General features: G+C 49.8%; 76 protein-coding genes and 1 tRNA gene (1 of these 77 running past the window's edge). 9 read left to right on the top strand and 68 right to left on the bottom strand.

The features are described 5' to 3' along the window. From ilvB to HYT76_10045, 12 genes are all read right to left on the bottom strand, one after another. Positions 1-889, bottom strand: partial view of a biosynthetic-type acetolactate synthase large subunit gene (gene ilvB, locus HYT76_10100; GenBank protein MBI2083899.1) — the 5' portion only. The gene continues 821 nt to the left of window position 1, outside the view; 889 of the gene's 1710 nt are visible here — the first part of the coding sequence; its start codon is at positions 887-889; its stop codon lies beyond the left edge, outside the window. Then, entirely contained in the window at positions 882-1106 is a 225-nt protein-coding gene (locus HYT76_10095; protein MBI2083898.1) for a hypothetical protein, read from the bottom strand. Before HYT76_10095 ends, ilvB begins: the two co-directional genes overlap by 8 nt. Positions 1107-1153: 47 nt before the next feature. After that, entirely contained in the window at positions 1154-1888 is a 735-nt protein-coding gene (gene tsaB / locus HYT76_10090; GenBank protein MBI2083897.1) for a tRNA (adenosine(37)-N6)-threonylcarbamoyltransferase complex dimerization subunit type 1 TsaB, read from the bottom strand. Next, a complete protein-coding gene (gene rseP, locus HYT76_10085; protein MBI2083896.1) occupies positions 1889-3241 on the bottom strand; it encodes an RIP metalloprotease RseP in 1353 nt (450 codons plus the stop codon). It lies immediately after the preceding gene. Then, on the bottom strand, positions 3238-4377 hold the full coding sequence (locus tag HYT76_10080) for a 1-deoxy-D-xylulose-5-phosphate reductoisomerase (GenBank protein MBI2083895.1): 1140 nt from the start codon (positions 4375-4377) through the stop codon (positions 3238-3240). Before HYT76_10080 ends, rseP begins: the two co-directional genes overlap by 4 nt. Before the next feature lie 3 nt (positions 4378-4380). Next, positions 4381-5178 (bottom strand): phosphatidate cytidylyltransferase, encoded by a 798-nt coding sequence (locus HYT76_10075; protein ID MBI2083894.1) that lies wholly within the window; start codon positions 5176-5178, stop codon positions 4381-4383. Between the two features lie 3 nt (positions 5179-5181). Further along, on the bottom strand, positions 5182-5916 hold the full coding sequence (locus HYT76_10070) for an isoprenyl transferase (GenBank protein ID MBI2083893.1): 735 nt from the start codon (positions 5914-5916) through the stop codon (positions 5182-5184). Then, complete coding sequence (gene frr / locus HYT76_10065) at positions 5916-6473, bottom strand: ribosome recycling factor (protein MBI2083892.1); 558 nt, start codon at positions 6471-6473, stop codon at positions 5916-5918. The genes HYT76_10070 and frr overlap by 1 nt, the downstream gene beginning before the upstream one ends. 10 nt (positions 6474-6483) lie before the next feature. Continuing rightward, complete coding sequence (locus HYT76_10060) at positions 6484-7215, bottom strand: UMP kinase (GenBank protein MBI2083891.1); 732 nt, start codon at positions 7213-7215, stop codon at positions 6484-6486. Between the two features lie 12 nt (positions 7216-7227). Beyond that, positions 7228-8082: an elongation factor Ts gene (locus HYT76_10055; protein MBI2083890.1), complete on the bottom strand. Its 855-nt coding sequence runs from the start codon at positions 8080-8082 to the stop codon at positions 7228-7230. Between the two features lie 2 nt (positions 8083-8084). Beyond that, complete coding sequence (rpsB, locus tag HYT76_10050) at positions 8085-8945, bottom strand: 30S ribosomal protein S2 (GenBank protein ID MBI2083889.1); 861 nt, start codon at positions 8943-8945, stop codon at positions 8085-8087. A gap of 115 nt (positions 8946-9060) precedes the next feature. After that, positions 9061-10131 carry an EscU/YscU/HrcU family type III secretion system export apparatus switch protein gene (locus HYT76_10045; GenBank protein MBI2083888.1) on the bottom strand — a complete coding sequence of 357 codons (1071 nt, stop codon included), beginning with the start codon at positions 10129-10131 and terminating at the stop codon, positions 9061-9063. A 94-nt stretch (positions 10132-10225) separates the two neighbouring features. On the opposite strand from HYT76_10045, the gene HYT76_10040 reads away from it, so the two are divergent. Further along, positions 10226-12025 carry a serine/threonine protein kinase gene (locus HYT76_10040; protein MBI2083887.1) on the top strand — a complete coding sequence of 600 codons (1800 nt, stop codon included), beginning with the start codon at positions 10226-10228 and terminating at the stop codon, positions 12023-12025. A 30-nt stretch (positions 12026-12055) separates the two neighbouring features. Further along, complete coding sequence (locus HYT76_10035) at positions 12056-12946, top strand: GGDEF domain-containing protein (protein ID MBI2083886.1); 891 nt, start codon at positions 12056-12058, stop codon at positions 12944-12946. Here HYT76_10035 and HYT76_10030 read toward each other — a convergent pair. From HYT76_10030 to HYT76_10020, 3 genes are all read right to left on the bottom strand, one after another. Further along, on the bottom strand, positions 12943-13767 hold the full coding sequence (locus HYT76_10030; protein ID MBI2083885.1) for a hypothetical protein: 825 nt from the start codon (positions 13765-13767) through the stop codon (positions 12943-12945). The genes HYT76_10035 and HYT76_10030 overlap by 4 nt on opposite strands. Further along, a complete protein-coding gene (locus HYT76_10025) occupies positions 13764-14222 on the bottom strand; it encodes a hypothetical protein (protein ID MBI2083884.1) in 459 nt (152 codons plus the stop codon). The genes HYT76_10030 and HYT76_10025 overlap by 4 nt, the downstream gene beginning before the upstream one ends. Positions 14223-14300: 78 nt before the next feature. Beyond that, a complete protein-coding gene (locus HYT76_10020) occupies positions 14301-14819 on the bottom strand; it encodes an NUDIX hydrolase (GenBank protein MBI2083883.1) in 519 nt (172 codons plus the stop codon). A 136-nt stretch (positions 14820-14955) separates the two neighbouring features. Between HYT76_10020 and folD the strand changes: the two genes are divergently transcribed. The 6 genes from folD to gcvPB are packed head-to-tail and all read left to right on the top strand — an operon-like array spanning position 14956 to position 20919. Continuing rightward, on the top strand, positions 14956-15804 hold the full coding sequence (folD, locus tag HYT76_10015; protein MBI2083882.1) for a bifunctional methylenetetrahydrofolate dehydrogenase/methenyltetrahydrofolate cyclohydrolase FolD: 849 nt from the start codon (positions 14956-14958) through the stop codon (positions 15802-15804). Then, positions 15801-16658 carry a methylenetetrahydrofolate reductase [NAD(P)H] gene (metF, locus tag HYT76_10010; GenBank protein ID MBI2083881.1) on the top strand — a complete coding sequence of 286 codons (858 nt, stop codon included), beginning with the start codon at positions 15801-15803 and terminating at the stop codon, positions 16656-16658. The genes folD and metF overlap by 4 nt, the downstream gene beginning before the upstream one ends. Then, positions 16655-17713, top strand: coding sequence for a glycine cleavage system aminomethyltransferase GcvT (gcvT, locus tag HYT76_10005; protein ID MBI2083880.1), 1059 nt, complete (start codon positions 16655-16657; stop codon positions 17711-17713). Before metF ends, gcvT begins: the two co-directional genes overlap by 4 nt. 2 nt (positions 17714-17715) lie before the next feature. Next, a complete protein-coding gene (gcvH, locus tag HYT76_10000; GenBank protein ID MBI2083879.1) occupies positions 17716-18105 on the top strand; it encodes a glycine cleavage system protein GcvH in 390 nt (129 codons plus the stop codon). A gap of 1 nt (position 18106) precedes the next feature. Next, entirely contained in the window at positions 18107-19447 is a 1341-nt protein-coding gene (gcvPA, locus tag HYT76_09995; protein MBI2083878.1) for an aminomethyl-transferring glycine dehydrogenase subunit GcvPA, read from the top strand. Beyond that, the gene (gene gcvPB, locus HYT76_09990) at positions 19444-20919 is read left to right on the top strand and encodes an aminomethyl-transferring glycine dehydrogenase subunit GcvPB (GenBank protein MBI2083877.1); all 1476 of its coding nucleotides are present in this window, start codon (positions 19444-19446) and stop codon (positions 20917-20919) included. The genes gcvPA and gcvPB overlap by 4 nt, the downstream gene beginning before the upstream one ends. Before the next feature lie 5 nt (positions 20920-20924). On the opposite strand, the gene HYT76_09985 is transcribed toward gcvPB, so the two are convergent. The 10 genes from HYT76_09985 to HYT76_09940 all read right to left on the bottom strand — a co-directional run bounded on the left by HYT76_09985 (position 20925) and on the right by HYT76_09940 (position 29636). Beyond that, positions 20925-22220 (bottom strand): hypothetical protein, encoded by a 1296-nt coding sequence (locus tag HYT76_09985; GenBank protein ID MBI2083876.1) that lies wholly within the window; start codon positions 22218-22220, stop codon positions 20925-20927. A 46-nt stretch (positions 22221-22266) separates the two neighbouring features. After that, on the bottom strand, positions 22267-23064 hold the full coding sequence (locus tag HYT76_09980; protein MBI2083875.1) for a TonB C-terminal domain-containing protein: 798 nt from the start codon (positions 23062-23064) through the stop codon (positions 22267-22269). 6 nt (positions 23065-23070) lie between these two features. Next, the gene (locus HYT76_09975) at positions 23071-24705 is read right to left on the bottom strand and encodes an AarF/ABC1/UbiB kinase family protein (GenBank protein MBI2083874.1); all 1635 of its coding nucleotides are present in this window, start codon (positions 24703-24705) and stop codon (positions 23071-23073) included. Further along, positions 24684-25343, bottom strand: a complete 660-nt coding sequence (gene recO, locus HYT76_09970) for a DNA repair protein RecO (GenBank protein MBI2083873.1) — start codon at positions 25341-25343, stop codon at positions 24684-24686. Before recO ends, HYT76_09975 begins: the two co-directional genes overlap by 22 nt. Next, complete coding sequence (locus HYT76_09965) at positions 25343-25705, bottom strand: helix-turn-helix domain-containing protein (GenBank protein MBI2083872.1); 363 nt, start codon at positions 25703-25705, stop codon at positions 25343-25345. Before HYT76_09965 ends, recO begins: the two co-directional genes overlap by 1 nt. Positions 25706-25709: 4 nt before the next feature. Then, positions 25710-26627 carry a sugar kinase gene (locus HYT76_09960; protein MBI2083871.1) on the bottom strand — a complete coding sequence of 306 codons (918 nt, stop codon included), beginning with the start codon at positions 26625-26627 and terminating at the stop codon, positions 25710-25712. 2 nt (positions 26628-26629) lie between these two features. After that, positions 26630-27490 (bottom strand): S-methyl-5'-thioadenosine phosphorylase, encoded by an 861-nt coding sequence (gene mtnP / locus HYT76_09955; GenBank protein ID MBI2083870.1) that lies wholly within the window; start codon positions 27488-27490, stop codon positions 26630-26632. A gap of 34 nt (positions 27491-27524) precedes the next feature. Then, positions 27525-28565 (bottom strand): 23S rRNA (adenine(2503)-C(2))-methyltransferase RlmN, encoded by a 1041-nt coding sequence (gene rlmN / locus HYT76_09950; protein ID MBI2083869.1) that lies wholly within the window; start codon positions 28563-28565, stop codon positions 27525-27527. A 45-nt stretch (positions 28566-28610) separates the two neighbouring features. Then, positions 28611-28683 (bottom strand) — tRNA-Ala (locus tag HYT76_09945). 20 nt (positions 28684-28703) lie between these two features. Next, positions 28704-29636, bottom strand: a complete 933-nt coding sequence (locus HYT76_09940; protein MBI2083868.1) for a 2-dehydropantoate 2-reductase — start codon at positions 29634-29636, stop codon at positions 28704-28706. Positions 29637-29824: 188 nt separating this feature from the next. On the opposite strand from HYT76_09940, the gene HYT76_09935 reads away from it, so the two are divergent. Further along, positions 29825-30097: a hypothetical protein gene (locus HYT76_09935; protein ID MBI2083867.1), complete on the top strand. Its 273-nt coding sequence runs from the start codon at positions 29825-29827 to the stop codon at positions 30095-30097. A gap of 80 nt (positions 30098-30177) precedes the next feature. On the opposite strand, the gene HYT76_09930 is transcribed toward HYT76_09935, so the two are convergent. The 43 genes from HYT76_09930 to HYT76_09720 all read right to left on the bottom strand — a co-directional run. Continuing rightward, positions 30178-30762, bottom strand: a complete 585-nt coding sequence (locus HYT76_09930) for a NifU family protein (protein MBI2083866.1) — start codon at positions 30760-30762, stop codon at positions 30178-30180. Positions 30763-30822: 60 nt separating this feature from the next. Further along, entirely contained in the window at positions 30823-31722 is a 900-nt protein-coding gene (locus tag HYT76_09925; protein ID MBI2083865.1) for an FAD:protein FMN transferase, read from the bottom strand. Next, the gene (locus HYT76_09920; protein MBI2083864.1) at positions 31700-32176 is read right to left on the bottom strand and encodes a hypothetical protein; all 477 of its coding nucleotides are present in this window, start codon (positions 32174-32176) and stop codon (positions 31700-31702) included. Before HYT76_09920 ends, HYT76_09925 begins: the two co-directional genes overlap by 23 nt. Continuing rightward, positions 32163-32678, bottom strand: coding sequence for an FMN-binding protein (locus tag HYT76_09915; protein ID MBI2083863.1), 516 nt, complete (start codon positions 32676-32678; stop codon positions 32163-32165). The genes HYT76_09920 and HYT76_09915 overlap by 14 nt, the downstream gene beginning before the upstream one ends. A gap of 20 nt (positions 32679-32698) precedes the next feature. Beyond that, positions 32699-33868: a hypothetical protein gene (locus HYT76_09910; GenBank protein ID MBI2083862.1), complete on the bottom strand. Its 1170-nt coding sequence runs from the start codon at positions 33866-33868 to the stop codon at positions 32699-32701. A gap of 96 nt (positions 33869-33964) precedes the next feature. Next, positions 33965-34732, bottom strand: coding sequence for an alpha/beta hydrolase (locus HYT76_09905; protein ID MBI2083861.1), 768 nt, complete (start codon positions 34730-34732; stop codon positions 33965-33967). 7 nt (positions 34733-34739) lie between these two features. Beyond that, entirely contained in the window at positions 34740-35141 is a 402-nt protein-coding gene (locus HYT76_09900; GenBank protein MBI2083860.1) for a biopolymer transporter ExbD, read from the bottom strand. Position 35142: 1 nt separating this feature from the next. Continuing rightward, positions 35143-35760: a MotA/TolQ/ExbB proton channel family protein gene (locus HYT76_09895; GenBank protein MBI2083859.1), complete on the bottom strand. Its 618-nt coding sequence runs from the start codon at positions 35758-35760 to the stop codon at positions 35143-35145. Position 35761: 1 nt separating this feature from the next. After that, the gene (locus HYT76_09890) at positions 35762-36079 is read right to left on the bottom strand and encodes a hypothetical protein (GenBank protein ID MBI2083858.1); all 318 of its coding nucleotides are present in this window, start codon (positions 36077-36079) and stop codon (positions 35762-35764) included. Between the two features lie 21 nt (positions 36080-36100). Continuing rightward, a complete protein-coding gene (locus HYT76_09885) occupies positions 36101-37189 on the bottom strand; it encodes a cupredoxin domain-containing protein (protein MBI2083857.1) in 1089 nt (362 codons plus the stop codon). Next, positions 37182-37625: a transcriptional repressor gene (locus HYT76_09880; protein MBI2083856.1), complete on the bottom strand. Its 444-nt coding sequence runs from the start codon at positions 37623-37625 to the stop codon at positions 37182-37184. Before HYT76_09880 ends, HYT76_09885 begins: the two co-directional genes overlap by 8 nt. Positions 37626-37681: 56 nt before the next feature. Further along, on the bottom strand, positions 37682-38521 hold the full coding sequence (locus tag HYT76_09875) for a M48 family metallopeptidase (GenBank protein MBI2083855.1): 840 nt from the start codon (positions 38519-38521) through the stop codon (positions 37682-37684). Further along, positions 38478-38951, bottom strand: a complete 474-nt coding sequence (locus HYT76_09870; GenBank protein MBI2083854.1) for a TlpA family protein disulfide reductase — start codon at positions 38949-38951, stop codon at positions 38478-38480. The genes HYT76_09875 and HYT76_09870 overlap by 44 nt, the downstream gene beginning before the upstream one ends. Before the next feature lie 23 nt (positions 38952-38974). Beyond that, positions 38975-39544: a 50S ribosomal protein L17 gene (gene rplQ / locus HYT76_09865; GenBank protein ID MBI2083853.1), complete on the bottom strand. Its 570-nt coding sequence runs from the start codon at positions 39542-39544 to the stop codon at positions 38975-38977. Between the two features lie 8 nt (positions 39545-39552). Then, positions 39553-40563 (bottom strand): DNA-directed RNA polymerase subunit alpha, encoded by a 1011-nt coding sequence (locus HYT76_09860; GenBank protein MBI2083852.1) that lies wholly within the window; start codon positions 40561-40563, stop codon positions 39553-39555. A gap of 15 nt (positions 40564-40578) precedes the next feature. Then, entirely contained in the window at positions 40579-41208 is a 630-nt protein-coding gene (gene rpsD, locus HYT76_09855; protein MBI2083851.1) for a 30S ribosomal protein S4, read from the bottom strand. 18 nt (positions 41209-41226) lie between these two features. After that, entirely contained in the window at positions 41227-41667 is a 441-nt protein-coding gene (rpsK, locus tag HYT76_09850) for a 30S ribosomal protein S11 (GenBank protein MBI2083850.1), read from the bottom strand. 13 nt (positions 41668-41680) lie between these two features. After that, positions 41681-42067 (bottom strand): 30S ribosomal protein S13, encoded by a 387-nt coding sequence (gene rpsM, locus HYT76_09845; protein MBI2083849.1) that lies wholly within the window; start codon positions 42065-42067, stop codon positions 41681-41683. A 2-nt stretch (positions 42068-42069) separates the two neighbouring features. After that, positions 42070-42183 (bottom strand): 50S ribosomal protein L36, encoded by a 114-nt coding sequence (gene rpmJ / locus HYT76_09840; GenBank protein ID MBI2083848.1) that lies wholly within the window; start codon positions 42181-42183, stop codon positions 42070-42072. After that, positions 42180-42926 carry a type I methionyl aminopeptidase gene (map, locus tag HYT76_09835; GenBank protein ID MBI2083847.1) on the bottom strand — a complete coding sequence of 249 codons (747 nt, stop codon included), beginning with the start codon at positions 42924-42926 and terminating at the stop codon, positions 42180-42182. The genes rpmJ and map overlap by 4 nt, the downstream gene beginning before the upstream one ends. Next, positions 42923-43543: an adenylate kinase gene (locus HYT76_09830; GenBank protein MBI2083846.1), complete on the bottom strand. Its 621-nt coding sequence runs from the start codon at positions 43541-43543 to the stop codon at positions 42923-42925. The genes map and HYT76_09830 overlap by 4 nt, the downstream gene beginning before the upstream one ends. Next, positions 43540-44844 (bottom strand): preprotein translocase subunit SecY, encoded by a 1305-nt coding sequence (gene secY / locus HYT76_09825; protein ID MBI2083845.1) that lies wholly within the window; start codon positions 44842-44844, stop codon positions 43540-43542. Before secY ends, HYT76_09830 begins: the two co-directional genes overlap by 4 nt. Then, on the bottom strand, positions 44844-45287 hold the full coding sequence (gene rplO, locus HYT76_09820) for a 50S ribosomal protein L15 (protein ID MBI2083844.1): 444 nt from the start codon (positions 45285-45287) through the stop codon (positions 44844-44846). The genes secY and rplO overlap by 1 nt, the downstream gene beginning before the upstream one ends. Further along, positions 45284-45766: a 30S ribosomal protein S5 gene (gene rpsE, locus HYT76_09815; GenBank protein ID MBI2083843.1), complete on the bottom strand. Its 483-nt coding sequence runs from the start codon at positions 45764-45766 to the stop codon at positions 45284-45286. The genes rplO and rpsE overlap by 4 nt, the downstream gene beginning before the upstream one ends. Continuing rightward, on the bottom strand, positions 45763-46116 hold the full coding sequence (locus HYT76_09810; protein ID MBI2083842.1) for a 50S ribosomal protein L18: 354 nt from the start codon (positions 46114-46116) through the stop codon (positions 45763-45765). Before HYT76_09810 ends, rpsE begins: the two co-directional genes overlap by 4 nt. Further along, positions 46116-46670, bottom strand: coding sequence for a 50S ribosomal protein L6 (gene rplF, locus HYT76_09805; GenBank protein MBI2083841.1), 555 nt, complete (start codon positions 46668-46670; stop codon positions 46116-46118). The genes HYT76_09810 and rplF overlap by 1 nt, the downstream gene beginning before the upstream one ends. A 10-nt stretch (positions 46671-46680) precedes the next feature. Then, on the bottom strand, positions 46681-47076 hold the full coding sequence (gene rpsH / locus HYT76_09800; GenBank protein ID MBI2083840.1) for a 30S ribosomal protein S8: 396 nt from the start codon (positions 47074-47076) through the stop codon (positions 46681-46683). Positions 47077-47085: 9 nt separating this feature from the next. Then, positions 47086-47271 carry a type Z 30S ribosomal protein S14 gene (locus HYT76_09795; GenBank protein MBI2083839.1) on the bottom strand — a complete coding sequence of 62 codons (186 nt, stop codon included), beginning with the start codon at positions 47269-47271 and terminating at the stop codon, positions 47086-47088. Positions 47272-47274: 3 nt separating this feature from the next. Continuing rightward, on the bottom strand, positions 47275-47814 hold the full coding sequence (rplE, locus tag HYT76_09790; GenBank protein MBI2083838.1) for a 50S ribosomal protein L5: 540 nt from the start codon (positions 47812-47814) through the stop codon (positions 47275-47277). Between the two features lies 1 nt (position 47815). Then, on the bottom strand, positions 47816-48124 hold the full coding sequence (locus HYT76_09785; GenBank protein ID MBI2083837.1) for a 50S ribosomal protein L24: 309 nt from the start codon (positions 48122-48124) through the stop codon (positions 47816-47818). Between the two features lies 1 nt (position 48125). Then, positions 48126-48494, bottom strand: coding sequence for a 50S ribosomal protein L14 (rplN, locus tag HYT76_09780; GenBank protein ID MBI2083836.1), 369 nt, complete (start codon positions 48492-48494; stop codon positions 48126-48128). Further along, positions 48494-48760: a 30S ribosomal protein S17 gene (rpsQ, locus tag HYT76_09775; GenBank protein ID MBI2083835.1), complete on the bottom strand. Its 267-nt coding sequence runs from the start codon at positions 48758-48760 to the stop codon at positions 48494-48496. The genes rplN and rpsQ overlap by 1 nt, the downstream gene beginning before the upstream one ends. Beyond that, on the bottom strand, positions 48757-48945 hold the full coding sequence (gene rpmC, locus HYT76_09770; GenBank protein ID MBI2083834.1) for a 50S ribosomal protein L29: 189 nt from the start codon (positions 48943-48945) through the stop codon (positions 48757-48759). Before rpmC ends, rpsQ begins: the two co-directional genes overlap by 4 nt. Positions 48946-48958: 13 nt before the next feature. Further along, entirely contained in the window at positions 48959-49381 is a 423-nt protein-coding gene (gene rplP / locus HYT76_09765) for a 50S ribosomal protein L16 (protein MBI2083833.1), read from the bottom strand. Next, complete coding sequence (rpsC, locus tag HYT76_09760; protein ID MBI2083832.1) at positions 49382-50044, bottom strand: 30S ribosomal protein S3; 663 nt, start codon at positions 50042-50044, stop codon at positions 49382-49384. It abuts the gene before it with no gap. Then, positions 50045-50380, bottom strand: a complete 336-nt coding sequence (gene rplV, locus HYT76_09755) for a 50S ribosomal protein L22 (GenBank protein MBI2083831.1) — start codon at positions 50378-50380, stop codon at positions 50045-50047. Positions 50381-50383: 3 nt separating this feature from the next. Then, positions 50384-50755, bottom strand: coding sequence for a 30S ribosomal protein S19 (rpsS, locus tag HYT76_09750; protein MBI2083830.1), 372 nt, complete (start codon positions 50753-50755; stop codon positions 50384-50386). A gap of 12 nt (positions 50756-50767) precedes the next feature. Then, a complete protein-coding gene (rplB, locus tag HYT76_09745) occupies positions 50768-51598 on the bottom strand; it encodes a 50S ribosomal protein L2 (protein ID MBI2083829.1) in 831 nt (276 codons plus the stop codon). A 10-nt stretch (positions 51599-51608) separates the two neighbouring features. After that, on the bottom strand, positions 51609-51896 hold the full coding sequence (rplW, locus tag HYT76_09740) for a 50S ribosomal protein L23 (GenBank protein MBI2083828.1): 288 nt from the start codon (positions 51894-51896) through the stop codon (positions 51609-51611). Then, positions 51893-52507 carry a 50S ribosomal protein L4 gene (rplD, locus tag HYT76_09735; protein MBI2083827.1) on the bottom strand — a complete coding sequence of 205 codons (615 nt, stop codon included), beginning with the start codon at positions 52505-52507 and terminating at the stop codon, positions 51893-51895. The genes rplW and rplD overlap by 4 nt, the downstream gene beginning before the upstream one ends. 2 nt (positions 52508-52509) lie before the next feature. Then, positions 52510-53073, bottom strand: a complete 564-nt coding sequence (gene rplC, locus HYT76_09730; protein ID MBI2083826.1) for a 50S ribosomal protein L3 — start codon at positions 53071-53073, stop codon at positions 52510-52512. Between the two features lie 28 nt (positions 53074-53101). After that, entirely contained in the window at positions 53102-53428 is a 327-nt protein-coding gene (rpsJ, locus tag HYT76_09725; GenBank protein ID MBI2083825.1) for a 30S ribosomal protein S10, read from the bottom strand. Positions 53429-53443: 15 nt separating this feature from the next. Further along, positions 53444-53558 (bottom strand): hypothetical protein (locus HYT76_09720; GenBank protein MBI2083824.1); only part of this gene is annotated, 115 nt, incomplete at its 5' end.

Genomic DNA, 53558 nt, shown 5'->3' with positions numbered 1-53558 from the left:
AGCGAACGGAGAATTTTTTGAGATCACCGGTCACGCGGTCATCAAAGCGTGGGCCAAGCGCGATCAGAAGATCCGCATCATGCATCGCCATATTGGCCCAATAACCACCATGCATCCCGATCATCCCCATGGAATTGGGGTGAGTCCCTGGAAAACCTCCAAGCCCCATGAGGGTGATCCCAACCGGCAGATTCAACTTGTCACTGAACTCCCGGACCAGATCGGCCGCCCCCGACGCCACGACACCTCCCCCCATATAAAGGACAGGCTTCTTCGAGGAAAAGATCATCTCCATCGCCTCTTCCATATGGCCTTGAGGGGCAATTTTTTGCGGCTTGTAACCGCGAAGTGAGACATTCTTGAGCCCCTGATATTCAGCAGTGGCAAGACTCACATCTTTCGGAATATCGACAAGTACCGGACCCGGACGTCCCGAGGTCGCAATGTAAAAGGCCTGATGAATGACCCGCTCGAGATCGTTCACATCTTTCACGAGATAGTTATGCTTCGTACAGGGACGGGTGATGCCGACAATATCACACTCTTGAAACGCATCATTCCCGATCAATTGGACCGGCACCTGACCGGTAAAGCAGACCATCGGGACCGAGTCCATCATCGCCGTCGCGAGGCCAGTCACCGTGTTCGTCGCCCCTGGACCCGACGTCGCCAGGACAACACCCGGCTTTCCCGTAACGCGCGCATAACCATCCGCCATATGTGTCGCTCCTTGTTCGTGTCGGACAAGGATATGTTTGATTTTATTTTGTTTAAAAATCTCGTCGTAAATATAAAGGACAACACCACCGGGATAACCAAAGATGGTGTCAACACCGAGATCTTCAAGCGTCTTCAGGAAAATCTGCGCCCCTGTCATTTGCTTACCCATTTTTATGTTTCTCCATCAGTTGCATAATCGCTTCTTTTTTCTTGAGCTTCATTTTCTTAAGAAGTTTTTCCTCCCTCTCTTCAGCTGAAGTGAGAAAGGGTTTCTTTTCGAGCTTCGCAATCTGTTTCTTGAGTTTTTTGTAGTCGTCATGCTCCTTCCGAAGCAGGGAATCTTCTTCAAGATAGGTCTCAATCCCGTTGAAGTCTGGTGATTCCATAGAATAAAGTTACAAGATCTTGATATTGCGGACTTATTGGAGGGGTGTCAAGGTGCAATTGAGCGTTTTGAAACTGGAAACGTGACCTCGGCGCTTCGAAGATAGGTCGGTTGAACGAGGCCTTTTGAACCGCTCCCCTCTTTGAGATATTTCTGCCAGGCGAGATAGCCCACATGAGAGGCACGCGGAAGATTAAACCCAGGGGGGGCGAACTCCGCTCTCTCTGCAAACTTGCTCACGATGAGATCCCGATGCACCTCAGCCCCTTGACCCAAAAAGAGCAACGGATCGTCCGATGAAATTTGTAAGAGTCTAGTCAGCAAGTCGTCAGGAGTGACAGCTGATTCCTCAATAACAACTCCCCCCCCTTTGAAAAAGGGGGGCCGGGGGGGATTTTGAAAACAAGCCGCATAAACCTCTCCCCGCCTCGCATCGAACATCGGGACAACGAGCCCGGGGAAAAAGGAGCCATTCAGACCCAATGCCAGAAGACTGGAGACACCGACGCAAGGTTTGCCTGTCCCCAACGCAAGGCCTTGGGTCGTCGCAATCCCGATCCTCAAACCGGTGAATGATCCTGGCCCTTCTGAAACAGCAAAGAGATCAATTTCACCGACCTCAACCTGATTTTCCTTCAGGATCCGTTCAATCGCCGGCATCAGGGATTGGGAATGTTTGACAGAGACAGAGAGGACCATCTCGGTCTTTAAGACAAGTGGGGACGTTTCAAGCAACGCAACACTGCCGGTGAGCGTCGACGTATCAATGGCAAGGATCTTCATTTAGACCAAATTCCGGAACCAGGCCAAAATTTTTCCTAGCCCCCAGACACTCTCCACATCATGCAATGTCACAAGGACCATCAAGAGTATCAGAATCGCGAAACCGGCCTGTTCGGCAGTTAACCTCAACTTCTGGGGCACAGGACGACCGATCACCTTTTCCACGACCATAAAGAAAAGATGACCGCCATCCAAAACAGGAATCGGCAGGAAATTCAACCAGCCCAACTGGAGGGAAAGAAAGGCGAGGAAAAAGAGAAAACTGGAAAGCCCTGCTTTGGCAGCAGCCCCAGACGCCTGGGCAATCCGGATCGGCCCTCCCAGACTTTTGTAGGATAATTTGAAGGTCACCAGACGCCCCAAGACCAAAAGGGTCATCTGTGAGAGTCGGATATTTTCCTGCATCCCCAAGGTAATCGCCTCAGTCAGGGGATAGCGACGAAAAACCATCTCAGGTCCCCTCTTCTCATAATCCTTTTGGATCCCGATAACCCAACGAGATTTGTCACGTCGGGGTTGAACTTCGAGGGTGACCTCCGCTCCTGCACGTCTGACAAGAAATTGAAGCTTTTTGCCTCCTTTTTCATTGATCAAGGAAGTCATCTCGCTCCAGGACAAAATCTTCTCTCCATCGATCGCGATCACCTCGTCATTCACCTGAAAACCGGCCTCTTCCGCCGCACCCCCTGAAACCAAACCATCCACAATCGGCTCATTCCCGATAAAGAGCGTAGGCTCCACTCCCAAATAGCCCCCCTTTGTCAGGTCATCTTCTCCGACAACAAGTTCCTTCGTGATCTGCTGCCCACCCGAATCAACAACAAGATTGATACGATCCCCCCCACGCAGGATGATCACCTGACTCACATCCCTCCACTGAGGGGTTTCTTCCCCCGCAATCTGCAGGAGCCGATCGCCAACTTTTAGACCGATCGCCTCTGCAGGAGACCCTTTTTGAATAGAGGCAATCACAGGAGACTCTTGCCAGAAGGCTGGCTCCGATCTTCCAAAGAGAAAAACCATCGGCATCAAAATCGCCGCAAGGAGGAGATTCATGAAAGGGCCGGCAAACACCACACTAAAGCGATGACCAACGGGTCGAGCGGCATAGGAGGAAGGATCGTTGGAATCAGCCGACTCGGCCTCTTCCCCACGCAGTTTTACGTAACCACCAAAAGGAAGGAGAGAGATCATATAGGTCGTCTCTCCCCATTGAAACCCGACAAGTTTCGGACCGAAACCCAGAGAAAACTTCTCCACCCCGATCTTCTGCCACTTCGCGACTAAAAAATGCCCAAACTCATGGATAAAGATCAAAAGCCCCAGCGCTACGATAAAAGAAAGAATTGTCATAAATGTAGAGTCGTCTCCCGCGCCCACCGGTCAATCTCTTTCACCTCATCCAGTGTTTTCAGGGAAAACTTCTGGTGACGTATCAAAGTTTGTTCGACAAGGCGAGGAATATCAAGAAAACCTATTTTCCGTTCCAGAAAAAGGCTGACAGCCACTTCATTAGCGGCGTTCAGTACCACAGGCAGACTCCCTCCCTCTCTCGCCACCTCACAGGCCAACTTCAGACAACGAAATTTTTCAAAATCCGGCTCATAAAAACTCAAGGTGCCGATCTCTGTCAACTTCAGTGACTTCACACCGGACTCCACACGTTCTGGATAGGCCAAGGCATAAGAGATCGCGCATCGCATGTCGGGGGTCCCCATCTGGGCAATCACAGATCCATCACAATATTCAACGAGCGAGTGAACAATGCTCTGGGGATGGATAACGACATCGATCTGATCAACAGCGGTTTGAAACAGCCAGTGGGCCTCGATGACCTCGAGTCCCTTGTTCATCAGAGTGGCACTATCAATCGTAATCTTCGCCCCCATGTCCCAATTCGGGTGTCGTAACGCCTGCTCCACAGAGACTGTTGCAAGCTCCTCCCTCGACTTCTGGAAAAAAGGCCCTCCTGAAGCGGTCAGGATCAGTTTTCGAACCGAAGAACGATCCCCGCAAGACAGGGCCTGAAAAAGGGCACTATGTTCACTATCAACGGGCAAGATCCTGGCCCCTGTCTGCTGGGCACAAGTGGTCATGATCGGTCCCGCAATCACAAGACTCTCTTTATTGGCAAGCGCCACATCCTTGCCGGCCCGTAGCGCCTCATAAGTCGGCTTGAGTCCAGCCGCCCCAACGATTGCCGAAAGGACGAGATCGGCATCGGATGCGGAAGCAACCTCCACAGCCCCCTCTTCCCCCCACAAGATCTTGCAGGAACTGTCAAAGATCGCCTTGAGTCGCAACGCATCCTCTTGCTTCTCGACTGAAACGAAGCGAGGTCGAAATCGCCGGATCTGATCCTCCAAGAGATCCAGATTTCTTCCGGCAACAAGCCCCTCCATGCAAAATCGATCAGGATGACGTGCGATCACATCCAACGCCTGTCGGCCGATCGATCCGGTGCTTCCCAAGATGGTAATTTTTTTCATCTGTTACCCGCTAAAATATTTTGCAAATGCATACACCACCGGCGCCACAAACAACAAGGCATCAATACGGTCCAAGATTCCGCCATGCCCCGGGATCAGATGTCCTGAGTCCTTCACACCAAATCCTCTTTTGAGGAGCGACTCTGAGAGATCCCCCATGGGGGCCACAATGCCAACGATTACCGACAATAAAATCCCAAAAGAAAGGGGAACTGGAAGATCAAAGAAATGCCAGACAATAAGAAAACCAACAAAACTCCCGACAAACCCTCCCCAAAAACCTTCCCACGTCTTGCCCGGTGAAACCTTGGGGGCCAGCTTTCTCCTTCCCCACCAGTGCCCTGCAAAATAAGCGAAGGTATCATTGAGCCAGGTCACAGCCAAAAGAAGAAGGATCCAGATCGAACCCTGAGGGAGATCCCGCATTTGGGCAATGAAAGAGGGAAAGAGACCGACATAGAAAAGTCCCAACAACATGAGACTGATTGATTGTCCCACCCCCTCAAGGGTTTCATGCCAGAGAAGAAAATAAAAAAAGATGGCGACGACGAGAAAAGCAATCTCGAGCAAAAGACCATCGGTCGAAAGAGGCACAAAGGCCAGCGAGAGGCTAAAGATCGCCCCAAGCACGAGACACCCCTTCTGATCTCTTGGCCGAAGGTGAACCAAACGGGCATATTCATGAAGGGCAAAGATCTGGCAGAGAACCACGAGAGATTTGAAAAGATTCGGCCACGGAGAAAAAAGGACACCCAGGACCAGCGGAACGGCAATCAGGACGGAAAGGATCCTCTGAAACAAGAGTTACCTCCTCAACTGTTCTGATGTCCGACCGAATCGGCGTTCACGACTTTGATATTCCTCGATCGCCTGACAGAGCGACTCCCGACCAAAATCAGGCCAAAAGGTATCACTGAAATAAAGCTCGGCGTAGGCCGATTGCCAAAGAAGAAAATTGCTGATTCGATGTTCTCCACTTGTCCGTATCACAAGATCGGGATCGGGCATCCCCGCTGTGTCGAGGTATTCATGGAAACGATCCACAGAGATAAAATTATCCCGGAACTTCCCCTCCTCTTTTTCTCGAAGAAGCGTATTCACAGCCCGCATGATTTCATCACGGGCACTGTAGGACAAGGCGAGGTTTAAGACCATTTTGTCAAACCCTGCCGTGAGTCGTTCGGTTTCACGCAACGTTTCCAGCACTTCCACGGGAAGACGCTCCGTATCACCGATCGAAACCATCCGGATCTCGTTCTTCACAAGCTTCTCTCTCTTGATGATCAGAAACTCCTTCAGAAGGGCCATCAAGGCATCGATCTCCGCCTTGGGTCTCGCCCAATTTTCCATCGAAAAAGCATAAAGGGTAAGATACCGAATCCCCAACTCGCGACAACAGGTGACAATCTCATCAACACGATCCGCCCCACGATAATGCCCATCGACCCGTAGGGAACCTCGACTCTTGGCCCAACGGCCATTGCCGTCCATGATGATAGCGATATGCTGGGGGAGTTTTTTGAGATCAAGATTCATGATTAGACTTCCATGATTTCTTTTTCTTTGTGAGACAGCAACTGATCAACTTGTACAATAAATTGATCCGTCAATTTTTGGATTTCAGTCTCTGTCCTTCTCAGATCATCCTCGGAAATTTTCCCTTCCTTTTGCTGAGCCTTTACAGCTTCATTGATCTCTCTCCGAATATTGCGCACAGAAACCCGCGCCTCTTCAGAAGTTTTTTTGGCCTGTTTGACCAGCTCTTTTCTTCTTTCTTCTGTTGGAATCGGAAGAGAAATCCGGACCACCTTACCATCATTGATCGGCGTGAGACCCAGATCTGATTTCAGAATAGCCTTTTCAATTTCCGAAAGGGCTGCCTTATCCCATGGAGAAATAAGAAGGGTCCGGCTGTCCGAAACGGAAATCGTGGCGACCTGATTCATTGGCATTTTGTTCCCGTAGTATTCAACACGCACCCCATCAAGCAAAGAAGGAGTGGCGCGTCCGGCACGGATTTTTGAAAAATCCCCCTTCAAACTTTCCACCGCCTTCGTCATCCTACTTTTACATTCATCAAGAGATTTTTTATCCATAGCATCCCCCTCAACGAACTAAAGTTCCGATTTTTTCACCCAAGACAACTTTTTTCAAATTCCCCTTACGAAAAAGATTGAAAACAATGATCGGGACCTGATTATCCATGCAAAGGGAGATCGAGGTAGAATCCATCACCTTGATATTTTTTTTCAGGACATCGATATAGTGAAGCTTCGGAAAGAAACGAGCCCTCGGATTTTTGACAGGATCCTCACTATAGACACCATCGACCTTCGTCGCCTTCAAGATCACATCGGCATGGGTTTCCACAGCCCGAAGTGCCGCTGCGGTATCTGTCGAAAAAAATGGGTTCCCCGTCCCAGCAGCCAAAATGACGATCCTCCGCTTTTCCATGTGTCGGATCGCCCGCCTTCGGATATAAGGCTCCGCCAATTGCTGCATCTCGATCGCCGTCAGGACACGGGTATAGACACCTGTCTTCTCAAGAGCATCCTGGAGTGAGAGGGCATTAATAACCGTTGCCAGCATCCCGCTGTAATCAGCAGCGGCTCGATCCATCCACGGCTGCTGGGCCCCTCTGAAGATATTTCCACCGCCAATCACGATGGCGATCTCGATCCCTAATTTGTGAATTTCTTTGATTTCGAGGGCTAATTTGCCAACAACATGCGGATTAATTCCAGAACCTGAGGAACTGGCCAACGCCTCCCCTGAGATTTTGAGCAGGATACGCTTGTAGGCCGGTGATTTTTTCGGAGTATCGGTTTTTTTCCCCATAATTAATTGAAACTAGAGTGGCCCGCCAACTTGAAATCTCACCATTTCCAAAACTTCTGCCTTCGGATCAATCTCTTTCAGATACTGTCCCACTGTTTTCTTCCCCGAGGTATCTTTCACGTAAGGTTGCTCAATCAAGCAGACATCACTGTAGTATCGAGAAAGCTTCCCGTTAACGATCTTTTCAAGGACTGCTGGTGGTTTGCCCGTGAGTTCAGGAGAGCTGTTAATAATTTCCCGCTCCTTATCAATCACAGAAAGCGGAACCATCTCTCGATGGATATAAGCAGGATGCATCGCCGCCACATGCATGGAGATATTCCGACAAACCTCTTCGGTCACCTTGTCTCCACGAACTCGAACCAGAGAACCTATCTTGGAACCTGCATGCAGATAGGCCCCTACCCTTTCCTGGTCCTTCAGATGAGCCGAAATTTTTACAAAACGGCGGATCACCATGTTTTCCCCAAGTCGGGCGATCAAGGCCTTCAAATCCTCTTCCACACTCTCCTGATTCATCTTCTCTGATAAGAGAAGATTCAGATCGGCGGGCCCATTTTTCAGAACCACGTTACTCACCTCTTTAACAAAATGCTGAAATTGATCGGTTCGCGCCACGAAATCAGTCTCGCAATTCACTTCGACGAGACTTGCCTCGCTTCCATCAGGAGAAACAGAAAGACCGACCAAACCTTCTTCGGCAGAACGACCTGTTTTTTTGCTCGCCTTAACGATCCCCTGTTTTCGCAAATAATCAATCGCCTCTTGAAGATCACCACCAGTCTCGTGAAGCGCCTTCTTGCAGTCCATAATTCCAGCCCCTGACCGCTCGCGAAGCTCTTTTACCTTTTCTGCACTGATCTCCATTTTCAAGGCTCCTTGTCCTTTTCCTTCTCATCAGCAAAGGCCTGCTCGGAACTGTACTGGCCGACCCCCTCTTTTTCATAAGATTCCGGTCGGGAGACATAGGCATGGCCGCGGGTTCCAATAACAGCCTCTTTCACGAGAGACTCACCCTCCTTCACCTTCTCACGCATCACGGTCCCCCTCTGATCAAGCCCCTCAAGACAGGCATCCGCCACCTTGTGACAAAAATAACGAATTGACTTCAACGCATCATCATTGGCCGGGATCAGATAATCGATCCCATTCGGGTTACAATTCGTATCGGCAAGCGCGACAACCGGAATCTTCAAACGAACCGCCTCTTGCAACGCAATCTGCTCCTTTTGGGCATCGATCAGGAAAATCACTTGGGGAAGCCGCGTCATTTCTTTGATACCACCGAAACTTGACTGAAGGTCTTTAATTTCTCTCTCAATCTCCAGTTTCTCTCGCTTCGTCAGAACTTCGAATCCCCCCTCGGCCATTTTCTTCTCTAAATCTTTTAAACGCATCAATGAGGCCTTGATCGTCCTGAAATTGGTGAGGGTCCCACCAAGCCAACGTTTGTTCACATAGAACATATTGCAACGCTTCGCCTCGTCTTCGACGATCGACTGGGCCTGTCTCTTAGTTCCAGCAAAGAGGATATCCCCCCCCTCACTCACGACCTTTACCAAATAACGACAGGACTCTTCAAAAAGCGGCTGGGTCTTCTGCAAATCAATGATATGAACCCCATTCTTCGCCCCATAAATAAACGGCTTCATTTTGGGATTCCAATACTGGGTCTGGTGCCCAAAATGGGCCCCCGCTTCAAGCATCTCGCGAATCGATATTTCGATCATATATTTTTCCTTAATAATTTCGGCTTCTTAGAAGGTTTGCCCGGTTTCCCTCTCTGAGCGCGAAGTGTGTCTAATTCCACAAAATTAAAGGGTTTTGCAAGGGAAAAGTAAGAACCTATTCCTCTTTCTGCTGTTTTAACTTGTAAACAAAGGTGAGCACCTCGGCGACGGCGAGATAGAGATTCTCAGGAACCTCATCACCGATATCAAGCTCAATCAGAGACCAGGCGAGCGGGATGTTTCGGACAACCGGGATTTCGTATTCCTCTGCCAATTGTTTGATAAATTCGGCGAAGAGTCGCTGTCCCTTCGCGACGATTTGAGGCGCGATCATCTCGACCTTGTCATATTTCAGCGCGATCGCGAGGTGCGTTGGGTTCGTGATCACCACATCGGCATTTTTCACCTGCTGCCGCACATCCCCCATCGCCATTTCCATATGCAGTTGTTTTCTCTGGGAACGGATCAGGGGATCCCCCTCATCCTCCTTGTATTCCCTCTTCACCTCTTCCTTCGTCATCTTCAAATTTTTGATATATTCCCTCCGCTGCATCATCAGATCGAGGATCGCGAGGATCATAAAAAAGATAAAGAAACGGAGCAGAAACCGAACCAACATGATCGAGCCCAGTTTCGAAGAGCCGTCGAGGGGAACCGTCACAGAGAGAAGGAAAGGTTCGAGCATCCCTTTCACCACTAGATAGGCAATCAAAAAAACGACAACCACCTTGAAGACATTCTTGGCCAGCTCAAACAGAATCTTCGGTTTCAGCATGTTCTTCAGATTCTCGATCGCATTGAGGCGTTTTGTCTGGGGCTTCAGCGGCTCAATCGAAAACACAGGCCCGACCTGCAAAAAACCGACAAGGGCTGCCACGACAACGACTGTCGTCAAAAAGGGGACACTGATTTTGACAAGCGTGATGAGTGAGGCATAGCCGAGCTGGTAGATCAGCCCCATTTGAAAATCGGCGTGACCAACCTCTTTAAAGATAAGCTCCATGAGGCGTCGGAGCTCTCCCACCATGTACGATCGTGAAAAAACGAGCGCCGCAAAGGCGGCGATCATGACAACTACCGTCTCCAGATCGCGGCTCTTGAAGACCTGACCCTTCTTCCGCGCGTCTCTAAGACGCTTCGGTGTTGGTTGTTCGGTCTTTTCCTGAGATGATCCTTGCTCGGCCATATACTATAATTATCGTCTTACTAAGACCCCCAAGATGCTAACCTAGCATAATTTATTGATATTTTAAAGAATTTCCTTAGAATTCGAATTTCCTATGCCTGAACCCGAAGAACATCAATTTGGCCAGTACCAGCTGGTGGAGAAGATCGCGCAAGGCGGGATGGCGGAGATCTTCCGCGGACGGGCGCGTGACTTCGAGGGGATCGAAAAACCGGTCGTGATCAAACGGATCCTCCCGCAGATCGCCGCCTCTCCTGAGTTCGTCGAGATGCTGATCGATGAGGCGAAGATCGCGGTCATGCTCTCCCATGGCAATATCGCCCAGATCTATGATCTCGGGAAGGTCGCGGACGACTACTTCATCGTCATGGAATATGTCGATGGCAAGACCCTCTCCCATATCATGAAGAGACTCCGAAATCTGAATCGACGCATGCCGGTTGCGTATGCGCTCTGGCTTTGTGCGGAGATTGCCAACGGCCTCGACTATATGCATCGAAAAACCGACGATCAGGGAAATCCGCTTCATATTGTTCATCGCGACATCAGTCCGCAAAACATCATCCTTTCGACCTCCGGAACAGTGAAGATCATCGATTTTGGAATTGCGAAGGCCAAAACAAAGGTCTCCACAACCGACTCCGGTATCTTGAAGGGAAAATTTGCCTACATGTCCCCTGAACATGCCGAGGGGGGGAAACTGGATCATCGTACCGACATCTTCTCGCTCGGCGTGATCCTTTTTGAACTCTTGACCGGTGAAAGACTCTTCAAAGGGAAAAATAACCGCGAGACGATCTCGAGGGTCAAGAAGGCGAAAGTCCCCCTCCCCTCCCAACTGCGAGACAAGGTCACCAAAGAGCTCGATCGTCTTGTGCTGAAGGCGCTCGCCAAAGATCGCGAAAAACGGTATCAGACCGCCCTCGAGTTTCATGGCGATCTCACCCGTTATCTGGTTACCCAATATCCGGAATTCTCACCAAGGGAGCTGGTCAAATATCTCGCACAGATCTTCCCGGAACTGGCCCAGAAAATGAGCGAGACACCGATCCCCCACACACCCACAGCGACCGAGAAAGAAGAGGAGTCTTTAAGCGAGCCGACCGCTGCCGCCTCTTCAAACGTGATCCGAAAAAACCTCGCCATGGATGAGATCTACGAGGTCCCTTCCGTCTCCCCTCCAGAGAGTTCTGAGGAGAAGGTCTCTTTTTATAAATTGATCCTGCCTCGTCTCCAAAAAATCGCGCGGATCGGTGCGATCGGCCTCGGAGTTATTGCCTTGGCCCTGATCGGAATCGAGGCAGCCCCCTGGATCTCGCGCCAGATCAAGACAGCCTCATCGTACCTCACCTCATTGTCCGAGACGATTCAGCCCCCCATTGAAAAAGAAATTGCCGAAAAACCTCTTCCGCCAAAATTGCCCTCGGTCGTTGAACCACCTCCCAACGGTTTTCTAAAAATTGAATCAGAGCCACCCGGTGCGATCGTTTTTTTAAACGATAAAAAAACGGAGTGGATCACCCCGGCAAAGGTCGAACTCCCCCCTCGCGATCACCAGAAAATCGGGCTCCATTTGGAGAAATATCGATTTTGGGAGTCGACCTTCGACATCAAATCAAAGGAAACAACCGAGCTTGCCGCAAAATTAGAGATCAATTTCGGCGATCTTGAGATCGATTCCCTGCCTCCGAAGGCCGCCGTTTATTTAAACGGAAAGCGGGTTGGCCAGACCCCCTTTGAACGTCGTCGCCTCCCCCCGGAAACAACTTTTGAGGTCGTTCTCCAATTGGAGGGGTATGAGGAGTGGCGGCGTGACGTCAAAATTTTCGGTGGAAAAAGGGAGATCGTGAAGGCAAGCCTTCAAAAGACCAAGAAATCTAGAGCTTTACGCTAAGGCCATTCTCTATTATAATGGATGCAAAAGATGCCAGAAGAAACCCATGACGAAACGGTCATAACACCTGTCCCCCAACTGGACGAGGATAAAAAAGAGAAACATGCCTACATCGTCTTCCTCTCAGGACCTCTTGTCGGAAAGATCCATCTTCTGGAAGAGGGGGCGATCAAGATAGGGCGTGCCGCCGATGCGGATATTCCGATCAATGATCTCGGCATCTCCAGGCATCATCTCGAAGTCAAACTCCATCAGGGAGCTGTCAAAATTAAGGACCTTGGAAGCACGAACGGGACCTTCCTCAATGGAACGAAGGTCCAGGAGGCAGATCTCAAGGATGGAGACAAGATCCAGATCTCCTCTTCGACGATCATCAAATTCGCCTATCAGGACAAGGTCGAGAATATCTTCCATACAGAACTCTACCGCATGGCAGTGGTCGATGCGCTCACGAGTGCTTATAACAAACGCTATTTTGAAGAGCGCCTTCGCGAGGAGTTTACCTATTGTTTGAGGAACAATGTCCCGCTCTCTCTCGTCATGATGGATATCGATTATTTCAAAGGGGTCAACGACACCCATGGCCATCAGGCCGGGGACTTCGTCTTGAGTCATATCGCAGCGCTGGCGAAGTCGATCATCCGGAATGAAGATATCCTGGCCCGCTATGGGGGGGAGGAGTTTGCCATCATCCTGAAGGCGACCGATGCGAAAGAGGCGATGACGATCGCGGAAAGAATCCGGCGGATTATTGATGAATCGGTTTTCGAATTTGACGGCAAAAAGATCCACGCCACGGTCAGCCTCGGCATCGCCACACTCTCCGGAAAAAATCTTGAGGGTTATGAGGCGATGGTGAAACTGGCCGACCAATTCCTCTACCAATCCAAATTCAACGGCCGAAATCGGGTGAGTGGTTAGCTCAGATTGGAAAGATCTCCTACAAGCCCAAGCTCACGAACTCCAATCGATTGCTGTCTATTAAAGCTCAATACGGCGGCCCAACCGAATGATCCGATACCCCCCGGATGCCGACGCTCGACTTTTGCAACGACCGGAGCGGGATCCATAAATTTATATCGAGCGAGTTTTGGTAACTGCAGTACCTCTGCCGGCAAGACGCCGTCGTTGACCAACGTCATCAAGGCAGCGAAGCGATGATGGCCATTCCGCAATAGATAGAGTCCCGCAGGAGTCGGCCCATAAATGTTAAGTGACTCATAAGTCGCCCCAACACAGGTCAGTGCCCCCTGTATCATCTGTTCCGTCGGAAGAGATCCCGGCTTCCAGCCCCTATCCATCAGCCGGTAAATGATCAGACCACGCAGGTCGTTGATCTTATCGAGATAGAGTGGTCCACGTTCACTGCCATTATCGGGAATTAAATTCAAATAATGATAAGGAACAACCCGCTGAGCTGGAACAGCAACCACTTCAAAGTCGGCCTCATAATAAACCAAGTGGGACCTCGGATGTACCTTCCTCACAGCACGCCCGTATTGTGCATCCAATTCGGTGTGAAGTTTAAACTGCCAAGGGGGGTATTTTCTAGCATACCGGGAGTCTTGGGTCAGAAGGGGAAGACCGACCTCCCGCGAATGACGGCCAACCAATTCCCTGAGTTCTTCATAATCGTACGCATGAAATTGGCCCTTTAATTTTGTGAGACGGCGACAAATGAGACGACGCGTTCCCCGTGCTGCAGGACTGTCGCGCAACAGGAGTGATGAAACGACATTCATTGGCTCTCAACCCCATTCGCCTTCAGGACAACGGGGAGCTGTTGGTTCCGGATCGCATAGAGCACCTGACCCCACTCCGCGGACCGGTGTCCGCCATGACCATAATTCCCCTCTTCACAGTGATCGCTCCGTTGCAGAAAAAAATGGACCTTGGCCCAGGAAAGATAAGAATCAACATCACTCGCGCGGGTCAGTCGCCCGCCCATCAGTTTTTTAACCGACCTCGTTTCACCGATACTCAGACTGCCGTCATAATTAATGCCCAGATATTCATCACCGTAAACCCGGCCAGCATACTCCTCAACCTGGTTGAGTTGCTCCCGCTCACTACATTTTCCCGGAATCAGGCATTCGTAATGAGAATTAAAACCAGTTTTTTTCGATCTCGCCCAAATCGCTACGACACTGGCTGACAAGACCCCTGCTGTTATTGAAAGGGGCCAATAATATCTCATGGGGTCATTATCGATCGCCCCTGAAAAAGGTTGACCCCTTTTTTCATGTTACCCGCTAAGTGGTTAAAGGCAAAAAACTCAATGAAACCACTTCGTCTTGGTTGCCCTTGTCTGTTGTTTGTAGATCGATGTGAGCGTGCCGTGTTGGACTGGATAACGCCATTCTTTCGCCTTGGTTTTTGTTGGATCAATCAGAAGGACCTCGCTCACCTCATCGCGCACACCTCGTGAAGCCTTTAATCGAACCTTCTTGAGTGGTTTGCAGTCAAAGAGACGGATCTTTTCAAAATTCACCAAAAGTTTTCCGACTTCCACAGAGTTCCCCGTCTCCTCTTTTGTTTCACGAGAGGCGGTGCATTGGCTTGTTTCGCCTTTCTCTGCCGTTCCACCTGGAAAATCAAATTTGCCTGTCGGTTTATGACGAATCACGAGCATCTTCCCATCAGAGACGATGAAACAACCGCCATTGCCATGGGCCTTCGATTGAAATTTCGGGTTCACACGGCATTCGGTCTTTGACGAACCGAAATACCCCCCCTTGGCGCATCCAAGCGCTAACGAAAGGGCAAGAACGATCAGGAAAGAGAATCGTTTCATAGGAACCTCCTCATTATTTTTGTTAGGACAGGCTTATACAGTCAAATGAGATTTTGAGTCAAAAGAAACTTTTCTATTCACGGCAAAGATCAAAACGGTTGCCAAGAAGTAAGACGCCTTGTTAAGACCGGGGCCTATGTCGGCGCAAATCATCAATGGCAAGCAACTGGCCGAAAAGATTCGGAAAGAGATTGCGGGTGAGGTTGCAACCCTCCAAAAGAAAAAGGGGATCGTCCCAGGTCTTGCCGCGGTCCTTGTCGGTGACAATGAGGCCTCGAAGATCTATGTCCGCAATAAGGAAGCAGCCTGCAAAGAGGCCGGGATGTACGCCGAACAACATCTCCTCCCGTCAACAACCTCCGAGGATCAGCTCCTGCGATTGATCACGAAACTCAATAACGATCCAAAGATCCACGGGATCCTCGTACAGCTCCCACTTCCGAAAGGGATCAATGAGAAAAAGGTCCTTGAATCGGTTTCGCCCGAAAAGGATGTCGACGGATTTCATCCCCTGAATTTGGGACACCTCCTCGAAGGTGAGGCAAGATTGATCCCCTGCACTCCGTTCGGGATCATGAAAATCCTCGAGTCGATCGATTACCCGATCGAGGGAAAGGAAGCGGTCATTGTCGGTCGGTCAAAGATCGTCGGAAAGCCGATCGCCCTTCTCTTGATGGGAAGAAATGCGACGGTCACGATCTGCCACTCGCGAACCAAAAATATCGCGGAAAAGATCGGGCGCGCGGACATTCTTGTCGCCGCGATCGGTCAACCGGAAGCGATCAAGGGGGAGTGGATCAAAAAAGGGGGTGTTGTGATCGATGTCGGCATCAATCGAACCGCTTCCGGTAAAATCGTCGGTGATGTCGAATTCGAAGCAGCTAAGGAAAGGGCCGGATGGATCACGCCAGTCCCCGGCGGTGTCGGCCCGATGACCATTGCGATGCTCCTCTGGAACACCCTTGAGGCCGCCAAGCGCCTATGAACTTCAGAGACTTTTATCAAAAGGGGAAACAGCCATTCTCCTTCGAAATTTTCCCGCCCAAAAATGAAGCAGCTCTTCAAGATCTCTTGACCGCGATGAGGGAACTTTCCAGATTTCATCCCGCCTTCATTTCCGTCACCTACGGGGCGATGGGAACAACGCAGGATCTGACACGGGATCTCGCCATCCGGATCCATCAGGAGCTTAAGCTGACCACTGCCTTTCACTTTACCTGTGTCGGCTCGAATCGACAATTCATCCGAACCTATCTGGAACATTTGAAGAAAGAAGGGATCGATCTAGTCGTCGCCCTGCGCGGGGATGCACCTGCCGGAACCGAAAAATTTACCCCTCCGAAAGACGGGTTTCGCTACGCCAACGAATTAGTCCAGTATCTGAAGGAGATCGATGGGTTCAGCATCGCAGTTGCCGGTTATCCAGAAGGTCACATGGAATCACCTGACAAGGAAACCGATCTCGCCCACCTCAAGAAAAAGGTCGAGGCGGGGGCGGATATTGTGATCACGCAACTTTTCTTCAACAATCAGGATTTTTTTGACTTCCAGGAAAGGGCCAAAAAAATAGGGGTCAACGTCCCGATCATTCCGGGGATCATGCCGATCGTAAATTTCAAACAGATAGAAAAAATCACTCGGATGTGCGGGGCATCGATCCCACCCTCTCTGTATGAAGAACTGAGACGCAATGAATCGAATCTCGAGAGAGTTCACGAGATCGGGATCGAACATGCCATACGGCAATGCCAGGAACTCCTCAGCCGAGGGGTTCCTGGCATTCATTTTTACACCTTGAATAAATCGTATAGTGTCGGCAAGGTAATCGAATCCTTATGAACAAAACACCGCTCAATTCTCTTCATCGTGAGCTTGGAGCCCGCATGGTTGATTTTGCCGGTTGGGAGATGCCGGTTCAATATGCCGGCATTCGCGAGGAACACATGGCGGTTCGGACCAAGGCAGGGCTTTTCGACGTCAGTCATATGGGAGAGATCGAGATCCGAGGCACGAAGGCCTTGGGGACTGTCCAAAGGGTCACCTGTAACGACGCAAGTCGTCTTACCCCCGGTCGCTCCCAATACTCCGCCCTTCTGAACCCCAAAGCAGGTTTTGTGGATGATGTGATGGTCTACTGTCTTGCCAATGACCACTTCCTGATCTGTGTCAACGCCTCGAACACCGAAAAAGATTTTCAGTGGATCCTGAAAAACAGCCTTCCTGGGGCCGAAGTTTCGAATCGAAGCGATACCTGGGGACTCATCGCCTTGCAGGGTCCCCTTGCGCGTGAAATCCTCTCCTCCACGCTCAAGAAAAATCATTTTCTGGAAGAGAAGATCTTTGGCTGTCGTGTCTTGCTGTCCGGAACAGGCTATACCGGAGAGGATGGTTTTGAGATCTTTTGTAAAAGTGAAGAGGCGCCAATTATCTGGAAGGGGCTTCTGGAAAAGGGGCGTTCTATCGGTCTTCTGCCGTGTGGACTCGGCGCTCGAGACACCTTGAGACTCGAGGCCTCCTACCCCCTCTATGGACATGAAATTGACGACGAAACGAACCCTTTTGAGGCAGGCCTGAATTGGATCGTTAAAATGGAAAAGGGGGACTTCATCGGTCGAGGATCACTCTCTTCACAGAATAAGAAAAAAGAGCTGATCGGTTTGAAGCTCAAGGAGTCTGGAATTCCGCGACAAGGATATAAATTATTCCTCGAAGGAGAAGAAGTCGGCAGGGTGACGAGCGGGACCCTCTCCCCTTTTAGCGGGGAGGCGATTGCGCTGGCTTATGTGAATCAACCCTTGACAAAGGAAAAATTAGTCGGAAATAAGATCCACGTAGAAATCAGGGAAAAGAAAAAGGAAGCGGTCGTTGTTCCGCTTCCATTCTACAAGAGGTAAACATGACCTTTCCAGAAGACTTAAAATATACCAAAGAGCATGAATGGATTCGTGTCAAAGACAGTGTCGTCACGATCGGAATCACCGATTATGCCCAGGAACAATTGGGAGAGGTGGTCTTTATAGAGCTCCCGGATGAAGGCGAAGAGATCGTAAAAGATGACTCTTTCGGGGTTGTCGAGTCGGTGAAATCGGTCAGTGATATCTACGCCCCGATTTCGGGTCGTGTCATCGAGGTCAATGACCCCCTCCTGGACAATCCGGAAACGCTGAATGAGGAACCGTACGGAGAGGGATGGCTCATCAAGGTCGAGATCGCAAGCCCTGCAGAAATCGATGAGTTGATGACTGCAGAGCATTATCAGGCTTTTGTCAAAGAAGAGCAGGCTTGAGTTGCGTTACCTTCCGCATACCTCACAAGAAATTCAGGAAATGCTTCAAACAATCGGTGTCCACTCGATCGAAAATCTATTCGAGTCGATCCCGTCGTCTGTACGACTGGGTCGCCCTCTCAAACTTCCCCCTCCCCTCACTGAAATCGATCTGCGCCATCATATGCGCCAACTTTCACGCCAGAATGCCCATGGAGAGGAGTGGGCCTCTTTTCTGGGGGCAGGCTGTTACTCACATTATATTCCAAGTGTCGTCGGTCAATTGATCCAACGAGGCGAGTTTCTCACCGCCTATACCCCCTATCAACCCGAGGTCTCTCAAGGAACCCTTCAGGCGATCTACGAATATCAGACAATCGCCGCAGAGATTCTCGGCATGGATATTGCGAACGCCTCACACTACGACGGCTCGACCGCCACAGCAGAGGCGGCACTCATGGCCCTTCGACTTGTTAATCGTCCGAAGGTCCTCGTCGCCGAAACCGTTCATCCGGAATATCGAGCCCTCCTGAAAACTTATCTTAAGAATCAGGAAGCAACCCTCGTCGAAATCCCCTTCACAAAAGAGGGGACCCTCGACTCCGAATTCCTCCTCTCTCAAATTGACTCGGAGACCGCCTGCCTCGTGGCGGCAACACCAAATTTCTTCGGCATTGTCGAGGACCTGACTCATTTCGCGAAAAAACTCCATGAGGCGGGGGCCCTCCTGATCACGAGCAGTCCGGAACCGCTCGCCTTCGGCCTATTTAAACCACCGGGGGAGATGGAGGCGGATATCGCGGTGGCCGAGGGACAACAGTTCGGGAACCCTTTAAGCTTTGGCGGGCCTTCCTTGGGTCTCTTCGCGACCCGACAGGATTTCGTCCGAAACCTTCCGGGTCGTCTTGTCGGCGAAACGGTCGATCAGGAGGGACGTCGTGGTTTTGTGCTGACCCTCGCGACCCGGGAACAACATATCCGACGTGATCGGGCCACCTCAAATATCTGCACTAATGTCTCCCTCTGCGCCCTTGCAGCGACCATCACACTTTCCCTGTGGGGGAAAGGGGGATTCGAACGCCTCGCCCTGAACAATTTCCAGAGGACAGAAAATCTCAAAAAAAGACTGCGTGAGAAAAAATTTGAAATCCCGTTCTCCGGAGTGACTTTCAACGAATTTGTCCTCCGACTTCCCAAGGACTCTGAAAAGGTCCTCGGTCAACTTGGAGAGAAAAAGATCTTCGGGGGAGTCCCGCTAGAATGTTGGTATCCAAAGCTTGAAAACTATATCGTTATCTGTCTCACCGAAACCACCTCCGATGAGCAGGTGGACAGGCTTGTCGAGGAGTTAGAGGCGTTATGAGCCAAGCGGGCGAAAAAGGATTCCAGTTTGATGAAGAATTGATCTTCGAGCTTTCTCGAAAAGGACGAGAGGGGTTTTCCCTGCCAGACCCCTCCCCGGAATCCCCTCCCCTCCCGACAAAACTGCTTCGATCAAAACCGGCCCGGCTTCCGGAGGCCTCAGAACCGGATGTGGTTCGACATTTCACACGACTTTCGCAATGGAATTTTTCCATCGATACAAACTTTTACCCGCTCGGCTCCTGCACGATGAAACACAATCCGCGTATTAATGAAGAGGTCGCACGGTATGCCGGTTTTGCCCATGTCCATCCCTACCAACCGGTCGAAACGATCCAAGGCTGTCTCCAGCTTATCTCTGAACTCGAGGCTTACCTCTGCGAGATCAGCGGAATGGATGCCGCCACACTCCAACCGGCTGCCGGGGCCCATGGAGAGCTGACCGGGATCCTCATGATCCGTGCCTATCTGGAGTCGAAAGGAAACCCGCGAAAAAAAATCCTGATTCCGGACTCTGCCCACGGGACAAACCCGGCCTCTTCGGCGATGGGAAACTACTCAGTGATTCCGTTACGGAGCAACAAGGAGGGAAGAGTTGTCCCCGAAGAGGTCCGACGCGAGATGAACGAGGATGTCGCGGCGATCATGCTGACAAATCCGAACACCCTGGGGCTTTTTGAGAGTGAGATACAAGAGATCACTGCGATCGTTCATGAGAAGGGAGGCCTTGTCTACGGGGACGGGGCCAACATGAACGCGATCCTCGGTAAATGTCGACCCGGCGATTTGGGCATTGATCTCCTTCAATTCAATCTGCACAAGACATTTACAACCCCGCATGGCGGAGGCGGACCGGGTGCAGGACCGGTGGCGGTGAAGAAAATATTAGAACCGTTTTTGCCGATTCCGAGAATTGTTGAACAAAAAGGATCGGAAGTGCGATACACCCTCGACATCAATTGTCCCCACTCGATCGGTCGTATCCGTTCTTTTTTTGGTAACTTCGGGATGTTGGTCCGCGCCTACACCTACATTCGAGAGATGGGACCCGAAGGGCTCTCGAAGGTCGCGGAACTTGCCGTTCTCAATGCCAACTACGTCCGCTCACGTCTCGAACCCTACTACCATCTCCCCTATGCCACCAGAAATCTCCATGAGGTGGTCTTCTCGGACAAGAAACAGAAGGAGACGGGCGTCACAACGATGGATATCGCAAAAAGACTGCTTGATTATGGCTATCACCCCCCGACGATCTATTTTCCCCTCATCGTCTTCGGGGCCCTCATGATTGAACCGACCGAAACGGAATCAAAAGAGACCGTCGATCAATTCTGTGACACGATGATCCAGATTGCAAAAGAGGCACAGGAAGAGCCGGACACGTTGCATAATGCCCCCCACCAGACGAAGCTAAAAAGACTCAATGAGGCGAAGGCGGCCAGAGACCTGAAGCTCCGCTATTTCTTTCAATAAGAAATCTATTTCTTCATACATCCACCGGAGGCGCGAGGAGGCTTCGATTTGCCCGTCTCTTCAGACGTTCCCTCCTTAAAGGAAGAAGGGGAACCTTTTTGGGAAAAAATATTGATGATCTCTCCGGAAGAGGGAGGCGTGCCGGCACCACTTCCAATCCCATGCGCACAATCCTTTGCGCGTGTCACCTTCCGGATGCGTGAGTAGTCCGCAATGTATAATGTGTCCTCTGAATCAAAACCAATCCCGGTCGGGAGCATTAATTTTGCCTGATCGGCTGATCCCCCATCCCCACCAAAACCACCCCCCATCGGGTACTCAATCGTGATTTTCTCAATCGTCTGGCTTCCGATCCCCACCTCACCACTTCCGACATAGGTGGCAATCATCGGTTCTGGCTTAAAGGTAATCTTGCGGATTCGGGCGTTCCAGGAATCGGCGACGAATAAATCTCCTTCTGAATCAAAAGCCAGGCCGGTGGGACGATTCAATTGTGCGAGAGTCGGCGACCCCCCATCCCCGGAAAAACCAGCGACCCCCGTCCCGGCAATTGTCGTCACCATCCCATCGACCCCGACACGACGAATTCGGTGATTATTGGTATCTGCAATATAAAGATTCCCCTCCGGGTCAACCGCAAGCCCGAGGGCGCCGTCATTATAGACATTGAATTGTGCCGATACGGCAAGACCCCCATCCCCTGAAAACCCCTTTCTCTGACCCCCAGCCAGAGGGGTTGCGGTCCATCCCTCCCCTTCTTTCTCAACAAGTTTCTGAAAAAGAGGCATTTCATCCCGAAGTCCCATTTCTGAAAAATAGAGGGCCCCGCTCTGATCTCTGGCAAGCCCCATCGGATGAACAGCCGACAAATCTATTGTCTGTATCACCCCATCGGATCGAATCTGACGGATACGATTATTCAAGCTGTCGACGAAGAAGAGATTCCTATCGTTATCCGCCACAAGACCCATCGGCCCCCAAAGAAGCGCCTCTGAGGCAGGACCTCCATCCCCTGAAAATCGCTCCTGGGGTTTAGTAGGATCACTATTTCGTCCCGCGATCGAAGAGATCATCCCATTCGGCTCGATCCTCCGAATCCGGTGATTCAGATGATCCGCCACGAGCAGATTCCCCTCTTTATCGATCGCGAGCCCCATCGGCATAAAAAGCTCCGCCTCCTGGGCCAGTCCTCCATCCCCTGAAAAACCAAGGGTCGATTTACCGGCGATGGTTGAGATACAGGTCTCGGCTTGCACAGACGGGGAAAGAAACAGGAAAGAGATCAAAAGGAGTCGCTTCAAAACGGCCTCAGTATATCACTAATTTTCAGGCCTGTGTTGAATTTTTTTAGGATTGGTAAACAATAAAACCCCAGCTGATGTCCAGGACCCCATCATTATTCCCATCCATTTTCAGAAGTTCCCGTGGAGGGGTCTCAAAAGGGGCCGAATCCCGAACAACACGGATCGCCTCTTCGTCGTAAAGGGGAAGCCCTGAGGAACGGCAGACAAAGGCACGCCTCAGATTCCCCTTCCGATCAATCTGAAAACAAACGGTTGCCTGCACATTCGCCGAGACAATCTGATTAGCAAAAAAATACTGGCTCAAAGCGGGGCGGGGATCCCAGGTCAGTTTGAAGATCTTCTTTATCCGGACAAAATAACCGATCTTGGGATAACGCAAAACATTCAAATAGGTACGCTCTCCGACCCTGATATTCGGGAAAAAATCCTCGGGGAGGACCGTTCCCAGGTCCTCTTCCCCTTCCTGTTCCATAACCCCCGTATCAGGTGTCTTGGCCGCATATTGAGCCCCTTCCCCTTCCTGATCCTTCTTTGGCAGGTCCCTCCCCTCTGAATCGGTCACAATCCGACGGCCCGAAGGAGCGGTGTAGGGTGTTGAAGCGACCTGCTCTTCCTCCACCTGCGAATCATAGAGCCCCAGAAATCGTGCCTTCTCCGGTCGTTTCTCCTTCTCCGGCGGGGAGATGTCGGCGATTTGCTTCTTCTCGAGGAAAACCTCCAACTCCTCCGAAGCGACCTTCGAGAGCGTCAAGGGGTGCGTGAAAAAGTAGAGAAGCAAAAGGTGGAGCAGGAGCGAAAAAAGAATCGCGATTGTAATTCTACGATCATTGGGCTGATTCATTTTTTTCTAACCCCGGCGGTTTTTGATGAGCGACAAAAGCAAGACAAAACCAAACAAACCGCCACCGCCGTAAGCATACCGCGATTCGGCAACAAAGCCAACCTCTTCAAACCGAAGCCCCAAAAAGAGCCCCCCTAAAAAGAGAAGCCCATAAAGGATCTGATGCCCCAGGAGATAGATCTTCTGTGTCTGGGCCTTCAATTCAGGACTTTTGAAAGAAAGCTCACCGGCATGCAGACGTTGCAGTGATCGGTGAATCTCCCGAGGGAGCTGGAGATAGGAAAGGGCGACCTCTTTCGTCAGAGAGACGACGACCTCCGAAATCGGTTTGTCCTGAAGCACAAACCGCTCGACATAAGGCAGCACAATCTCCATCGGATTTAATTTAGGATCGAGATGGCTCGAGAGCCCGAAGACAAGAAGCATCGTTCTCTCCAGGAGAACCCAATCCTTCGGGACATGGAAGGAACCCATCAAATCCTTGAAATTGATCTTAAGTTTTTTGAGCTCCAGAATTTCCTCGAGGCTCTGGATGCCGGAGACATTCAGGTCCTTGAAGCTCTCGATCTTGAGATTGGAAAGCTTGCCATAAAAATAATCGATCAACCCTTCGAAAGGCTCCATCCCCTCTTCCCTCGCCACAAAACCCATCTGCCGCATCGCATCGGCAAGGATCCGGGTGTCCCGCTTGATCAACCCCTCCGCAAAACGGGCCATCCCCTTTCGCATCGGCTCAGAGACGGTCGCGATCGCCCCGAAGTCAACCAGGATGATTTTACCGTTGTCCTGAACAAGGAGATTCCCCGGATGAGGGTCAGCGTGATAAACACCGTCCAGAAAAATCTGTTTGCAATAGGCGTGGATGATTTTTGTCGCAATGGTTGTCGGATCGATCTTCTGTGCCTTCAATTCGTCAACAGCGGAGACTTTAATCCCTTCCATGAATCGAAGGGTCAGGATCCTCTTTGTGGAAAGATCCCAAAAAATATCGGGGAAGAGAAAATCCTCTTCCTTCTCAAAATTTTTCCGGATCGCCTCAAGATTCTTCGCCTCATACTGATAGTCGAGCTCCTGTTGAATCACCTGAGCGATCTCCGCATAAACTTGTCTGAGACCGTAAGCGGGAAAGAAGAGATGAAGCAGGCCAAAGATCCTCTTTAAGGTTTTTAGATCGGACCGAACGATCTTTTCGATCTCTGGATATTGTACCTTCACGGCAACCTTCGTCCCATCGGCCAGATAAGCGACATGCACCTGACCAAGAGATGCCGAGGCGATCGGTTTTTCTTCAAAACTTCGGAAAAGATCGAGGGGCCGCTTCGAAAATTCCTGAAGGAATCTCTTTTCGATCGCCGGATAGGGGTGGGGCGGAACCGCATCCTGAAGCCCCTCCAGGCCACTTCGAAGCTCGTCTGGAAGGAAATTGCTCATGATCGAGAGCATCTGTCCGACCTTGATGAAAAGCCCCTTCAGATCGAGGATCGTCCTTTCGATCCGACGCGCATTACGGCGGTGGATCTCCGATATGCGGGGTTTCATCCATCCCTCACCGAGAATCCTCTTTTTGACCCAAACCAGGAGGTAGGAGGTGAGAACAACCAAAAAGAGCCAGTAGGCCCTTAAAAAGCGGGGAGTGGGCATAAGACCTTTGATTTGAAAGACTTACCCATACAGTATTCAAGAAAGAGAGTAAAGATACGTTCTTCCCGCCCTTTAGACACAACCTCAAACCTCTCTCGTGCAGGAAGACACCGATGGCAATAAACCCCCCCCTCTTTAAAAACAAAATAACGCTTCTCTTCTTTTGCCCCGCACTTGAGACAACTGGAAAGGTGCGGTTCAAACCCTGAAATTTTGAGCAGAGACCGCTCAAAAAACTTCCGAACATCGGGTGGGCCTTCTCCTCTATTCAATTTTTGAAGGGATTCCAGGAGCAGGTGAAACTTCTGGGGTTCCGGGGAGTGTTCCGGCGTCATTCCCCGGATTGCCTCAACAAGATAAAAGGCACACCCCAATCGTTCCAGCTCCTCCTGAAGATGAGTCAGCGGAAGAGAGACATTCGATTCTTGCAAAAAAAGTAGCGAAGAATTCGCCTTTTCCACCAGATCGACCGTGACAATGTTCAAGGCGGTAAGTGTCGATCCGAATCGCTTGCGACTTTTACGTGCCGAACGGGCCAATGCCCAGAGACGCCCCTTTTTTTCTGTCAGGAAATCACAGAGGAGATCATCCTCACCACGTGGGATGACTTTCAAGACGATAGCTAAGGTTCCTTCCATTATCTCGAAGACAGATACGCTGCAAGCAAGATCACAACAATCGCAAAGACAAGAAAGATAAAAAACTGGTTTTTGACTTCAATCCCACGAAACTTCCGAAAAGGGTTCTCAAGCGAGGACTCTTTCGGCTGCAGAGACTCGAAGCGTCGCATTACCTCTTCCCGGGGAACCCCGATCGCCTGCGCAGTGCATCTCAAAAACCCCCTGATAAAGGCCCCCTCAGGGAGATCATTCCAAAGATCGGCCTCTATACACTTCAAGAATCGGATACTGATCTTTGTCTGCTGAGAAATATCCTCGAGGGTCAGCCCTCGAAACTCCCGTTCTCTCCTCAAAAATTGTCCCAGCGTTTCATTTTCCATATTCTTAGATCTCGATCTTCCCAAATGATCCCAGTTTCTGAAACTCCGCTATTCTCCCTTGAATCTCTCCGATTTCAAGATCTTTCAGACGATTCGGTCCAAAATCCTCCACATTAAAAGAAGCCATCGCACTTCCGATAATCACCCCTTTTTTCAAATGCTCAAAATCAAACTGGTCAGACATCGCAAGATAACCGACCAGACCTCCAGCAAAGGTATCGCCTGCCCCTGTAGGATCCTTGACCTCTTCTAACGGAAGACCGGGGGCCGAAAAGATCTCCCCCTTGTAAAAAAGCAGCGCCCCGTATTCTCCTCGCTTGATCACAATCGCCACAGGTCCCCAGGATCCAATCTGTTTTGCCGCCTTCACAAGAGAGGTTTCTTTTGTTAACTGGCGTGCCTCTTCTTCATTGATGACGACAAGGTGGGCCTTCGCGAGGACCTCCTCCACCCATTTTCTTTGGGTCTCTATCCAGAGATTCATCGTATCAATATAAATCTTCTTGGGGCGACCAGCCTCCTCCAGAACCTTCATCTGAAATTTTGGATCAATATTTCCCAGGAAAAGGTGGTCCGGATTTTTCCACTCCGCCGGAATTTCTGGAGAATAATTCTCAATAACCCCGAGCTCTGTCCGGAGGGTGTCGCGTCGATTCATGTCGTAGCTGTAACGACCAGCCCATCGGAATGATTTTCCCCGGCCGACCTTGAGTCCTGAAAGGTCAACCTTCCTCGCCTTCAGGAATTTGAGATCGTCTAATGGGAAATCTTCACCGACAATCCCGACAAGCCTTACGGGAGCCAAAAAACTCGCAGCGGCAGCAAAATGGGTCGCCGAACCACCAAGCACCTCGTCTTCCTTGCCAAAGGGGGTCTCGATAGAATCAATCGCGACTGTTCCAACCACAAGAATCGTTCCCATAATCAGAGATACTTTCCGGCAATCACCTTCAGCCGCTCCCGAGTTTTTTCGGGAATCAACTTGCGATCGGTGAGGATTGCATTTTTCATCGCACTTTCACAGGGACAGGTACGGCTCTCAGGGAGTTGGACAACCGTTTCCCGAATCATGCGTTTCGCTGTTTCAACATTTTTCTTCAAAACATCCAAAACCGCCTCGATCGTCACATCTTCATGATGTTCATGCCAACAATCATAGTCTGTCGAAAGGGCAATCGTCGCATAGCAGATTTCTGCCTCACGCGCCAGCTTTGCCTCCTGAAGATTGGTCATCCCGATTACATCCATCCCCCACTCGCGATAGAGATTCGATTCAGCACGGGTTGAAAACTGGGGTCCCTCCATGCAGAGGTAGGCCCCTCCTTCATGCACAGTCGCACCCACCTTTTTCCCAGAATCGATGAGCTGCTTGCGAAGCGCCGGACAGAGCGGATCGGCAAAGGTGACATGGGCGACAACCCCATCGGTAAAAAACGTCGAGGCGCGCCCCTTCGTCCGATCCACAAACTGATCGATGATCACCATATCCCCCGGCCGGATCTTCTCCTTCAAACTTCCGACCGCAGAGACACCGATGATCCACTCACACCCAAGCTTCTTCAGCCCCCAGATATTCGCCCTGAAATTAAGTTCGGAGGGAGAGACTCGATGCCCTCGCCCATGTCGTGGCAGAAAGACGACCTTCTTCCCCTCGAGAACCCCCATGATATAGGCATCCGAAGGGGCCCCAAACGGCGTCTCAAGCCTCTTCTCCTCGAGGACCTTGAGCCCCTCCATCTCGTAGAGACCACTGCCACCGATAATTCCAATCAGTTTTTCGAGCATAGGTTATGTGTTTGTATCTATTGGAAAAGAAAAGTCAATGAGGAGAAGAGGTTGAGACACACAACTGCCCGCACGCACCATTCACATCGAGTCCCTTCGAGTACCGGATATTTACCTGAAAGTGCCGATCAGCGAGATACGTAAAGAAGGCACGTACTTTCTCCTCAGTCGGACGTTTATAAGGTGACGAGGGGTATTCGTTGTATGGGATCAGATTTATCTTGCAGGGGAGATGAGAACCTATCTGGGAGAGTCTCTTCGCGTCGTCGAGTGAGTCGTTGATCCCTGCCAACATCACATATTCAAAGGTCACACGCCGATTGGGTTGATCTTTTGTATAAACCTTACACGCTTCAAGGACACGCTCGAGAGAATATTTACGCGTCACCGGCATCAAATCCCCTCTCCCCTCTTCGGTGGTCGCATTCAGCGAGAGTGCGAGTTTGACCCCAGTATCCTTTCCAAACCTTTCGATCTCAGGCGCCAGGCCGACGGTAGAGAGTGTGACCTTCCTCTGTGAAATCCCGAGCCCTTTCGGATCTGTCATGATCCGGATCGCCTGAATCACAGAATCATAATTATGGAGCGGCTCTCCCATCCCCATCAGGACTATGTTAGAAATCCTCTCTTCTGGAGGGAGCTGTCTTTGCGTCTCGAGGATCTGCCCCAATATCTCCCCCGGAGTTAAGTTTCTGACAAGTTTCATCTCCGCCGTCTTGCAAAACTTGCATCCCATCGCACACCCGACCTGAGATGAGAGACAGAGTGTCGTTCTGTTTTTTTGGGGCATCAGGACAGCCTCAACAGAATTAGTATCGTGAAGCCTGTAGAGAAATTTAGTCGAACGATCGACAGCGGAGTGATGTCTTGCACCGACCTCAAGACGACCGATCTCAAAATACTCGGCAAAAAGGGCCCGCATCGGAATCGCCAAATCTGTCATCTCTTCGAATGACGGCGCCTTCTTCGAATAAAGCCACTGATAAACCTGCCCTGAGATGTACTTTTTGAGACCTTTCTCCTCGCACCACTGGGAAAGCTGATCCCGGGAGAGATCAAGGATATTTTGGCGCATACCGGCTTCTTAGATCAACGTCTCAGAGGATTGCAAGAGGGGATGTGGAGACGGGGGGGATCGAACCCCCGACCTCTTGCATGCCATGCAAGCGCTCTCCCAGCTGAGCTACGTCCCCGTGAAGCCGCCTTTCATACCTCAAGCATTCTGACTCTTCAAGCGTCTTTCAGAAAGAAATTTCAAGATTCGATAAATGACTTCGTTTACTGGTGTCGGGACTCTTAACCGTTTCCCCTCTCTCACCACCGTCCCAGCAAACGCCTCATACTCCATATTCCTCCCCTTATAAAAATCCTGTTCCATCGAGGTCGGGGTATAGCGACTCTTCGCGGTACGGGACCAATGCAGATGATTCAATATGACTTTTCGAGAAATAGAAATCCCCCTTTTCCGAGCGACCGCAATCACCTCTTCCATCGCCCCCCGAACAAGCGCGACCCCAGCCTCATTCGAGACGACATCCCCCGGAGACAAGCGAAGAATCGTACAGACCTGATTGAAACCGACATTCCAGACAAACTTCTGCCAGAGGTCCCTCTGGATCTGGAGCGAAAGGATCGTCGGAATACCTGCCTTGAGAAAAATCTTCGCGATTGCCTGCAGCCGCTTTGTTTTCTTGTAATCCAACTCCCCGATCGTGATCGTCCCTCGACCGGTATGGCGGATGACGCCCGGCCTCAAAACCTCCGACGAAATAAACGAGACTCCCCCCAAAACCTTTCGCCTTCCAAACGCCTTCGCGATTTTTTCTTCATTATCGACCCCATTCTGAAGCGAGAGGATGACCGTCTTGTTTCCAACCGCTGGTCTGATCTTTTTTAAGACCCCTTCAGTATCGTAGGACTTCACACAAATAATAATGAGGTCAAAGGGGGTGGGACGTCTAAAACCGTCAATCACCTTGGGTCGAACACGAAAATTCCCCTCATAGCTTTTAATCAAGAGACCCTTCATCTGAATCGCCCGAAAGGTCTTACCCCTCGCCAAAATGGTAAGATCGGCCCCTGAACGGACTAATTTCGCGGCATAATACCCCCCAATCGCCCCAGGACCGACAAGCAGGACTTTCATAGGCTTACCCCCCTACCTTCTTTTTGGACGAATGAAAAGAGCGTCCTGTCCAGCACGAAACTGTTTTTTTTACCATTATATTTCAACGACTTAACGCTTTGTGTCGAAAAAATCATTAAATTCAAGGGTATAATGACGGCGGTTATTAACCAATGGGGATTATTAAAAAATCCCCGAAAGGAGGGGGCATGGAAAGGGTATTAGAACCGATCTTCAGCCCAATCAAGGAGCTGATCGCCCACGTATACGATCTCCTCTTCGATGCGGCCAACAAGGTCTGGAAGCTCGCAAAACCGGTCGCCATGATCGGCTTGCTGATTGACTTCCTGACCGGCAAGCTCGGATGGATCACAACGATCATGAACTACTATAGGCAGTTCATGCATGATACATCAGGGGCAAGCTGGATCGTCCTTGTTGCCTTCTCACTATTCGTACTGTCCTACATGTCCAAGAAATAATAAGAAGAGGCTAGATTCGTAAAACAGAATAACAAAAGGGGCTGCATTCGGCTGCAGCCCCTTTTTATTTTTGAAACTCTTTAAGCGTGAAAATACGGGTCGGTCCCTTTAGCATGATCGGTCTCATCAACCACGGCAACGATATCCGGCATGAGTTCCTTGATCCGTTTCTCGATCCCCTGCTTCAGCGTCACATCGACCATCCCGCAGCCATGACAACCACCACCAAACTGGAGATAAACGACATTATCCTTCACGTCGACTAATCGTGCCATCCCCCCGTGGGAGGCGATCGCCGGGTTGATATCATTCATCAAGATTTCGTGGACCTTTTTGACCTGTGGGTTCGAGAAATCAGGTCCGGAGAAGCCAGTCGTGTTCTGGCGTGGAACCTCTGGAAGGGTCACCTTGAAACCACTAGCGGCATTTGTTTCCACAAAATCAACGACCGCCTCCTGAAGTTTCCCCGCAAATGTCCGATCGGCAATAACCTTGATCCCATCGGCATCGATCACCTGATCACTCGGTGAAGAAACCTTAAATTCCTCGAGGGCAAAACCAAAACCTCCCCCTGCCGATTTGATGCGAACCCCCCACTGCATCGGATCTCTATCTTTCAAATAAAATCGAATCTTCTCTTGTGCCTTTTCTGTGATTTTAAGCATCGTGTCGCTCCTTTTGAAAAACAGTGTAGGAGGAAGAGAGGGCGGAATCAAGCGACTTTCTCAGGGCTGACATTCCAGCGACGAAAGACCAATCTTCCTTACCTTTTTATCGGCACCCACGAGAAACAGAGCGATTTGAGATGACTGTGAAAAAAGCTCCTCGATTTCAGGTGAAGAAAGGACAAACGCCGCCGTCGCGAGGGGATCGGTCTCGAGCGTGGAAGGGCCGATGACGGTTGCACTCAGGAGATCGTTTCGCTTCACCCTCTTTTTTGTTCGGGGATCCATAATATGCTCTCCCCTTTCATAAAGACCTGAGGTCGAAGCGGATTGATCCTCCAAGGTCATCGTGCAGAGTGAGAAACCCTCACGACGGGGATCGCGAATTCCTACCTCCCAAACCCCGTGGGCCCCCAGATCTCCTCCGGCATTGACGAGGTGATCCTTGAACCCCTGTTGGATGAGAGAATCACTCATTTGATCAACGATGTAACCCTTGGCGATACCGGAAACGCCAATTTTGATTCCGCTCTTTTTTAAATAAACCATTCGTCCTGAATCCTTAATTTCCAGATCATGAAATGAGATTCCTCTCGGAGAGGCGTAGGTGACGTCAAACGCCCCGTTCGTCTCTCTCGAAATCTTTTCCGCAGTTTTAAGAAGATTGAAAAGTGCCGCCCCAACCGGAATCGTCTCACCCGCCTTGCCGTTATTGAGCCGGGAGGTATCACTCACGATCTTGAATTCGCTCAATTCCGTCTCCAACCCCCTCGCAACCTTGTAGGCCTCCTCCATCGCCTCAAACGCCTTCTCTTTTTGGTAAAACGGGGCCCGAATCTGAATCGATACCGGCACATCCCCCATCAGCATTTGAGTACGGGAAAAAACTTGTGTCAGAGAACAACCAGAGAGGCAAAGCGTAAAGAAAATAAGGAGCCTAGGCTTTTTTCCAAGTTTCATGAATAATAGAAAGAGCCATCACGAGAAATGATACAAGCATTGCCCCTCCGGAAAGATAGAGAAGATAAACAGCATGGGGTGAGATATCGCGAATGAACCAGGGGGAAAGGATATTCGTCAAACTGCCTGCAAAGGAAATCAAGATCCAGCTTGTCTTATACCCTTCGGAAAGGGGGGTGAAAAGAAAGAGAAACGCCAGGAGCCCCACTACAACCGGTTGGCTAAAGCTGTGGACATGGGCGATCGCTACCATCGTGCCGGTACTCTGTGGGAGATAAACCTCCGGATTTTGCTCCGAGCCACGGAAATGCCTGACCGTCTCTCCTCGATCAAGGTGGGTCCTTGCCCGGACCTGCAGGATGGAGATGGAATAACCGACACCGATCGCCATCACAAAACAGGTGATCAGAATCTTGACTGAAATAGGAAGGGCTGACAGTCTAATTTTTTCCATAAAAAATCTTCCAAAGCACTTCTCCCCTTTTCACTCCCTTCACCAACGCCCGGGAAGAGAGTGTCGCCCCCGTGATCGGCTTCACGTCTCTAGCACCCTTTTTCAAAAATTGTTTTAAAAAACTTTTCTGACGAACCTCGCTCCCAACCGACTCGCGATAGACAAGGACCTCGACCGCGATCACCTCCCCCTTCGGGGAAAAAACAGTCATGAATGTGATCGGCTCTGTTTTGCCGATTTCGTTATCAATCAAGGCATAGCCGTCAACATTTTTACCGCTCTTCGCAACATAAAAAATCCAATCGGTTTTAGGTGGTGCCTGTCCGGTCTTTTTTTTGAAATCGACTGTTTGCGATTCCAAAAGAATCTTTTTATCGGGAGTCACTTCCGCTGAATCCTTAAAGTGAAGCCTCAACGCCTCTTCGGGCTTGAGGTAAACGGTCTGCGCCGAGAGATTTCCTGTCAGGAGAAAGATGAGAATAAAGGATGAAATAAAAGGCATTAGTGATATAGGATCGCATATCAATACATGAACCCGACGCCAAGATTAAACTGATCCGTACCGCCGTTGACGGCGTTCCAATTCGCCATGTAATCAGCCTTCAAGGCGACCTGCGGAATCGGCAGGTACGAGATGCCGGAGGTCCAGGTATTGCGGTCATTCGCCGGATTGGCCGCAAAACCGGACGGCATGCTGCGCTGGGTGTTAAAATCTTCGAATCGGCTAAAGAGAACCAGGTCCTGTTTTGTCTCTGGCCATAGATGATAGAAGAGATGGTACGCCGCTTCCGCATACCAACCGATCATCTCAGTCGCCACGAAATTGGTAAAAGTGGCGTCGGTGGCGACGCGAACGGTATTAATCAATCCCGCATCAGAAAGATGGCTGTAGACAAAAATTCCGTCCAGGTCGAATCCTTCGACGCTATACTTCGCATCCCCTTCCATAAGGGCCAGAAAACCGCCATCAATCGTTGCATTCCCCTGACCGGTATTCGCTGTGAAGAGGGAACTGCCCAAACGAAAACCGGGCAATCCTCGATACTCGAGTCGACCCGCCCCGCCGAAATCGCGACCAGGCGCCTCTCCGACATGACCCCTGCCCCCTCGAAGACCGGTACTTCCGGTAAATCCGGTCGCATTGAGACTTGAGAGGCCATACAGTTCGTAATGAAAATCGCCAAGGCTACCGTAGAGCCCCGCGCCCCCCTCCTGCCATGTCGTCGGGATCAAGACTCGATAAACCTCAGGTCTCTCCACGCTGTAGAAAAGCGGTGGCTCGTGATGCTGGTTAATCACCCCCATAGGCACAAGGATACTCCCTGCCCTAAGATTCAGTCCCGGCCGGTGAAGGTAATCGACATAAGCGAATTCAAGCTCCGGTTCCGTAAAGGCATGCTCGAAGTCAAGCTCCGTCCTGAAATTCCATTTCTCGGTAAAATCATATCCGAACCCCAAAACCATCCGATGAAAATCGATATCATCATCGACTGACCCGATCCGATTATTGTAGTGAAGCTCACCATAGCCAAAGAGATGAAACCGGTCCCAGCGACTTGTAGGATGCCCTTCCCCTGCCGCCACCTCTTCTTCTGCCAGCTCCACCTTAGGCACAGCGTTGGAGGCTGTCTCAAACAAAAACAAGAACCCCATAAGCCCCATAAAGGCGCACGATATCCTTATTCTTTTCATAGCCCCTCCTTATCGAAACTGATTTTGAAAATCATTTTCATTTAAAGTCACGATTGGATAACTGGAGGAGAGAGAGGTGTCAATAATTTTATTTGATCAACGCGATAAAAATTCTGTAACTGATTCGTAAAACTCTCTCGATTGATCAATCATCGGCCAGTGGCCGGATCCTTTGAAACAGCGATTGGCCAGGGAATAAGCCTTTAAAAAATCAACCGACTCCTGAGGGGCGCTTTGATTCCCCCAAAAGTAAATCTTTGGGCACCGAAGGGCCGCAAATTCCCTGCCAGAGAGATTATCTCCTGTTGCCTTGACCCCGGACCTCCCCCATCCCACCAAGCCCCGTGGATCAGAAAACCGGAGGCTTGCGAAATATCTCTGAAGCGACTCATCGTCTCCAGACCTTCGGTAAATTTCCCTCAAAAAATCGTGGTAAAATTTCTCCGGTGATGCCGCCTTCGCCGCCAATCCACTAAAGAAGGTATCGGATCTCGTCAGATTTCCTTCAACACTGATATACCCGACAACCTGCGAATGGAGCCTCTCACAAATCCAGGTTCCAATCACACCCCCGAGCGAATGGGCGACAAGACAGATCGGTCTCTTTCTTGAAAATTTTTTGATGACCCTTGCAAAAAGTTCGGTGACCGCTGGTAGAGTGGAAAACTTTTTTTGATAAGGGCTCACACCGAACCCTGGAAAATCAGGAACAAACAGATTGAATCTTCGCGCTAGTGGCGAAGAAAAGGCCTCGCGAAAACTGAGTCCCGATTCCCCAAAGCCATGAATAAACCAGAGATCAGCAGTCGCCTTTCTTACTTTTGAAGTGCGTAGGAAGAGATTCTCAAAGAGGAGGATTTCCACGACAAAACTATTTCCTTGTTTCGATTGAGATTTTTTTCAGGCCCACTTGAGAGGCGATATCCATGAGACGAACAAGCCCGCCGGTGGTGGAACCTTCATCCGCCTGAAGAATGACACGAGGCTGGTCTTCCTTTTTGGCAAAGGGTTGAAGCTGCTCCTTCAATGTTTCCACAATAACTGGCTTGTCGTTCAAGTAGATCTTTTCGTCACGTGTCAGTGTCAGGACAATCTGTTCTGTCTTTTCCAAACCGGTTCCCGACTGGGCCTTGGGTAGATTCACCTTGAGCGACTGGATATTGCTGTACTGAGCGGTGATAATAATAAAAATGAGGAGGTTGAACATCACGTCAACAAGAGGTGTCGTGTTAATCCCCTCTTCTTCATTTTTGCGAAACCGGCGGAAGGCCATCTCACTCCTGCTTGATTAAATCAACGATCTTCAATGAAACCTCTTCCATCGCGAAAATGAGACGATCGATTCTTGACATAAGAAACCGATAAAAAATCGTCGCTGGAATAGCCACAGTCAGTCCGGCAATCGTTGTGTAAAGGGCCTTATAAATCCCATCGGCGATCATCCCGATATTGGTCACCTCTCCAATCTCAGCAACACTCGTAAAAAGCTGGACCATCCCCAAAACCGTCCCCAAAAATCCAAGCATCGGAGCGACAGAAATTGTTGTGTTCAGGACAGGGAGATAACGTTCGAGATGGTTGGTTTCTCTCTGACCGACCTCACTGACGATCTCCTTGATCTGCTCTCGACTTTTTCCGGCATTCTCGAGTCCTGTCTGAATGATCCTTGCGAGAGGGGAATCAACCTTTTTACAAAGAGTAATCGCCTCGGGAAGCTGATTCCTGCGAACAAAATCCTCCAGCTCAACTGAGAGCCCCTTCGGAATGATTTGACTGGAGCGAAGGCTCCACAGTCGCTCGAGAAAAACTGCCAAGGCGAGGATAGAACAAATGGCGATCCCATACATGGTCCAGCCGCTGACTTGGAAGAAATAAATCAGTTTTTCAAACATATTAGGCTGAGCCAACTGTGGGGGCTTTCTTAATCCTTTCAAGAACAGTCATACGCAGAATTTCCTTACGTTGCTGGAGACTCATGAGATAAGAGTCACCTTCCCACTGAGAGTGGGTTACCTGAATAATTTCATTGCCGATCTGGAATTTACCCAGCAGGATTGAATGGCCTGGGCGCACTCGTTCTTCAAAAAACTCGGAGTTAAAATGAGACGCGACGTCTCGTTCCGACTTCCTTGTCTGAATTTCCTCTGGTGCTATTTGAGAGGCTAACCACTTTCGCAACAAAATGGGCAGCTCCAACCAACCAGTAGCCACAACCCGTCTCCTCTCTTCCCCCTATTCTACGACGAGCGTTCCGCGCATCCCCTGAGCCAGATGACCCGGCATATCACAGATAAAGGGATACCGCCCTGCATGACGCGGATAGAGCAGAACCACCCCTTTCCCCTGCCACGGAATCACCTGCTCGATCTCTTCACCCATCCCAAGGATCTCTATCTCATGCTCAACTTCACCACGATTTTCAATAAGAATTTTTGTCGCCTCCCCCGTTTTTAGATGAATTTCTCGTGGTTCAAAAAAATAGTCCCCCGCATGCATCTGGATCTCCTTTTGATCTGCCTCTTTTAAGAAGCCAACGGTTGTTGCCCCCTCAATGACTAAATCAGACCCAAAGGCGAGGAAAAAACCGACCAGGAGCCCCATCGTGGCGGTCATATGGGCCCCTTTAAGCTTCCCAAGATGAATCAATTCACCCACGATATAGAGAATCGCCCCTGCCGCAAGGGAAAGAAAGAGAGTCTCAACCGGCTCAGAGGTCCACTGACTCCCCACAAAGGTACCCAGAAAAGTAGGCCCACCTCCGATAAGACCAAGAAGTATCACAAACAAAACTGAAGGACGATGATTCGACAAAGGACCGGCGATCCCAAAACCTTCCGTCGCATTGTGAAGGGCAAATCCGATAACGAGAAGATAACCCAGCGACAAGGCGCCACTGGCAAACTGCTGACCAATCACAAGCCCTTCGCTAAAGTTATGAAGACCAATGCCAACAGCGATCATCAGGGCCAAATGAGTTGGCGACTTTGGCTGACCTCCATTCTGCCGAATCACAAACGCCTCGAACCCAAGGAGACTCAAGAGAGACAACGCAAAACCGGCGACAAAAATAAGAACCAGAGAGACGACATCAGATACAGAGCGGTAACCTAGAATAGTCAGCTTCATCGCCGATTCAATCTGTTCGATGACATGATAGGAGATCTCGACAAAGAGATAGAGGAGAATCCCAACAGACGCAGCACTTAAGAAAAGACGAAGACGATCCGATACCCTTAAAAAAACAATCGGGAGTCCGAGATAAATCGTGAAGCCAGCAATAGCCCCTCCAAAAAGAATTGTTCCCAGATCGATATCAAGCATCTCTTTGTCCTCGCTGTCGACATCTCTGACAAAAACCGTAGAGCTCCATTTTATGATGAATTAACTGAAAACGATAATTTTTGCAGACCTTTTTCTGAAGTTCCTCGATCCGATGATTCTCAAACTCAATGATATCCCCGCACCGCACACAAATGAGGTGATCATGATGCCTGTCTGTCAAATGCTCAAATTTCGCCTTCCCTCCCCCAAACTCCCTCTTGAAGGCCAAACCAGACTCTGTCAGTAATTTCAAGGTCCGATAAACAGTCGCATAGCCAACCGTTGCATCTTTTTTTCGAACAAGCCCTAAAAGCTCCTCGACAGTCAGATGCTGATGTTTTTGAAAAAACTCGGCGACAATCAGGTCTCGTTGCTTGGTCGACTTGAGACCATGGTCTCTCAAATAGCGGCGGTAGTTTTCGATCTTGGATTCCATATGAAAATGAATTTCAATATCGCTTACGGGCAAACAGGGGGCTTGTCAATTGTCGTTTAATGAGCAAGCTTCTGATATTCTTCCATCGCTTGAGGGAGCAGCTTTTCGAGGTTTTTGGCCCTCTCGCAGGAACCGGGGTGGCTGGCAAAAAGACTCGTCTTGTCGCCCCGCCTCTTACAGGCCCGGTACCACAGATCCACCGCTGCTTTTGGATTGTATCCGGCCTTTGCCATATAAAAGAGACCGATCTGATCCGCCTCAGACTCACTCTTGCGACTGTAGGCAGGGATAAAAACATCGATCCCCTTGGAAATCACTTTTTGAAAAAGATCCTGAACAATACCGCTTCCTGTGGTCCCAACAGCGATCGCTGCAGCCTGGCCGATGACCGCAAGACTCATATTACGACTCAGAGACTCTGTCACATGCCTCGCAGTGGCATGGGCGATCTCATGCCCCAGGACAGCAGCAAGCTCGTCTTTTTCCGATCGCGTCACCAACCCTTCCTTAGGATTAAAAAGACCGCTATAGACCATCACCTTCCCTCCAGGGGCACACCAGGCATTCACAATATCCAGATCGGCATAATGGGTCTCGTAAGGAAAATTGGGGAAGTGAGAAATCGCAGCGATCTTTCCGGTTATTTCCCGGATGAGCCTCGTCATCTCCGGATCGGCCTCCTCGTCGATCGCCTTTTTCTTTTTTTTCAGGGCACGAAGTTGTTGATGAATGACCTGCTGCCCTAACTTGATATCATCATTCAAACCATACCAATTATAGGTCTTCTTGCCGGTCACAGCGTCTTTGGCACAGGAAAAGAAGAAGAGACAAATCAGGAGTAAGATAACTCTCCTAACGGAGATGTTCTTTAATTTCAGAAATAATTTCCGGATCATCCCAAACGCGGGGTCCCACATACTTTTTGAGAACAGTCCCCTCACGATCAATCAAATAACTTATCGGCAGATGAGTCACACCATATTTCTCTGCAACCTCCCCCTTCTGGTCCAGAAGGATAACGAGCGTCAAGGGAGTCATTTTTAAAAATTGCTGAATCGAGCTCCACGTGTCATCCACACCAATGGCAATGACCTCAAAACCGTCTCCGATCCTCTCATTCAGCCGATCCAGAGAAGGCATCTCTGCAAGACAAGGAGGACACCAGGTAGCCCAAAAATTAAGCAGGACCAGCTTGCCCCTATATTCCTGAAGGCTCACGGAGTTCTTCATGGAGGGGAGGGAAAAATGAGGGACAAGATCCCCTTTTTGAAGCCCCCCTCGTTCTTCCAGAATCACCAGAAAATAGACCACCAGGACGATGGCCACAATGATAAAGACAAACCTAAGCTTTATGATCCTTCCTTTTTCTGCCCCTTGCGACGGAAGATTCCCCATCCCTTCTTTTCTCCCTTTTCCTTCTCCACTTTTTCTTTAATCTTCTTCTCCTTCGGAGCAGATTCCGCCTTGACTTCCTTTTCAGCCGCTTTTTTCTCGATCTTCTTCTCAATCTTTGCCTTCTTCTCCTCTTTTTTCTTCTCTTTCCCTTTCTCGACCTTCGGAAGCTCATACCCCAGATATTCGAGCAACGCCATCGGGGCCCCATCTCCCCGTCTAAAACCGAGATGCATCAAGCGGGTATAGCCACCCTGCCGATCCTTAAAACGACCCGCAAGACCATCAAAAAGTTTCTGGAGCGCAACAGAAGAGGTCAGCGCCCTCGCTGCCTGACGCCGCGCCGCCAGATCCCCCTGCTTGCCCCAGGTGATCATCCGATCGGCTAGACCTCGAAGCTCTTTCGCTTTTGCGAGAGTCGTCTCAACTCTCTCATTCAAAATAAGAGAGGTGACCATATTGCGAAAAAGCGCCCTGCGATGAGCCGCCGTCCGACCGAGTTTTCGATGATCGACCAGATGCCTCATAGAATCCTTTATTCAATCTCTTCCTTCGGTTTTTCTTCTTCCTTGGGAAGACCCCATCCCTCAAGCTTCATTCCAAGACCCAGTCCCATTTCAGCAAGGATCTCTTTAATTTCATTCAGAGACTTACGACCAAAATTCTTCGTCTTCAGCATTTCGGCCTCAGTCTTCTGACAAAGTTCGCCGATATAACGAATATTGGCATTTTCAAGACAATTGGCGGATCGTACAGAGAGTTCCAATTCATCAACGCGTCGATTCAGGTTTTCGTTAAAGGAAGGCTTCTGCTCTGCCATCTCCTCGATCACAGGTTCCGGAATCTCTTCAAAATTGATAAAAATCTGGAGCTGTTCCTTGAGGATCTTTGCCGAAAAGGCCAACGCATCTGACGGCGAAACAGATCCATCTGTCCAAATCTCCATGCTCAAACGATCATAGTCTGTCATCTGACCAACACGGGCATTCGTCACCATATAATTGACTTTCGTCACAGGGGAATGAATGGAATCGACCGCAATCATCCCAATAGGGTCTTTTTCCGATTTGTTTCGATCGCCCGGCAGATATCCCTTGTTCAGCTTGACCACCATCTCCATTTTGAGACGACCGTCATTGTTCAGAGTCGCCAGATGAAGATCGGGATTCAAAATCGCCACATTCTCACCGGTCGTGATATCCCCTGCCTTGACCTGCTTTTCTCCTTTAACCTCGAGATGAATCGTATCCTGATCACCAGAGTGCAATTTGAGTCGCACCTGTTTCAGGTTCAGGAGAATGTCAGTCACATCTTCCACAACACCAGGAATTGTTCCAAACTCATGTAAAACACCGTCGATCCGGACATTCGTGATAGCAGCACCCTGGAGAGAGGAAAGCAGGATCCTTCGAAGGGTATTTCCTAAAGTTTGACCAAAACCTCTCTCTAAGGGGCGCGCAATAAAACGACCATAAGTGGGCGTTCCCGTCTCCTTTTCAAATTCAAGAAGTTTTGGTTTAATCAGGTTTCTCCAATTTCGGTACATGTGACCTCCTTAAATCTATTTAGAATATAACTCGACTATCAATTGCTCCTGCATCGGAAGCGTTAACTCTTCTCGAGAAGGCAAACTCTTCACTCGTCCCACAAACTTTCCCTTATCCATTTCAAGCCATGAGGGAATCCCTCGTCGCTCAATCGACTCGAGTGAGGCGACCACTTGAGGAATCTGGCGACTCTTCTCCCTCAACATGATCTCATCCCCCGCCTTCACCTGATAGGAAGGGATCGTCACTTTCTTCCCGTTGACAAGAAAATGTCCATGCTGAACAAACTGCCTCGCCTCATTCCGCGAACTACAAAAACCGATCCGGTAAACCATGTTGTCCAATCGTTTTTCCAGCAAGAAAAGCAGGTTTTCGCCTGTAATCCCCTTCAAACGAGAGGCCTTGTAAAAGGTATTACGAAATTGACCCTCCAACAATCCATAGAGACGGCGCACCTTTTGTTTTTCACGTAGTTGGGCCCCATATTCCGATGGCTTGCCACGCCGCCGCTGTCCATGCTGACCAGGGGCATATTCCCGGCGCTCAATCGCACACTTATCGGTGTAGCAACGCTGTCCCTTCAAAAAAAGCTTAAGCCCTTCTCGACGACAAACCCGACATGCTGAATCCAGATATCTTGCCATTTATCTTCTCCACATCCTTTACACCCTCCGCTTCTTGGGAGGACGACAACCATTATGCGGAATCGGAGTCACATCCCGTATCGACAACACTCTGATCCCCGCTGTTGACAGGGCACGTAAAGCCGACTCTCGACCCGCTCCAGGCCCCTTGATCAAAACGGAAACTGTCCGAACCCCATGCTCTACAGCAACTCTCGCCGCATCGGCAGAAGCAATCTGGGCTGCAAAAGGAGTACTCTTTCGAGACCCCTTGAAACCTTTTGCCCCCGCAGAGGACCAGCAAATAACGTTTCCGACTGGGTCCGTTATTGTCACCATCGTGTTGTTAAAGGTTGAGCAAATATGAACAATGCCCACCGGAATATTTTTCTTCGCCTTACGTTTCTTCTTTGGCTTCTCAGCCTCCGGAGTCGTAACAGCCGCTTCAGTCTCAACCTTCACAGGTGCAGATTTTCCCATAATGTTTTATCCTTTAATTGGGACCCGGCGCCCTCTTTTTGCCGGCAATCGCAATCCTCGCACGTCCTTTTCTTGTCCTTGCATTTGTATGAGTTCGCTGCCCTCGGGCCGGCAATCGATTCTTGTGACGCAAACCCCTATAGGCCCCCAAATCAATGAGCCGTTTAATGCTCATCGAAATCTCTTTCCTCAAGTCACCTTCAACACGGTAATTGGATTCAATCGTCTCACGAATCTTCGCCACCTGCTGATCATTCAATTGATCTGTCTTCAGATTTGGGTCAATGCCGACTCGGCCAAGGATCTCACCTGCTGTAGCCCACCCAATCCCATAGATATATTGAAGGGCCACAACTATCCTTTTCTTGGAGGGAATATCAATGCCGGCAATTCTAGCCATCGTTATCCTTGTTTCTGTTTATGCTTCGGGTTTGAGCAAATAACACGCACAATCCCTTTGCGCCGAACAATCTTGCACTTCATACAAATCTTTTTTGCCGAAGACCTTACTTTCATAAAATTGACAACACCTCGCCCCCCTGGGGGGTCAAAGCAACCGTATGTTCAAAGTGGGCAGACCGCTTACCATCTGCCGTGACTGCTGTCCAGCCATCTTCTAAAATTTTAACTTCATGGGTTCCAAGGTTAAACATCGGCTCCAGGGCCAATACCATTCCTGGAGAAAGCCTAAGGCCTGTATGAGGAAGTCCAAAATTGGGCACCTGGGGCTCTTCGTGAAGCTGCCGACCAATACCATGGCCAACAAAATCCCTGACAACGCCATAACCATGGCTCTCCGCATGCCTCTGAATCACAGCGGCAATATCACCGATCCGATTCCCAGCCTGGACCTCTTGGACCCCCTTTTCCAAGGCCTCTTTTGTCACCTGAATCAGCTTTGCCGATTCCTCGTCAATCTTGCCCACAGGAAGCGTCTTGGCGGCATCCCCATAATAACCCTCAAAAATCGCCCCGCAATCGACCCCGATAATATCCCCTGCTTTCAGGACTCGAGAGGAAGGGATTCCATGCACAATTTCTTCGTTCACAGAGGTGCAAAGGGTCGCCTGAAAGCCTCGGTATCCCTTAAAGGCCGGTTTCCCACCCAGTTTGCGAATCTTTTCCTCAGCCATTCGATCGAGATCCTTAGTGGTCATCCCTGGTTTAATTGTCTCCTCCAAAAGCATCAAAACCTCCGCAACGATCCTCGATGCCGTCCGCATTTTTCCGATCTCTTCTGCTGACTTCAAGACAATCATCGACTCAAAACCTGAACAAGGGACTGAAAAATTTCTTGGACATCCCCTATTCCCTGAATCATCACCAACTGACCTTTATCTCGATAGTAACCAAGAAGAGGGGCTGTTTCATTTTCATAAACCCGAAGTCTTTTTCGAACAACTTCTTCTCGATCGTCATCTCGTTGACGAAGCTCCCCTCCACAGCGATCGCACTTTCCTGCCTCTTTTGGAGGTTGAAAATGAATCTGATAAGTCTGACCACACTGGCCACACTGTCGACGCCCCGAAATCCTGCGCACCAATTCTTCAGCATCAACCCCAAGCGAGAGAACAATATGTTTTTGTCTCAAACTCTTTGCCTGGGCCAGATTCCTTGGGAAGCCGTCCAAGATATATCCCTGGCGACAATCCGTCTCTTTCAATCTGTTCTGAACAAGATCGACAATCAGTTCATCGGGAACCAGTTTCCCTTCCCTCATATATTTCTCGGCACTCTGACCCAACGGAGTCCTCGCCTCCCGGGCCGCCCGCAGTATTTCCCCTGTCGAAATATGGGGGAGCTTCAAGTGCTCGGACAAAAGCCGAGCCTGTGTCCCCTTTCCTGCCCCTGGCGGGCCAAGCAAGACAATGCTCATTCGCGTCGCCCTCGAAATTTTCCTCCCCCCTCTCCTAAAAGTCCTTCGTAATGACGTGACAAAAGATGCGCCTCGATCTGAGCCAACGTGTCCAAGGCAACACCAACCACAATTAACAGCGAGGTCCCTCCAAACGTATACGCCAGAGAGGAGGGGATCCCAAATTGATTGATTAACATCTGTGGAAGGACACAAATAGCTGCTAGATAAAGGGCACCGCCCAAGGTGATCCTCGCCAAGATCTTATCGATATAATCCGAGGTGCTCTTTCCCGGACGAATACCCGGGATGAATCCGCCAAACTTCCGGATGTTCTCAGAGACATCCACAGGATTAAAAGTGACTGCCGTATAGAAGTAGGTAAAAAAGATAATCAGGGCTACGTATAAAATGTTATGAATCCATCCTAATCCAAAAATAGAGGCGAACCCCTGAAGCCGCTCATTCGGAATAAACTGTGCCATCGTCGCTGGGAAGAGGATCAAAGAAGAGGCGAAAATCGGCGGGATAACGCCAGCGGAGTTGATCTTAAGAGGCAAGTGGGTGCTTTGTCCCCCGTACATTTTCCTCCCAACAACCCGCTTCGCATATTGAATCGGAATCCGTCGATGAGATCGTTCGAAAAAAATAATAAAGCTGATAATAAGAAAAATAAAACCGACAAGGAGGAGAAAACCGAAGAGACCGGCAAACTGATCCTTAGTCGCCCAAGCATCCCTAAAACCACCTGGAATTTGGGTCACAATACCAGCGAAAATAATGAGAGAGATCCCATTTCCTATTCCTCGCTCCGTTATCTGCTCCCCTAACCACATAATGGTACAGGTCCCTGCAGCCAAGGTAATCATTGTCATCAAGTAGAATGAAAAGCCCCCGACCCCGGGAAGGACAACCCCTTGTTTGGCCAATCCAAAACTGATCCCGAAACCTTGGACCAGGGAAAGAACCACTGTCCCGTAACGTGTATATTGTGTGATAATTCGACGCCCCTGCTCTCCCTCTTTTGAAAGCTTTTCGAGTGTTGGAACCGCCACCGTCAGCAGTTGCAGGATAATTGAGGCGCTGATGTAAGGCATGATCCCAAGGGCAAAAACAGAAAATCTCTCGAGGGCGCCTCCTGAAAAGAGGTTGAAAATATCAAAAACGGTGCCTCGTTGAATAAGATTGCTCAGGGCAGAAACGTCAATCCCGGGGGTTGGGACAAAAACGCCGATCCGATAGACCGCCAGAAGGGCCAAGGTAAAGAGAAGGCGCCTTCGCAATTCGGGAACTTTTGCGACGTTCACAATCGGCAAAGCCATCAGGAAACCACCTCAAACCTTCCTCCCGCTTCTGTGATCTTTTTCTGAGCCGACTCCGAAAAGGAATTTGCCTTAACAACCAGGGAAACTCCCAGATCGCCTTGTCCCAAAATTTTGATGCCCAATTTCTTTCTTTTGACGAATCCTTGCTCAAAAAGAAAATTCTCATCAACCACCGACCCCGCAGGAATATCCTTGAGATCCCCTACATTCACAACAGAATATTCTTTCCTCGAAAAATTAAAAAACCCCCTCTTGGGAAGACGACGAATCATGGGTGTCTGCCCACCCTCAAATCCACGCCCCTTGGGCCCTCCAGCGCGCGACTTCTGTCCTTTATGACCGCGAGTCGAGGTCCCTCCATGCCCGGAACCTTCACCTCGACCAACGCGCTTTCTCTTTTTTCTCGCCCCTTCTGGGGCAACTAATGAACCCAGATTCACAGGGAACCTCCCCTTAATCTTTGATATTCTTCACGCTGCTGAAGCTGCTTCAAACCATTCACAGTCGCCTTAACGACGTTCTGCGGATTATTCGTTCCAATACTTTTCGTCAGAATATTCCTAAGACCTGCCGATTCCAAAACAGCACGCACCGCACCGCCGGCAATAACACCAGTCCCTTCAGAAGCTGGCTTCAAAAGTACCATCCCTGCACCATAAATTCCCATCACTTCATGCGGGATGGTGCCTCCAGCAGCCATTGGTACGTCAAAAAGTTCTCGTTTCGCCTTCTCAGTTCCTTTTCGGATCGCCTCGGGAACCTCGCTCGCTTTTCCTAATCCGATACCGACTCTCCCATTATGATCTCCGATAACCACGAGAGCCGAAAAACTAAAACGGCGCCCTCCCTTCACTACTTTTGCGACACGTCGGATATCAATAATTCTTTCAACAAACTGTGATGTTTCTGCACTTATCAAAACTTTAACCCTCCTTCTCTAGCCCCTTCAGCAAAGGCCTTCAGACGTCCATGATAAATATACCCACCTCGATCAAAAGTCACATTCTCAAACTGTTTCTGACGCGCCATCTTGGCAAAAAACAACCCAAACTCACGTGCCCCCTTCACATTCCCGGCTATTTTTTTTGAGAACTCCTTCGACTTCGAGGAAAGACCGAGAAGGGTCTTTTTGTCATTATCATCAATCAGCTGGGCATAAAGATGCTTCAAACTCCTATAAATGGAAAGACGAGGTCTTGAGGAGCTCCCGGATACTTTCTTCCGAATTCGGGAATGTCGACGATCTCTAGCTTCAGTTTTTGTTTTCATTACTTGCCTCCTCCGGCACCGACCACAGCCTTCCCAACCTTCCTCCGAATGATTTCACTCACGTACTTGATCCCCTTGCCTTTGTAAGGTTCAGGTGGCCTTAACTTTCGAATTCGCGCCGAAGTCTCTCCCACAAGTGCCTTTGAAACCCCTGAAACCTGCAACTTAACCTGTTTTTCCACTTGGATCTTGATCCCCTGTGGAATGGGAAATATAACAGGATGAGAGAAACCGAGTGTCAGATTAAGAGTATCCCCCTTGACCTCAGCACGGTAACCGACACCATTGATCTCCAGCTCTTTCTTAAACCCTTGTGTCACCCCGTCGACCATGTTGCGTATCAAATTACGCATCAACCCTTGTCGCATCCTCGCCTCTCGGAGCTCTTCCTTTGGAGAGACAGTAAGAACCCCCTCTTTAAGGGCGATCGTCGTCATGGAGTCCAGCTCTTGCTGCAACTTGCCCAAAGGCCCTTCAACAAGGACCCTGTCCCCCTGAACCGCTACCTTCACCTTCTCGGGGATCTTAATCGGTTGTTTTCCTATTCTCGACATAATCTTCCTTTTACCAAATGGTGCAAAGCACCTCTCCCCCTACCTTCTTTTCGCGGGCCTCCTTATCCGTCATCACTCCCTTCGATGTGGAAAGGATCGCCATGCCAATCCCGCTCCTGATGGTGGGAATTTCCGTATGCCCTTTGTAAATTCTCAAACCGGGTCGGCTTGTTCGACTTAAATTTTGAATCAAAGGCTTCCGACGTCCGACATAGCGAAGCTTCACCTCGATCCAACGATCTCCCTTTTCTCCCGTTTCTTCGCGAACATCACCCAGGTAGCCTTCTTTCTTGAGAATCTTGATAACCTCAAGCTTCAACCGAGAAAAAGGAACACGAACCTCGTCATGTCCCGCCTTCTGGGCATTTCTGATTCTTGTCAACATATCACTCAATGGATCCGTCATGAAATCCTCCTACCAGCTTGCTTTCGTAACCCCAGGTAATTCACCGGCAAGCGCCTTCATCCTGAAGCAAATACGGCACATGCCAAACCGGCGCAGATAACCACGGGGTCGACCACAAAAATGACACCGAAAATAGCCTCTGACCTTGAAACGGGGTTTCCTTGTTGCCTTCACCCTTAATGAAGTCTTTGCCATGTTTTAGTTCTCCCTAAAAGGCACTCCCAAAAGACGAAGAAGCACCTTGGCCTCTGCATCACTCTTTGCACTCGTCACAATAGTCACATTCATTCCCCAGACCCTCTCAATCTTGTCATATTCAATTTCCGGAAAAACAATCTGTTCTGTAATTCCCAATGTATAATTTCCCTGACCGTCAAAACCCTTTGGAGAAACACCATGAAAGTCCCGCATTCTCGGAAGGGCGACATTGATCAAGCGATTCAAAAACTCAAACATCATCTTTTTCCTCAAAACAACACGGCATCCGATCGGCATCCCTTGCCTCAATTTGAAATTCGCAATCGACTTCCGCGCCCGGGTGACTGCCGGCCGCTGACCGGTGATCAAGGCCATTTCCTGAGCAGCGTGATCCAGAACCTTCTTGTCTTGAGTTGCCTCCTTAAGACAAGTGGAGACCACAACTTTTTCAAGTCGCGGAACCCGCATCCAATTCTCAATCGCCAACTCTTTTTGAAGTTTCGGAAGACATTTTTCCTTATAAAATTTCTCAAACGACATATTAAGCAAATACCTCCTGACACTTGCGACAAAACCGGACCTTCTTTCCACCATCGATCACTTTAGAACCAACCCGCACCCCTTTGGAACATTTCGAGCAGTAAAGCATCATTTTTGAAACATGAATCGGCGCCTCTTTCTCAACAATACCTCCCTGGCGAAGTTTGGCTGTCGGTTTCTGATGCCGCTTGACCTTGTTAAGCTTTTCCAAAAGGGCAGAGCTTTCCCTCGGGAAAATGGCAATGACCTTCGCAATCTTCCCCTTTTCTTTTCCAGTCGTCACAATAACGTTGTCACCCTTACGAATCATTTTATAAAACCTCCGGAGCTAACGAGATAATCTTTGTGAAATTCTTAGCTCGCAGTTCCCGAGCCACAGGACCAAAAATACGAGTTCCGATCGGCTCGCCTGCCTGATCCAGAAGCACCACTGAATTATCATCGAAGCGGATATAAGAACCGTCACTCCTTCGATATTCTTTGGCGCACCGGACTATCACTGCCCTCTTGACATCTCCTTTTTTAACCTTTGAATTTGGCAAGGCCTCCTTGACAGAAACCACAATGAGATCCCCCAGGGATGCATACCTCCTGTAGGAGCCTCCCAAAACGCGGATGCAGAGAAGTTTTTTCGCGCCTGAATTATCCGCCGAATCACAAACTGTTTCCGTCTGAATCATTAAGCCTGCCCTCCAGCTTCAGCATAAGCCTTTTTCAAAACCTTTAGAATTCTCCACCTCTTTTCACGAGACAAGGGACGGGATTCTTCGATCAATACCTCATCTCCAGCTTGCGTCTCATCACTCTCATCGTGAACCTTGTATTTCTTCTGTTGAAGAACAACCTTCCCTGTCCGCAATTCAGGCGTACGTCTTTCAACGATAACAATGGCGGTTTTCTGCATTTTATGACTAAGCACACGCCCTACCTGAGTTCGACGACTCATTGTTTTTCCCTCCGAATTGTTAAAATTCGAGCAATCTCTCTCCGAATCTGGCCAAGACGAGCTGTTGAGGCGGTCGTGCCCATACGTACCTTCAATTGAAGTTCGCCAAGCTCCCGACGCAAATCTCTCTCCAAAAGGATAAGCTCCTCTGGTTTCTTCTCTTTTATTTCACTCGCCTTATGCATGATCACACTCTCTCTAAAATTCCCTGAATTTTTCTCTTGTAATAAAATGGGTCAGAACGGGGAGTTTGTCGGCCGCCAATTTTAAGGCAGCGTGCGCCTCACTCGCCTCCAGACCTTCCAGTTCAAACAAGACCCGTCCCGGCTTCACAACTGCTCCCCAGCCTTCAACAGATCCCTTCCCTTTTCCCATGCGTGTTTCAGCAGGTTTTTTCGTAATCGGTTTATCAGGGAAAATTCTTATCCAAACTTTCCCGCCCTTCTTCATAAAACGAGCCATCGCCAGACGACTCGCCTCAATCTGCCGGGCTGTGACAAGCCCACGCTCAAGGGACTGAAGACCATAATCACCAAAACTCAAACGGAATCCTCGAGTCGCATTCCCACGAATCCGACCCTTCTGCAGCTTCATAAATTTGAGCCGTGCCGGTTGTAACATTTATTTCACTGCCTCCGCTTCCTGTTTTTCAATTCCTTTTCCAAAAACGTTTCCTTTGTAGATCCAACACTTCACTCCAATCTTCCCATAGGTTGTGAGCGCCTCTGCCTGTCCATAATCAATATCTGCCCGAAGTGTATGAAGAGGAACCCTCCCCTCCCGATACCATTCTTTCCTTGCGATCTCAGCCCCCGCAAGTCGCCCACCACACTTGACCTTGATACCCAAGGCACCAAATTTCAGAGCCTGTGTTACCGCCTTTTTCATCGCTCGACGAAAGGCAATACGCCGCTCGAGCTGCATGGCAATATTTTCAGCGACCAACTGCGCATCGAGTTCTGCCTTTCGAACCTCATGAATCGTCACATCAATATCTCCCTGAATCAAAGAAGAGAGCTCCACCTTCAACGCATCAATCCCTGTCCCCTTTTTCCCAATCACCAAACCAGGGCGTGCCGTGTGAATTTTTACCGTAATCTTTGAACCACGTCTCTCGATCTCAATTCGAGACACACCCGCATGAGACAACTTCTCTTTAACAAGCTGACGGATCTTGACATCCTGAGCCACATACTTGGCGTAGTCTTTCCTCGCATACCATTGAGAATCCCAAGTACGCGTTATCCCTAATCGAAATCCACGGGGGTCCGTTTTCTGTCCCATTTACTTTTCCTCCAACACAAGAGTGATATGACTTGTTTTCTTATTAACCCGAGAAGCACTTCCACGAGCCCGCGTCATAAAACGACGCAACGTTGGTCCCTGATCAACATAAACGAATCGAACAAACAGATTATCCAGATCCATGCCACCCTTCCGATCCGCATTTGAGACCGCCGAGCGAATCAGCTTGGACATATCCTTGGCAGAGGAAACAGTCAGAAAAGCCAGAAGATCAAGCGCCTCCTGCACCGGCTTTCCCCTAACCTGATCTGCCACAAGACGAACCTTCCGTGGGGCGACACGAAAATGACGGAGCTTTGCTGTAATCTGTGCCATCGATTAAGCCCCTCCCTGTTTCGGAGCTGCTGCTGGCGCACCAGCGGGAGCGGCTGCCGCTCCAGGAGCCCCGCCTGCAGGAGCTGCCCCACCTGCTGCAGGAGTCTCAGCCTTCCGTATCCCGGAGTGCCCCTTGAATAAACGAGTCGGCGCAAACTCTCCCAAATGATGCCCCACCATATTCTCCGTCACGAAAACAGGAATAAACTTCCTCCCATTATGAACCGCAAAGGTCAGACCCACAAAATCAGGTGTGATCGTTGAACGTCGAGACCAGGTCTTGATCACCTTGCGACTCTTGGAATCAAGCGCACCCTTCACTTTGTTCACCAAATGCTCGTCAACAAACGGTCCTTTTTTTACTGAACGTGGCACTACTTACCTCCTCTATAATTTGGCCCTGCGATCTCTAACAATAAACCTGTCGGTTCGTTTATTATGACGGGTCTTGAACCCTTTCGTCGGTGTCCCCCATGGTGATGACGGGTGATTCCCCCCTTTGGATTTGCCTTCACCACCGCCATGAGGATGATCGACAGGATTCATCGCGACACCACGCACCTTAGGCAGTCTTCCCAACCAACGCATCCGTCCTGCCTTTCCAATCACAATATTTTCATGATCCAGATTTGAGACTTGCCCAATGGTCGCCCAACAGTCGAGATCGACCTTCCTCACCTCTCCCGAAGGGAGTCGGATCTGAGCCTCTTCTCCTTCTTTCGCGATCAGTTGGGCCACAGAGCCGGCGCTCCGTACAAGCTGACCCCCACGACCGGGATACATTTCAATATTATGAATTCCCGTTCCCACAGGAATTCCACGAAGAGGAAGATGATTTCCGACTTCGATTTCCGCATCAGAACTTGCAACGACCAAAACTCCAACTCGAATCCCTTCAGGGGCAAGGATATAAGATTTCTCACCGTCCTGATACGTCACAAGAGCAATAAAGGCGGATCGATTTGGGTCATATTCAATTGAAGTAACACGACCAGGGATGGAGCGCTTCAAGCGACGAAAATCGACCATGCGATAACGCCGTTTATGCCCTCCACCAATCCAACGCATCGTCACTCGCCCGGTATTGTTCCTCCCCCCGGTTCTGTTGATCCCCTCCAAAAGCCCCTTTTCGGGTCTTGTGGCCGTCAGGGCAGAGAAATCAAGCGACGTTTGAAATCGGCGATTTGGCGTATACGATCTGTAAGATTTAATACCCATTATGCCTCCACTACTCAGCTTCCAACATTTCTATCTTTTGGCCTTCCTTCAGGGTAACGATCGCCTTTTTCCATACAGGCTTCTTCCCTGGGTAACGACCAAAGCGTCTCTTTTTTTCAGGAACCTTAATGGTCCGAACAGAAACAACATTCACTTTAAAAAAATCCTCAACCGCCTGCCGAATCACCGGCTTGCTCGCATCAGATGCCACCTCAAAGGCATAGCGAGAGTGCGCCCTTTCCATGACAGATTTTTCTGTCACAACAGCACGATGGATTATTTCATGAACCGGTCTCATGAGTATCTCTCCACAAATCGCTGAAAGGCCTCTTTCGTCATCAAGAGATGGTCATAATGAAGGAGGTCTTTGACCGAAAGCGCCTCCCAATGAGCCCCTTTAAATTTCTCCAGATTGCGAATCGATTTTTCAAGATTCAAATTCTTTTCGGAGAAGACGAGAAGCCCTGATGGGGCTCCAAACTTCTCAAAAAGCGTCTTCATCTCCTTCGTCTTTGGCTTCGGGAATGTCAAAGAATCCAAAAGCCACAACTTCCCTTCCGCCTGTTTGGAGACAACAAGATCACGCAAGGCCCCATCCCGAATTTTTTTCGGAAGAACAGAAGACCAATCCCTCGGTTTGGGCCCAAAGGCACGGCCTCCACCGACAAAAAGAGGCGCCTTGATATCTCCATGGCGCGCCCGACCGGTCCCTTTCTGTCTATAGATCTTTCGCGTACTCCCAGTCACCTCATGCCGATTTTTCACGCGAGAATTCCCCTCACGCTGATTCGTCAGCTGCTGAACCACCACCTGATAGATCAGACCATTCCGAGGCCTGGATGAAAGAAACTCCGGAGCCGCTACCTGGCCAACCTTTTTCTTCTCCGAATTGTAAACTTCGAGCTGCATCTTTATCCCTTCCTTAAAATGACAACCCCTTCATTGGGTCCTGGAACAGATCCCTTTAAAAAAAGCAGATTGTCACGAACCTCAACAACCTCTAAATTTTTTGTTGTCACACGCTCGTGGCCCATATGACCGGGCAGTTTCATATTCTTAAAAACCTCTCCTGGCGAAGTTCTCTGACCAATAGAACCGGTTGTACGATGAAAACGCGAACCGTGACTCGCCGGTCCCCCCGCCTTCCCATGCCTCTTGATAACACCCTGAAACCCTTTTCCTTTCGAAACTCCCGTCACATGGAGTCGATCTCCAGCCTTGAAGATCGCTGCGGTCACCTGATCTCCCACCTTTAACTCCTCCTCCGGGGCAACTCGAAACTCACGAAGATACCGACGTTTCTTGGTCGCACCAGACCATCCAATCTGAACAGAATCATACCCCTCATGACCCTTCGTCTTGCGCTGAACCACCTGACAAGGACCGGCCTCAAGAACGGTAACCGGCACCACCTCTCCCTGATTCGAGAAGAGCTGGGTCATCCCTTTTTTTCTTGCAATAATCCCTTCAATCATCTTTGCCCTCAATTCCTCACTTCATGGCTCACAGCATCTTGATTTCGACCTCAACACCAGCCGAAAGCTCCAGCTTAAGCAGGGCATCGACCGTCTGTTGAGTCGGTTCCAGGATATCCAGGAGCCTTTTATGGGTCCGAATCTCAAACTCCTCACGTGATTTTTTATCCACATGAGGGGACCTCAGAACACAGTATCTCTCAATCTTCGTTGGAAGCGGAATCGGCCCGGCAATATGACCTCCCGTACGACGAACCGTTTCCACAATCTCCGACGTTGATTGATCGAGAAGCCTGTGATCAAATCCCTTCAATCTGATTCGGATCTTTGGACCTTTAAATTCTTCTTGTGCCATAAAAAAATCTTCCCTTTACTCAATCACTTCCGCTACCACTCCTGCCCCGACTGTATGTCCTCCCTCTCGAATCGCAAATCGGAGCTCCTTATCCATCGCAATCGGCGTGATCAACTCAACCTCCAAACTC

The sequence above is a fragment of the Deltaproteobacteria bacterium genome, assembly GCA_016180845.1.
GTDB lineage: Bacteria > UBA10199 > UBA10199 > JACPAL01 > JACPAL01 > JACPAK01.
Note: the sequence above shows the minus strand (reverse complement) of the source record. Positions and strands in the feature narration are given on the sequence as shown.

Coding starts and splice junctions, on each gene's coding strand:
- HYT76_09930 (MBI2083866.1), bottom strand. CDS start 30,762: ATGCTTAAAATCACAGAAAAGGCACAAGAGAAGATTCGATTTTATTTG.
- rpmJ (MBI2083848.1), bottom strand. CDS start 42,183: ATGAAAGTAAGGTCTTCGGCAAAAAAGATTTGTATGAAGTGCAAGATT.
- HYT76_10030 (MBI2083885.1), bottom strand. CDS start 13,767: ATGAATGTCGTTTCATCACTCCTGTTGCGCGACAGTCCTGCAGCACGG.
- HYT76_09910 (MBI2083862.1), bottom strand. CDS start 33,868: ATGAAAAGAATAAGGATATCGTGCGCCTTTATGGGGCTTATGGGGTTC.
- HYT76_09810 (MBI2083842.1), bottom strand. CDS start 46,116: ATGAAAACAAAAACTGAAGCTAGAGATCGTCGACATTCCCGAATTCGG.
- rplC (MBI2083826.1), bottom strand. CDS start 53,073: ATGATTGAAGGGATTATTGCAAGAAAAAAAGGGATGACCCAGCTCTTC.
- HYT76_10055 (MBI2083890.1), bottom strand. CDS start 8,082: ATGGAGATCAGTGCAGAAAAGGTAAAAGAGCTTCGCGAGCGGTCAGGG.
- HYT76_10095 (MBI2083898.1), bottom strand. CDS start 1,106: ATGGAATCACCAGACTTCAACGGGATTGAGACCTATCTTGAAGAAGAT.
- rpsB (MBI2083889.1), bottom strand. CDS start 8,945: ATGATCGAAATATCGATTCGCGAGATGCTTGAAGCGGGGGCCCATTTT.
- HYT76_09935 (MBI2083867.1), top strand. CDS start 29,825: ATGGAAAGGGTATTAGAACCGATCTTCAGCCCAATCAAGGAGCTGATC.
- rpsJ (MBI2083825.1), bottom strand. CDS start 53,428: ATGGCACAAGAAGAATTTAAAGGTCCAAAGATCCGAATCAGATTGAAG.
- HYT76_09895 (MBI2083859.1), bottom strand. CDS start 35,760: ATGTTTGAAAAACTGATTTATTTCTTCCAAGTCAGCGGCTGGACCATG.
- rplF (MBI2083841.1), bottom strand. CDS start 46,670: ATGTCGAGAATAGGAAAACAACCGATTAAGATCCCCGAGAAGGTGAAG.
- tsaB (MBI2083897.1), bottom strand. CDS start 1,888: ATGAAGATCCTTGCCATTGATACGTCGACGCTCACCGGCAGTGTTGCG.
- gcvT (MBI2083880.1), top strand. CDS start 16,655: ATGAACAAAACACCGCTCAATTCTCTTCATCGTGAGCTTGGAGCCCGC.
- rpsC (MBI2083832.1), bottom strand. CDS start 50,044: ATGGGACAGAAAACGGACCCCCGTGGATTTCGATTAGGGATAACGCGT.
- frr (MBI2083892.1), bottom strand. CDS start 6,473: ATGGATAAAAAATCTCTTGATGAATGTAAAAGTAGGATGACGAAGGCG.
- HYT76_09885 (MBI2083857.1), bottom strand. CDS start 37,189: ATGCTTGATATCGATCTGGGAACAATTCTTTTTGGAGGGGCTATTGCT.
- map (MBI2083847.1), bottom strand. CDS start 42,926: ATGATTGTCTTGAAGTCAGCAGAAGAGATCGGAAAAATGCGGACGGCA.
- HYT76_10020 (MBI2083883.1), bottom strand. CDS start 14,819: ATGAAACGATTCTCTTTCCTGATCGTTCTTGCCCTTTCGTTAGCGCTT.
- gcvPB (MBI2083877.1), top strand. CDS start 19,444: ATGAGCCAAGCGGGCGAAAAAGGATTCCAGTTTGATGAAGAATTGATC.
- HYT76_09875 (MBI2083855.1), bottom strand. CDS start 38,521: ATGATCCGGAAATTATTTCTGAAATTAAAGAACATCTCCGTTAGGAGA.
- mtnP (MBI2083870.1), bottom strand. CDS start 27,490: ATGCTCGAAAAACTGATTGGAATTATCGGTGGCAGTGGTCTCTACGAG.
- rplB (MBI2083829.1), bottom strand. CDS start 51,598: ATGGGTATTAAATCTTACAGATCGTATACGCCAAATCGCCGATTTCAA.
- metF (MBI2083881.1), top strand. CDS start 15,801: ATGAACTTCAGAGACTTTTATCAAAAGGGGAAACAGCCATTCTCCTTC.
- rpsM (MBI2083849.1), bottom strand. CDS start 42,067: ATGGCTAGAATTGCCGGCATTGATATTCCCTCCAAGAAAAGGATAGTT.
- HYT76_09915 (MBI2083863.1), bottom strand. CDS start 32,678: ATGCCTTTTATTTCATCCTTTATTCTCATCTTTCTCCTGACAGGAAAT.
- rplV (MBI2083831.1), bottom strand. CDS start 50,380: ATGGCACAGATTACAGCAAAGCTCCGTCATTTTCGTGTCGCCCCACGG.
- HYT76_09830 (MBI2083846.1), bottom strand. CDS start 43,543: ATGAGCATTGTCTTGCTTGGCCCGCCAGGGGCAGGAAAGGGGACACAG.
- rpsK (MBI2083850.1), bottom strand. CDS start 41,667: ATGGGAAAATCTGCACCTGTGAAGGTTGAGACTGAAGCGGCTGTTACG.
- rplD (MBI2083827.1), bottom strand. CDS start 52,507: ATGCAGCTCGAAGTTTACAATTCGGAGAAGAAAAAGGTTGGCCAGGTA.
- HYT76_09795 (MBI2083839.1), bottom strand. CDS start 47,271: ATGGCAAAGACTTCATTAAGGGTGAAGGCAACAAGGAAACCCCGTTTC.
- folD (MBI2083882.1), top strand. CDS start 14,956: ATGTCGGCGCAAATCATCAATGGCAAGCAACTGGCCGAAAAGATTCGG.
- rplQ (MBI2083853.1), bottom strand. CDS start 39,544: ATGAGGCATCTGGTCGATCATCGAAAACTCGGTCGGACGGCGGCTCAT.
- HYT76_09975 (MBI2083874.1), bottom strand. CDS start 24,705: ATGCCCACTCCCCGCTTTTTAAGGGCCTACTGGCTCTTTTTGGTTGTT.
- HYT76_10060 (MBI2083891.1), bottom strand. CDS start 7,215: ATGGGGAAAAAAACCGATACTCCGAAAAAATCACCGGCCTACAAGCGT.
- HYT76_09965 (MBI2083872.1), bottom strand. CDS start 25,705: ATGGAAAATGAAACGCTGGGACAATTTTTGAGGAGAGAACGGGAGTTT.
- gcvH (MBI2083879.1), top strand. CDS start 17,716: ATGACCTTTCCAGAAGACTTAAAATATACCAAAGAGCATGAATGGATT.
- HYT76_09860 (MBI2083852.1), bottom strand. CDS start 40,563: ATGTACCGAAATTGGAGAAACCTGATTAAACCAAAACTTCTTGAATTT.
- HYT76_09880 (MBI2083856.1), bottom strand. CDS start 37,625: ATGGAATCCAAGATCGAAAACTACCGCCGCTATTTGAGAGACCATGGT.
- HYT76_09940 (MBI2083868.1), bottom strand. CDS start 29,636: ATGAAAGTCCTGCTTGTCGGTCCTGGGGCGATTGGGGGGTATTATGCC.
- HYT76_09960 (MBI2083871.1), bottom strand. CDS start 26,627: ATGGGAACGATTCTTGTGGTTGGAACAGTCGCGATTGATTCTATCGAG.
- HYT76_10045 (MBI2083888.1), bottom strand. CDS start 10,131: ATGGCCGAGCAAGGATCATCTCAGGAAAAGACCGAACAACCAACACCG.
- HYT76_10080 (MBI2083895.1), bottom strand. CDS start 4,377: ATGAAAAAAATTACCATCTTGGGAAGCACCGGATCGATCGGCCGACAG.
- HYT76_09900 (MBI2083860.1), bottom strand. CDS start 35,141: ATGGCCTTCCGCCGGTTTCGCAAAAATGAAGAAGAGGGGATTAACACG.
- HYT76_10025 (MBI2083884.1), bottom strand. CDS start 14,222: ATGAGATATTATTGGCCCCTTTCAATAACAGCAGGGGTCTTGTCAGCC.
- rpsQ (MBI2083835.1), bottom strand. CDS start 48,760: ATGAGTCGTCGAACTCAGGTAGGGCGTGTGCTTAGTCATAAAATGCAG.
- rseP (MBI2083896.1), bottom strand. CDS start 3,241: ATGACAATTCTTTCTTTTATCGTAGCGCTGGGGCTTTTGATCTTTATC.
- HYT76_09925 (MBI2083865.1), bottom strand. CDS start 31,722: ATGAAACTTGGAAAAAAGCCTAGGCTCCTTATTTTCTTTACGCTTTGC.
- secY (MBI2083845.1), bottom strand. CDS start 44,844: ATGGCTTTGCCGATTGTGAACGTCGCAAAAGTTCCCGAATTGCGAAGG.
- HYT76_10040 (MBI2083887.1), top strand. CDS start 10,226: ATGCCTGAACCCGAAGAACATCAATTTGGCCAGTACCAGCTGGTGGAG.
- HYT76_09980 (MBI2083875.1), bottom strand. CDS start 23,064: ATGAATCAGCCCAATGATCGTAGAATTACAATCGCGATTCTTTTTTCG.
- rpsH (MBI2083840.1), bottom strand. CDS start 47,076: ATGACGGATCCATTGAGTGATATGTTGACAAGAATCAGAAATGCCCAG.
- recO (MBI2083873.1), bottom strand. CDS start 25,343: ATGGAAGGAACCTTAGCTATCGTCTTGAAAGTCATCCCACGTGGTGAG.
- HYT76_09920 (MBI2083864.1), bottom strand. CDS start 32,176: ATGGAAAAAATTAGACTGTCAGCCCTTCCTATTTCAGTCAAGATTCTG.
- HYT76_09785 (MBI2083837.1), bottom strand. CDS start 48,124: ATGATTCGTAAGGGTGACAACGTTATTGTGACGACTGGAAAAGAAAAG.
- rplP (MBI2083833.1), bottom strand. CDS start 49,381: ATGTTACAACCGGCACGGCTCAAATTTATGAAGCTGCAGAAGGGTCGG.
- rplW (MBI2083828.1), bottom strand. CDS start 51,896: ATGAGACCGGTTCATGAAATAATCCATCGTGCTGTTGTGACAGAAAAA.
- HYT76_10035 (MBI2083886.1), top strand. CDS start 12,056: ATGCCAGAAGAAACCCATGACGAAACGGTCATAACACCTGTCCCCCAA.
- rpmC (MBI2083834.1), bottom strand. CDS start 48,945: ATGCATAAGGCGAGTGAAATAAAAGAGAAGAAACCAGAGGAGCTTATC.
- rplE (MBI2083838.1), bottom strand. CDS start 47,814: ATGTCGTTTGAGAAATTTTATAAGGAAAAATGTCTTCCGAAACTTCAA.
- rpsD (MBI2083851.1), bottom strand. CDS start 41,208: ATGGCAAGATATCTGGATTCAGCATGTCGGGTTTGTCGTCGAGAAGGG.
- rplN (MBI2083836.1), bottom strand. CDS start 48,494: ATGATTCAGACGGAAACAGTTTGTGATTCGGCGGATAATTCAGGCGCG.
- rlmN (MBI2083869.1), bottom strand. CDS start 28,565: ATGCGCCAAAATATCCTTGATCTCTCCCGGGATCAGCTTTCCCAGTGG.